At 74.2% G+C, this 56996-nt stretch carries 51 protein-coding genes (1 of these 51 running past the window's edge); 35 read left to right on the top strand and 16 right to left on the bottom strand.

Features of this window, described 5'->3' with window-relative positions:
- Window positions 1-93: 93 nt before the first annotated feature.
- The 5 genes from ACIPW5_RS21785 to ACIPW5_RS21805 form a co-directional block, all read right to left on the bottom strand.
- Entirely contained in the window at window positions 94-453 is a 360-nt protein-coding gene (locus ACIPW5_RS21785) for an NTP pyrophosphohydrolase (RefSeq protein WP_401247232.1), read from the bottom strand.
- 6 nt (window positions 454-459) lie between these two features.
- The gene (locus ACIPW5_RS21790; protein ID WP_401247235.1) at window positions 460-1887 is read right to left on the bottom strand and encodes a hypothetical protein; all 1428 of its coding nucleotides are present in this window, start codon (window positions 1885-1887) and stop codon (window positions 460-462) included.
- A gap of 9 nt (window positions 1888-1896) precedes the next feature.
- Window positions 1897-3999 (bottom strand): CHAT domain-containing protein, encoded by a 2103-nt coding sequence (locus ACIPW5_RS21795; protein WP_401247238.1) that lies wholly within the window; start codon window positions 3997-3999, stop codon window positions 1897-1899.
- A gap of 146 nt (window positions 4000-4145) precedes the next feature.
- On the bottom strand, window positions 4146-4775 hold the full coding sequence (locus ACIPW5_RS21800; RefSeq protein WP_401247241.1) for a hypothetical protein: 630 nt from the start codon (window positions 4773-4775) through the stop codon (window positions 4146-4148).
- A gap of 101 nt (window positions 4776-4876) precedes the next feature.
- Window positions 4877-5419, bottom strand: coding sequence for a nucleotidyltransferase domain-containing protein (locus ACIPW5_RS21805; RefSeq protein ID WP_401247244.1), 543 nt, complete (start codon window positions 5417-5419; stop codon window positions 4877-4879).
- Between the two features lie 217 nt (window positions 5420-5636).
- Here ACIPW5_RS21805 and katG point away from each other — a divergent pair, with 217 nt between their 5' ends.
- Together katG and ACIPW5_RS21815 are read left to right on the top strand one after the other, a co-directional pair.
- Entirely contained in the window at window positions 5637-7826 is a 2190-nt protein-coding gene (katG, locus tag ACIPW5_RS21810) for a catalase/peroxidase HPI (protein ID WP_401247246.1), read from the top strand.
- A gap of 160 nt (window positions 7827-7986) precedes the next feature.
- Window positions 7987-9135 (top strand): hypothetical protein, encoded by a 1149-nt coding sequence (locus ACIPW5_RS21815; RefSeq protein ID WP_401247249.1) that lies wholly within the window; start codon window positions 7987-7989, stop codon window positions 9133-9135.
- Between the two features lie 55 nt (window positions 9136-9190).
- Here the strand turns inward: ACIPW5_RS21815 and ACIPW5_RS21820 are convergent, their stop codons facing one another.
- The 3 genes from ACIPW5_RS21820 to ACIPW5_RS21830 all read right to left on the bottom strand — a co-directional run bounded on the left by ACIPW5_RS21820 (window position 9191) and on the right by ACIPW5_RS21830 (window position 12018).
- Entirely contained in the window at window positions 9191-10909 is a 1719-nt protein-coding gene (locus ACIPW5_RS21820) for an acyl-CoA dehydrogenase family protein (protein WP_401247252.1), read from the bottom strand.
- Between the two features lie 69 nt (window positions 10910-10978).
- Window positions 10979-11542: a PadR family transcriptional regulator gene (locus tag ACIPW5_RS21825; RefSeq protein ID WP_401247254.1), complete on the bottom strand. Its 564-nt coding sequence runs from the start codon at window positions 11540-11542 to the stop codon at window positions 10979-10981.
- 113 nt (window positions 11543-11655) lie between these two features.
- A complete protein-coding gene (locus ACIPW5_RS21830; RefSeq protein WP_401247257.1) occupies window positions 11656-12018 on the bottom strand; it encodes a hypothetical protein in 363 nt (120 codons plus the stop codon).
- A 216-nt stretch (window positions 12019-12234) separates the two neighbouring features.
- Here ACIPW5_RS21830 and ACIPW5_RS21835 point away from each other — a divergent pair, with 216 nt between their 5' ends.
- The 13 genes from ACIPW5_RS21835 (at window position 12235) to ACIPW5_RS21895 (ending at window position 24056) form a co-directional block, all read left to right on the top strand.
- Complete coding sequence (locus tag ACIPW5_RS21835; protein WP_401247260.1) at window positions 12235-12807, top strand: DinB family protein; 573 nt, start codon at window positions 12235-12237, stop codon at window positions 12805-12807.
- A 72-nt stretch (window positions 12808-12879) separates the two neighbouring features.
- A complete protein-coding gene (locus ACIPW5_RS21840) occupies window positions 12880-13677 on the top strand; it encodes a crotonase/enoyl-CoA hydratase family protein (RefSeq protein WP_401247263.1) in 798 nt (265 codons plus the stop codon).
- Between the two features lie 148 nt (window positions 13678-13825).
- Window positions 13826-14773: an NmrA/HSCARG family protein gene (locus ACIPW5_RS21845; RefSeq protein ID WP_401247266.1), complete on the top strand. Its 948-nt coding sequence runs from the start codon at window positions 13826-13828 to the stop codon at window positions 14771-14773.
- 152 nt (window positions 14774-14925) lie between these two features.
- A complete protein-coding gene (locus ACIPW5_RS21850; RefSeq protein WP_401247268.1) occupies window positions 14926-15336 on the top strand; it encodes an STAS domain-containing protein in 411 nt (136 codons plus the stop codon).
- A 212-nt stretch (window positions 15337-15548) separates the two neighbouring features.
- Complete coding sequence (locus ACIPW5_RS21855) at window positions 15549-16316, top strand: GntR family transcriptional regulator (RefSeq protein ID WP_401247271.1); 768 nt, start codon at window positions 15549-15551, stop codon at window positions 16314-16316.
- Between the two features lie 62 nt (window positions 16317-16378).
- A complete protein-coding gene (locus ACIPW5_RS21860; RefSeq protein ID WP_069925450.1) occupies window positions 16379-16606 on the top strand; it encodes a ferredoxin family protein in 228 nt (75 codons plus the stop codon).
- Window positions 16603-17967 (top strand): ABC transporter substrate-binding protein, encoded by a 1365-nt coding sequence (locus ACIPW5_RS21865; protein ID WP_401247275.1) that lies wholly within the window; start codon window positions 16603-16605, stop codon window positions 17965-17967. The genes ACIPW5_RS21860 and ACIPW5_RS21865 overlap by 4 nt, the downstream gene beginning before the upstream one ends.
- A complete protein-coding gene (locus ACIPW5_RS21870; protein WP_401247277.1) occupies window positions 17964-18839 on the top strand; it encodes an ABC transporter permease in 876 nt (291 codons plus the stop codon). The genes ACIPW5_RS21865 and ACIPW5_RS21870 overlap by 4 nt, the downstream gene beginning before the upstream one ends.
- Window positions 18836-19582 carry an ABC transporter ATP-binding protein gene (locus ACIPW5_RS21875; RefSeq protein WP_401247279.1) on the top strand — a complete coding sequence of 249 codons (747 nt, stop codon included), beginning with the start codon at window positions 18836-18838 and terminating at the stop codon, window positions 19580-19582. The genes ACIPW5_RS21870 and ACIPW5_RS21875 overlap by 4 nt, the downstream gene beginning before the upstream one ends.
- A gap of 65 nt (window positions 19583-19647) precedes the next feature.
- Entirely contained in the window at window positions 19648-22392 is a 2745-nt protein-coding gene (locus ACIPW5_RS21880; protein ID WP_401247749.1) for a fumarate reductase/succinate dehydrogenase flavoprotein subunit, read from the top strand.
- 69 nt (window positions 22393-22461) lie between these two features.
- The gene (locus tag ACIPW5_RS21885) at window positions 22462-23256 is read left to right on the top strand and encodes a VOC family protein (protein ID WP_401247282.1); all 795 of its coding nucleotides are present in this window, start codon (window positions 22462-22464) and stop codon (window positions 23254-23256) included.
- A 155-nt stretch (window positions 23257-23411) separates the two neighbouring features.
- Window positions 23412-23651, top strand: coding sequence for a hypothetical protein (locus ACIPW5_RS21890; protein ID WP_401247285.1), 240 nt, complete (start codon window positions 23412-23414; stop codon window positions 23649-23651).
- Window positions 23652-23753: 102 nt separating this feature from the next.
- Complete coding sequence (locus ACIPW5_RS21895) at window positions 23754-24056, top strand: hypothetical protein (protein WP_401247288.1); 303 nt, start codon at window positions 23754-23756, stop codon at window positions 24054-24056.
- Window positions 24057-24078: 22 nt separating this feature from the next.
- On the opposite strand, the gene ACIPW5_RS21900 is transcribed toward ACIPW5_RS21895, so the two are convergent.
- A complete protein-coding gene (locus ACIPW5_RS21900; protein WP_401247291.1) occupies window positions 24079-24381 on the bottom strand; it encodes a hypothetical protein in 303 nt (100 codons plus the stop codon).
- Between the two features lie 262 nt (window positions 24382-24643).
- Here ACIPW5_RS21900 and ACIPW5_RS21905 point away from each other — a divergent pair, with 262 nt between their 5' ends.
- The 9 genes from ACIPW5_RS21905 (at window position 24644) to ACIPW5_RS21945 (ending at window position 33996) form a co-directional block, all read left to right on the top strand.
- Window positions 24644-25879: a cytochrome P450 gene (locus ACIPW5_RS21905; protein WP_401247292.1), complete on the top strand. Its 1236-nt coding sequence runs from the start codon at window positions 24644-24646 to the stop codon at window positions 25877-25879.
- A 31-nt stretch (window positions 25880-25910) separates the two neighbouring features.
- On the top strand, window positions 25911-26303 hold the full coding sequence (locus ACIPW5_RS21910; RefSeq protein WP_401247295.1) for a nuclear transport factor 2 family protein: 393 nt from the start codon (window positions 25911-25913) through the stop codon (window positions 26301-26303).
- A gap of 65 nt (window positions 26304-26368) precedes the next feature.
- Window positions 26369-28378, top strand: a complete 2010-nt coding sequence (locus ACIPW5_RS21915) for an ATP-binding protein (protein WP_401247298.1) — start codon at window positions 26369-26371, stop codon at window positions 28376-28378.
- Window positions 28379-28477: 99 nt separating this feature from the next.
- Window positions 28478-29983, top strand: a complete 1506-nt coding sequence (locus ACIPW5_RS21920) for an MFS transporter (RefSeq protein WP_401247300.1) — start codon at window positions 28478-28480, stop codon at window positions 29981-29983.
- Window positions 29941-30381, top strand: a complete 441-nt coding sequence (locus tag ACIPW5_RS21925; protein WP_401247303.1) for an SRPBCC family protein — start codon at window positions 29941-29943, stop codon at window positions 30379-30381. The genes ACIPW5_RS21920 and ACIPW5_RS21925 overlap by 43 nt, the downstream gene beginning before the upstream one ends.
- Window positions 30382-30431: 50 nt before the next feature.
- A complete protein-coding gene (locus ACIPW5_RS21930; protein WP_401247306.1) occupies window positions 30432-31787 on the top strand; it encodes a carotenoid oxygenase family protein in 1356 nt (451 codons plus the stop codon).
- Window positions 31788-31902: 115 nt separating this feature from the next.
- Window positions 31903-32256 carry a VOC family protein gene (locus ACIPW5_RS21935; RefSeq protein ID WP_401247309.1) on the top strand — a complete coding sequence of 118 codons (354 nt, stop codon included), beginning with the start codon at window positions 31903-31905 and terminating at the stop codon, window positions 32254-32256.
- A gap of 214 nt (window positions 32257-32470) precedes the next feature.
- The gene (locus ACIPW5_RS21940) at window positions 32471-33691 is read left to right on the top strand and encodes a M4 family metallopeptidase (protein WP_401247312.1); all 1221 of its coding nucleotides are present in this window, start codon (window positions 32471-32473) and stop codon (window positions 33689-33691) included.
- Window positions 33692-33693: 2 nt separating this feature from the next.
- Window positions 33694-33996, top strand: a complete 303-nt coding sequence (locus ACIPW5_RS21945) for a protealysin inhibitor emfourin (protein WP_401247751.1) — start codon at window positions 33694-33696, stop codon at window positions 33994-33996.
- 1 nt (window position 33997) lies between these two features.
- Here ACIPW5_RS21945 and xdhC read toward each other — a convergent pair whose 3' ends face one another.
- The 4 genes from xdhC to ACIPW5_RS21965 all read right to left on the bottom strand — a co-directional run bounded on the left by xdhC (window position 33998) and on the right by ACIPW5_RS21965 (window position 39303).
- Window positions 33998-34807 (bottom strand): xanthine dehydrogenase accessory protein XdhC, encoded by an 810-nt coding sequence (gene xdhC, locus ACIPW5_RS21950; protein ID WP_401247754.1) that lies wholly within the window; start codon window positions 34805-34807, stop codon window positions 33998-34000.
- 1 nt (window position 34808) lies between these two features.
- The gene (xdhB, locus tag ACIPW5_RS21955; RefSeq protein ID WP_401247315.1) at window positions 34809-37190 is read right to left on the bottom strand and encodes a xanthine dehydrogenase molybdopterin binding subunit; all 2382 of its coding nucleotides are present in this window, start codon (window positions 37188-37190) and stop codon (window positions 34809-34811) included.
- Window positions 37187-38644, bottom strand: a complete 1458-nt coding sequence (locus ACIPW5_RS21960; protein ID WP_401247318.1) for a xanthine dehydrogenase small subunit — start codon at window positions 38642-38644, stop codon at window positions 37187-37189. The genes xdhB and ACIPW5_RS21960 overlap by 4 nt, the downstream gene beginning before the upstream one ends.
- A gap of 392 nt (window positions 38645-39036) precedes the next feature.
- Window positions 39037-39303: a hypothetical protein gene (locus ACIPW5_RS21965; RefSeq protein ID WP_401247320.1), complete on the bottom strand. Its 267-nt coding sequence runs from the start codon at window positions 39301-39303 to the stop codon at window positions 39037-39039.
- A 223-nt stretch (window positions 39304-39526) separates the two neighbouring features.
- Between ACIPW5_RS21965 and ACIPW5_RS21970 the strand changes: the two genes are divergently transcribed.
- On the top strand, window positions 39527-40954 hold the full coding sequence (locus ACIPW5_RS21970; protein WP_401247323.1) for an amidohydrolase family protein: 1428 nt from the start codon (window positions 39527-39529) through the stop codon (window positions 40952-40954).
- Between the two features lie 27 nt (window positions 40955-40981).
- Here ACIPW5_RS21970 and ACIPW5_RS21975 read toward each other — a convergent pair whose 3' ends face one another.
- A complete protein-coding gene (locus ACIPW5_RS21975) occupies window positions 40982-42214 on the bottom strand; it encodes an FAD-dependent oxidoreductase (protein WP_401247326.1) in 1233 nt (410 codons plus the stop codon).
- A 387-nt stretch (window positions 42215-42601) separates the two neighbouring features.
- Between ACIPW5_RS21975 and ACIPW5_RS21980 the strand changes: the two genes are divergently transcribed.
- Window positions 42602-42826 carry a hypothetical protein gene (locus ACIPW5_RS21980; RefSeq protein ID WP_401247329.1) on the top strand — a complete coding sequence of 75 codons (225 nt, stop codon included), beginning with the start codon at window positions 42602-42604 and terminating at the stop codon, window positions 42824-42826.
- A 79-nt stretch (window positions 42827-42905) separates the two neighbouring features.
- On the opposite strand, the gene ACIPW5_RS21985 is transcribed toward ACIPW5_RS21980, so the two are convergent.
- Together ACIPW5_RS21985 and tsaD are read right to left on the bottom strand one after the other, a co-directional pair.
- Complete coding sequence (locus ACIPW5_RS21985) at window positions 42906-43649, bottom strand: DJ-1/PfpI family protein (RefSeq protein WP_401247332.1); 744 nt, start codon at window positions 43647-43649, stop codon at window positions 42906-42908.
- 114 nt (window positions 43650-43763) lie between these two features.
- Window positions 43764-44822, bottom strand: coding sequence for a tRNA (adenosine(37)-N6)-threonylcarbamoyltransferase complex transferase subunit TsaD (gene tsaD, locus ACIPW5_RS21990; protein ID WP_401247757.1), 1059 nt, complete (start codon window positions 44820-44822; stop codon window positions 43764-43766).
- Window positions 44823-45191: 369 nt separating this feature from the next.
- Between tsaD and ACIPW5_RS21995 the strand changes: the two genes are divergently transcribed.
- The 9 genes from ACIPW5_RS21995 to ACIPW5_RS22035 all read left to right on the top strand — a co-directional run.
- Window positions 45192-45419, top strand: coding sequence for a CbtB-domain containing protein (locus ACIPW5_RS21995; RefSeq protein ID WP_401247334.1), 228 nt, complete (start codon window positions 45192-45194; stop codon window positions 45417-45419).
- Window positions 45420-45433: 14 nt separating this feature from the next.
- Window positions 45434-46261, top strand: a complete 828-nt coding sequence (locus ACIPW5_RS22000) for a CbtA family protein (RefSeq protein WP_401247336.1) — start codon at window positions 45434-45436, stop codon at window positions 46259-46261.
- 628 nt (window positions 46262-46889) lie between these two features.
- The gene (locus ACIPW5_RS22005) at window positions 46890-48374 is read left to right on the top strand and encodes a sugar transferase (protein WP_401247339.1); all 1485 of its coding nucleotides are present in this window, start codon (window positions 46890-46892) and stop codon (window positions 48372-48374) included.
- A 73-nt stretch (window positions 48375-48447) separates the two neighbouring features.
- Entirely contained in the window at window positions 48448-49764 is a 1317-nt protein-coding gene (locus ACIPW5_RS22010; RefSeq protein WP_401247342.1) for a nucleotide sugar dehydrogenase, read from the top strand.
- Window positions 49754-51034 (top strand): glycosyltransferase family 4 protein, encoded by a 1281-nt coding sequence (locus ACIPW5_RS22015; RefSeq protein ID WP_401247345.1) that lies wholly within the window; start codon window positions 49754-49756, stop codon window positions 51032-51034. Before ACIPW5_RS22010 ends, ACIPW5_RS22015 begins: the two co-directional genes overlap by 11 nt.
- Window positions 51031-52407 (top strand): Wzz/FepE/Etk N-terminal domain-containing protein, encoded by a 1377-nt coding sequence (locus tag ACIPW5_RS22020; protein WP_401247347.1) that lies wholly within the window; start codon window positions 51031-51033, stop codon window positions 52405-52407. Before ACIPW5_RS22015 ends, ACIPW5_RS22020 begins: the two co-directional genes overlap by 4 nt.
- Window positions 52404-53921, top strand: coding sequence for a Wzz/FepE/Etk N-terminal domain-containing protein (locus ACIPW5_RS22025; RefSeq protein WP_401247350.1), 1518 nt, complete (start codon window positions 52404-52406; stop codon window positions 53919-53921). Before ACIPW5_RS22020 ends, ACIPW5_RS22025 begins: the two co-directional genes overlap by 4 nt.
- Before the next feature lie 3 nt (window positions 53922-53924).
- A complete protein-coding gene (gene asnB, locus ACIPW5_RS22030) occupies window positions 53925-55859 on the top strand; it encodes an asparagine synthase (glutamine-hydrolyzing) (protein WP_401247353.1) in 1935 nt (644 codons plus the stop codon).
- 19 nt (window positions 55860-55878) lie between these two features.
- A protein-coding gene (locus ACIPW5_RS22035) for a bi-domain-containing oxidoreductase (RefSeq protein ID WP_401247356.1) crosses the window boundary here: on the top strand, window positions 55879-56996 show its 5' portion. It continues 1066 nt past the right edge of the window; only the first 1118 of its 2184 coding nucleotides appear in the window; its start codon is at window positions 55879-55881; its stop codon lies off the right edge, out of view.

The following is a 56996-nucleotide window of genomic DNA, read 5'->3' on the forward strand; positions in this document are numbered from 1 at the left end:
CTCCGCCAACGCGGCGAGGTGCGGTGCCGGGCGGCGCGGGTCTGGGGGCACCTCCCAGCGGTAGCTGGGGGAGCGAGATCCGGAAGAGACGGCCTAGGCCGGCCGGACCGTGCGCGGTCCGGCGCAGTGGGCTCCGTGGGCCCGCACCCGGTCGCGCAGCGCGCGGTCGGCGGTGACCACCAGGCAGGGGCGGCCGGTGTGGGCGGCGGCGAGTTCCACGATGCGGTCGTCGCCGCTGCCGGGTGCGGAGTCGACCCGGACGCCGGGGACGGAGGCGATGCCGCGGGCGGCTCCCTCGACGACGAGGATGACCTCCTCGCCGGCGTCCCGTTCCGCGAGCCGGTCGCGCAGCCGCTCGGCGGCGCCCTTGCGGTCGCGCCACCATCCGTCGGGCACGGAGCCCACGACGTTCGCCGCGTCGACGATGAGGACGGGGATGAGGGGCTCGGTCACGTTCCGTCATTCTGCCACGGGCGCCTCGGGGGCCGCGACGACGAAGACGTCGGACAGCGGGGAGGTGTCGGGGCTGGCGCTGATCAGCAGGTCGTAGGTGTCGGGGGGCAGTGTGCCGAGGTCGAACCGCTGCCGCTCGCGCGGGACGGTGACGGCGCGCTCGACGACCGGACGGCCGGTGGTGCGGCTGGTCACCGTGAGCCGGGCCGCGACCTCGGGCAGTTCGCTGCCGCTCTGGGCGCTCTCGGCCCCGATCTCGCAGACCACCGGCTCCCCGTCGAGGTAGAGGTCGTCGCCGAGGTAGCTGAACCAGGAGGTGACGGCGGCGCGCAGGTCGTCCACGCGGATGTCGTGCAGGGACTGGAGGACGCCCTTCAGGTGGTCGAGCATCGCGTCGTGGTTCTGCAGGCTGCCGTGCTTCTGCGGGACGAAGGTGCGCGCCTCCTCGGTGCCGGAGAGGGCGGCGGAGAGCTTGGGGACGGTTCCGTCGCCGCTCTCGTCGTGGTCCCCGCGGACCATCAGGGTCTCGACCTTGTCGCCGACGATCCGGGCCGACTGCCGGGTGGGCTGGTCCATGCCGACGACGGGGTGGTAGACGACCTGGTGGGTCTCCCAGGCGGGGTCCTCGCGGTTGTCGGCGGTCGCCCGCTCCATCTCCTCGTGGAACTCGGTGAGGCGGCTGCTCCACTGCGGCTGCCAGCCGGGCAGCCCGGCCTTGGCGGGAGTGACGGCCGTGCCGTCCGGCCCGTACACGCAGCGGTACACGGGCACGAGCTGGTGCAGGCCGGTGAAGGAGCGCAGGAGCCGGGTGAGGTCGTACTCGAAGGGGCCGATCCGCTTCTGGAAGCCGTTGCACAGGAACTCGACGGCGTTGAGGGAGCCGTAGTAGGGGGTGCCGAAGGTCACGACGGCCCGGGTGTCGCGCCAGCCTCCGAGCACCTCGACGTAGTAGCGGGCGACGAGGCCGCCCATCGAGTGCGCGACCAGGACCAGCTGGGCGGCGGAGTTGCCGCTCTTGCGGCGCCAGTCCGCCAGCCAGGTTCCGCTGCGTTCGGCGAGGCGGCGGGCGGCGGCCCGGTTGTCGCGGCGCCAGTCGTAGGGGAACGGGAAGTAGTTCTGGCCCGGTGCCAGCTCGAAGCGGTCCAGCAGGAACCTCTCGGTCGCCGTGTAGCCGTCGATCTTCCACAGGCCGGGCAGGGTGTGCAGGTCGGGCACCAGCCGGGAGGCGACGACCCCGTCCCCGATGTCGTCCAGCCGCCAGTCGTCCCGGCCGTCGCGCAGTTCCAGCTCGCCCAGGTTGCGGCCCAGGCTCGCCAGGGCGCCCAGTACCGCCGTGGCCGAGGGGGCCCACACGTCCTTCCCGTTCCGCGTCAGCACGCTGCCGGTGATGCCGGGGAGCAGTACGACGACGTCGGGCATCGGGATCCTGCCCATGGGGGCCTCCTAGCCCTCGCGCGCTCCGGACGGGGCCTCGGGCGGGACGAACGGTTCGGAGGCGTCGCCGTAGTGCTGGTAGGCGGCCCAGGAGCTCCACCGCTGCCGGTCCTGTCCGCCGTCCGCCCAGTCGTTCTCGGCGCGCTGGTCGTAGAGCGCCTTGCGCGCGGAGCGGACGGCGGCCCCCACGGTCGGGGGGTCCTCGGCGGGCCCGATCGTGAACAGGTGCCGGTAGAACTGTTCGGCGAAGGCGATGCCCTGGTCGTCGGGGATCCGCCAGGCCGCCCCGATGTAGTGGCCGACGCCGATGCGCAGGAACTCGTCGGCGAGGCTGGGGACGAGCGCGGCCTGCGGGTTCCCCCAGGGCGTCGGGGCCGCCCCGCCCGGGGCCGCGGCGGTGCCGAGCCGGGCCGTGTAGCAGGCGTTGGCGACGACGATCAGCGGGGGCCGCGCCAGCAGGGACAGTTCCTGCGCGGTCAGCAGGCCGTCGGAGAAGACCCAGCCGGAGCGCCGGCCCGTGCCGGAGGGGTCGAAGTCGCTGTGGCCGCAGTAGTGGACGATGTCGTTGCGCCCGCACAGCAGGGCCCGCAGGACGTCGAGCCGCCTGGCGGGCTCCACGCCCGGCTGGCGGGTGGAGTTCGGCGCCCCGACGAACAGGGTCACGTCGACGCCCAGGGCCTTGAGCCGGGCGGCGACCGCGAGGGCCTCGCTGCGGGCGCCCGGCAGCTGGAGGCCCTTCTCCGGGTCTCCGGGGTCGCCGATCACCAGGGCGCGCAGCGGTCCGTCGGCCGGCCCCTCGGTCATCACGCGCGCGTAGGGGGTGCGCAGTTGCCGGGACAGCTGGGTGCGGATCGCCAGGGGGGCGTGGCGCTCCTCGCCGGTCGGCTGGACGTCCGTGAGGAACTCCCAGGGCACGGAGGCCGTGTCCCGGTCCAGTTCCAGCAGCACCGTGGCGTCGTCGGAGATCAGCCGCTGGAAGTCCTCCGGCACGAAGCGGGAGAGCAGGACGGGCAGTCCGCGCGCGTCGTCGACGGTGGGTTCCGTGAGCCGTCCGACGAGCTCGCGCAGCAGGTCCCGGTCGATGGCGACGACCCGTTCCGGCACGGTGGCGCGCCCGGTCAGCGCCGCCCAGCTCAGACCGCCGTCCGCGCCCGACTGCACGGACATCCGTACGGGCAGGGCGCCGTCCTGGGTCTGCGTCGGGCCGCGGACCGTCAGGGACAGGTCGGTGCGGGCCACTTCGGCGAGGTGGGCCAGCTGCTCGCGGACCTGGTCGCGGATGCCGGGGTCGAAGTCCGCCAGCACGGTGCGCAGGGCCTCTTCCGCGGCGGCCGGTGCCGGGCCCGCCGCGCGGGCGAGTCCGGACAGTGCGTTCAGCGCGTAGACGGCGGCCGAGGGCGCGAACAGCCGGCCGCCGCTGTCCTCCCGCAGCTCCGGGCCGATCCGCAGCCCCGGCTGGTCCGCGGCGGCGTGGGCGAGCGCGAGCAGGAGCTGTTCGGCGCGGAGCCGGTCGACCTCCACGACGAGCACCTCGGTGAGCCGGGGCGCGGGCGCCGACGGGCCCTGCGCCGCGAGGGCGGCGGCGAAGCCCCGGACGAGGGACCGGACCGCTCCGCCGACGGACAGGTTCCCCACGCCGGCGCCGACGAGTACGGTCGCCATGGTCTCGACGTGGCCGATGGCGATGGCCTCGCCCAGCAGGGAGGCGTACATCTGGGCGGCGCGGCGTTCGGTGAGGGTGCCCATCGGGCCCATGCCCACGACGGCGGCCGTCCGGATCGGGCCCGCCCTGCACGGGAAGTAGGTGACCTCGCCGAGCTGGGCGTCGATCCAGCCGAGCCGGGTGTGCTCCGTGATCAGGGGGCGGGGGCCGTCGGATATGGCGCGGTCCAGTGAGAGCTCCGCCGCGGAGGGCACGACCGACTGGTAGTGCCCGGTGACGTGCAGATCGGCGGCGATCTCCACGAGGTCGCCCCAGACCACGGTGATGTTGACGGTTGGACCACCGGTGCGCGGCGGCGGGGCGGGAGCCGGACGGCTGACGGGCGTCGTGTGGGAGGGCGTCGTGACGACGTCCAGCAGGTCGGCTATGCGAGCGGCGGGGGTGCCCATCACGACGCTCCTCCTTCGAGTCGCCCGAGCCCCGAGTGCCGGGTGCGCCGCACCTGCCCCCCACAGGATTATCCCACCGTTCGCCCGGACGGCCCCGCGCGGGCGGGGGCCGTTCCGGACGGCCCCGGGCCGGACGCCCCGCCGGTTCAGCGGTAGCGTGCGGAGGCGGCGGCGAACGGCGTGGCGTGGGACGGCGCGGTGGCGAGGAGGGCGACCCAGGAGCCGTCGGTGAACTCGATGTCCATCCGGCCCTTCTGCAGGACGCCCGTCGGGTTGGCGCGCACCGCGGCCACCACCGGGCGGGGCACCTCCCAGTAGTGCTTCATCAGCGGCGTCGACTGCCACAGCGGCGAGACGTCGCTGATCGCGAACCAGCGGCGGTCGGTGAGGACCAGTACGCAGGCGTTGGAACGGCGCACGTTCGCCCGGCCGATGACGAAGTGTCCGGCCGCGCTCTCCCAGCCGCCCTCCATGTTCTTGCCGTGCATCAGGCGCGTGCCGAGCTGGTCCAGCGCGTCGGGCATGCGGTCGATCGCGTCCGCCGCGGCGGCCGGGCGCGACCGCCGCGGGTCGAGCACCCGGGACCTGGCGATCTGCCGCAGCTGGCGGGGCAGCCGGGCCTCGATCCTGCGCTGCAGGTCGGAGGGGTCCGGGGGCGCGAGCATCGACTCGGGAGGGGTGGGCACACCAGGCCCGAGTTCATGGGCGCAGGCGGCTATGAGGTGCTCTCCCGGCTGGAGGAACTGCCGGGCCTGCTGGCGCCTCTCCTCGTTCAACGGGCGTGCTCCTGTCGTTCTTCGGTGGTCATGTGCGGTGGAGTGAATTCTCCCCCACCGCCCGACTTCCATGATCACCGGGGGTCGCCGCGGGCGGCGGTTCAGGCAGGCCGGGAGCCCCGGCTGCGCAGGGCCTCCTCCAGCCGGCCGATGTCCTCGGCGTCCTTCGCCCGCCGCGGCCTGCCCGGGACCCAGACGGGCATCATGCGCTTGATCTCGATCTGCGCCCCGGGGCTGACGACCGGGCACCTCAGCTCCCCGATCCGGCCCTCGGAACCCTCCACCACACCCCGCGGCCACCGCTCCCCGGCCCACGGGCCGCCGGCGACGACGGGGAGGCCGTCGGAGTCCCGGGCCAGCAGGGCGAAGCTGATCTCCTCCCCCTCCTTCGCGAAGTCGAGCTGTTGGCCGGCGGGCGGGCCGGGCAGCGGCTCGTACCCGGAGGCGAGCAGTGCGCCGGTGAGGGCGGGGGCGTCCTCGCTCCAGGCGAACCAGTCGACGTCCTCGTGGTCCCGCGTGGGCCCGCCGAGGAAGAAGTCCATCGCCCAGCCCCCGCGGAGCCGGACCTCCACCCCCAGGACCTCGGCGATCTCCCTGGTCTCGGCGATCAGCCGGAGCTGGCGGCGGGTGCGTTCCATGTCCATGATCACGCAGGCTACGGCCCGCGGGGCGGCCCCGCGCCCCCATTTCCGGACCGCGGCCCGTGTCCTCCCGGGCGGGCCCGCGGCGGGGGCGGTTCGCCCGTTCGGCCCCCATGGGAGCGTGTTCTGTCCACCGCACGGGTCACGGTGCGCGACCATACGGACGCCGAGAGCAAGCAGCCCGCCAGGTGGAAACACCGAGACAGGAAGAAGGACGGACGTGTCCGGCAGCGAAAGCGAGAACCCCGCCATCCCCTCCCCGGCCGCCGCGCCGACCCGCCCGATGACGAACCGGGACTGGTGGCCGGAGCAGCTGGACCTCCAGGTGCTCCACCAGGGCTCGCCCGGGGCCAGTCCGCTGGGCGAGGACTTCGACTACGCGAAGGAGTTCGCGGGCCTGGACGTCGAGGCGCTGAAGCGGGACGTCTTCGAGGTGATGACGGCCTCGCAGGACTGGTGGCCCGCCGACTACGGCCACTACGGGCCGCTCTTCATCCGGATGAGCTGGCACGCCGCGGGGACGTACCGGATCGCCGACGGCCGCGGCGGCGGCGGTTCCGGCGCGCAGCGCTTCGCCCCGCTCAACAGCTGGCCCGACAACGCGAGCCTCGACAAGGCGCGCCGCCTGCTGTGGCCGGTCAAGCAGAAGTACGGCCGGAAGGTCTCCTGGGCCGACCTCCTCGTGTTCGCCGGGAACTGCGCGATGGAGTCGATGGGGTTCAAGACGTTCGGGTTCGGCTTCGGGCGGGAGGACATCTGGGAACCGGAGGAGATCTTCTGGGGTCCCGAGGACACCTGGCTCGGGGACGAGCGCTACCGCGGCGACCGGGAGCTCACCGGCCCGTTCGGCGCCGTGCAGATGGGGCTCATCTACGTCAATCCGGAGGGCCCGAACGGGAATCCGGATCCCGTCGCCGCCGCCAGGGACATCCGCGAGACGTTCGGGCGCATGGCGATGAACGACGAGGAGACGGTCGCCCTGATCGTGGGCGGGCACACCTTCGGCAAGTGCCACGGCGCGGTCGATCCCGAGTACGTCGGTCCGGAGCCGGAGGCCGCGCCGATCGAGCAGCAGGGCCTCGGCTGGACGAACTCCTCCGGCACCGGCGTGGGCGGCGACGCGATCACCAGCGGTCTGGAGGGCGCCTGGACGACCGAGCCGACCCGGTGGGACAACGGCTACCTCGACAACCTGTTCCGGTACGACTGGGAGCTGACCCGGAGCCCGGCCGGCGCGCAGCAGTGGACGCCGACGGATCCCGCGGCCCGGGACACGGTGCCCGACGCCCACGACCCGGCGAAGCGGCACGCCCCGATGATGCTGACGACGGACCTCTCGCTGAAGGTGGACCCCGTCTACGGGCCCATCGCGAAGGGCTTCCACGAGAACCCGGACCGGCTCGCGGACGCCTTCGCCCGCGCCTGGTACAAGCTGCTGCACCGCGACATGGGGCCCGTCTCGCGCTACCTCGGCCCGTGGATCCCCGAGCCGCAGCTGTGGCAGGACCCGGTGCCCGCCGTGGACCACGGGCTGGTCGGGGACGCGGAGATCGCCGACCTCAAGGCCCGGGTCCTCGGCTCGGGGCTGTCCGTGTCCCAGCTGGTGGCCACCGCCTGGGCCGCGGCCGCGTCCTTCCGCGGCACCGACATGCGCGGCGGCGCGAACGGCGGCCGGCTCCGGCTCGCGCCGCAGAAGGACTGGGAGGCGAACTCCGGGTCCGAGGTGGCCGGGACGGTGGCGGCCCTCGACCGGATCCGGCAGGACTTCAACGCCGCGCAGACCGGCGGGAAGAAGGTGTCCCTGGCCGACCTGATCGTCCTGGGCGGCTGCGCGGCCGTGGAGAAGGCCGCCGAGGACGCCGGGCACCGGGTCGCGGTGCCGTTCGCGCCGGGGCGTACGGACGCCTCCCAGGAGCAGACCGACGTGGAGTCGTTCTCCGTGCTCGAACCGCGGGCGGACGGGTTCCGCAACTACCTCCGGGCGGGCGAGAAGCTGTCGCCGGAGACCCTCCTGCTGGACCGGGCCTCCATGCTGACGCTGACCGCGCCGGAGATGACGGTGCTGACGGGCGGCATGCGCGCCCTGAACGCCGGCCACCGGGGGTCCCCGCACGGGGTCCTCACCGCCCGGCCGCAGACGCTGACCACCGACTTCTTCGTGAACCTGCTGGACATGGGCACGGAGTGGTCGGCCTCGGCGGCCGACGAGAACGTCTACGAGGGCCGGGACCGCGCCACGGGCAAGGTCCGGTGGACGGCGACCGCGGTGGACCTCGTCTTCGGTTCGCACTCCCAGCTGCGGGCGCTGTGCGAGGTGTACGCCTCGCAGGACGCGGGCGAGAAGTTCGTACGCGACTTCGTGGCGGCGTGGGACAAGGTGATGACCCTCGACCGGTTCGACCTCGCGTGAGCGGTCGCCCGGCCGGGGTCCCGGCCGTCTGACCGGCGCCCGGCCCCGCCGTCCCGGCCGGCCCCCGCGGGCCGGCCGGGGTCACGGGCGGGCGGGCACGGGCCCGGCGGGCGGGGCATCCTGGAGGAGGACCCCCTTCCCGCACCCCTTGGGGGACGTCATGGAACTCGGCTTCCTCACACCCCTCTTCTCCCGCCCCGGCCCCTGGGCCTCCGTGTACGTCGAGGGCACCCGCGCGACCGAGGACGCGCGGCGGATCCGGGCCCTGCGCGAGCGGGCCGTCGCCGCCCTGCTGATCGACGCGGGCGCCGACGCCTACACCGTCCGGGCCGTCGTGGACCGGCTCCTCGGGGAGCAGGTCGGCGGGGCTCCGCCCGGCCGGGCCCTGTTCGCCTCGGGCGCCGAGGTCCTGCTGGACGTCCCGCTCGCCAGGGCCCCCGCGGCCCCCGAGGTGACCTGGTCGGTGCTGCCGCACATCGCCCCGCTGGCCGGGCTGCGCGGCGAGGGGCCGGCCTGCCTGGTGGCGCACCTCGACGGCGCCGGCGCCGAGCTGGAGCTGCGCGACGGCCCCCGCCGCCGTGCCCTGGGCCGGGCGGCGGGCGGCCGGGAGCGGGACCACGGGCACCGCGGCGTGCCGGCGGACCGGCAGGAGTGGCACTACCGGCACCGGGTCGAGAACGCCTGGAACGGGACGGCCGGCGCGATCGCCGCCGAGCTGTCCCGGCAATGGCCCGGGAGCGGCGCCGGGCTCCTGGTGCTGGCCGGAGACGCCCGGGAGCGCCGGGCCGTGCACGCCCGGCTGCCCGAGCGGCTGCGGGCGGTGGCCGTGGACGCCGACGGCGGCGGGCGCTCGCCCGGGGCCTCCCCGGACGCCCTCGACCGCGAGATCGCCCGGGCGCGCGAGGGCTTCGCCCGGGAACGGCTGGAGGCGGCCCTGGAGCGGTTCCGGGCCGGCCGGGGCCGCCCCGGTGAGCACCGGGAGTCCACCGTGGACACCGGTCCGGGGCAGGCCGCCGAGGGCATGCCGGCCGTGGTGGACGCCGTGCGCAGCCACCAGGTGGCGACCCTGCTGCTCGGGCCGGAGGGCTCCGACGCGGGGCGCGAGGTGTGGATCGGCCCCGGGGTGGACGAGGTCGCGGTGCAGCGGGGCCAGGCGCAGGCGATGGGCGTGGGCAAGCCCGTACGGGCGCGCGCGGACGACGCGCTGCTGCGCTCCGCGGCGGCGGCCGGCTGCGAGGTCCTCGCCGTCCCGGCGGGCGTGCCGGGCCCGGCCGGCGGGCTGGGCGCCGTGCTGCGCTGGACGGTGTGAGGAACCGTCGGCCCGTGGCCGGCCGGTCCGGCCGGCCACGGGCCGGAGCGGGTGGTTACGGCGCCATCTCGTAGGCCCCGGACAGCGCCTCGACGCGCTGCCAGATCCTGGCTGCCCGGCCCTCGTCGACGACGGGACGGCGTACGGCACCCAGGGCCCAGGCCTGCTGCGCCTCCGTGGCGGAGTCCTTGCCGTGCAGTTCGACGGCGTGGCCGGAGTAGTCGCGGACGAGGACGGAGAACAGCTCGTCGAGGACGTCCGGGTCCAGGTCCGTCAGGCGGGCCTGCTCCAGGATCAGCTGGGCGTGCACCACGAGGGCGAAGAGCTGGCCGACGGAGAGCAGGAAGTCCAGGTCGCGGCTCTGGGTCTCGTCGGGGGCGAGGGTGGCGGCGAACTCACAGAGGGCATCGGCCTGTTCGCGGAAGCGGGCCACGTTCGGCACGTCGGCGTACGCGTCGAACGCGGGCCGCCAGTCGTGGAAGCGGACGGCGCCCAGGCCCCGGGCCGGGCCCTGGCGGAAGAGGAAGTCGTCGTCGGCCGCGTCGAGGCGGGTGGGCACGGCCGGGTAGTCGACCGGCTCCAGCAGGTGGTTGCGCATGAACTTGAGGATCAGCGCGAGGTTGACGTGGACGGTGCCTTCGAGCTTGGGCAGGCTGCGGATCTCGACGGCGGCCTCGGCGAAGTAGGTGTCCTTCTCGAAGCCCTTGGCGGCGATGACGTCCCACATGAGGTCGACGACCTTCTCGCCCTCGGTGGTCACCTTCATCTTCGTCATCGGGTTGAAGAGGAGGTAGCGGCGGTCTTCGGGGCCGGCGGAGCGGAAGTAGTCGACGGCGCGGTCGCTGAAGAGCTTCATCCCGACGAGCCGGACGTAGGCGTCGGCCAGTTCGCGGCGCACGTGCGGGAAGGCGGTGACGGGGCGGCCGTAGAGGATGCGGTTCTGCGCGTGGGTGACGGCCTCGTACATCGCGTGCTCGCAGATGCCGATCGAGGCGGTGCAGAGGTTGAACTTGCCGACGTTGACGGTGTTCAGGGCGGCGTCGAAGGCGGCGCGTCCGGTGTGCAGGACGTCGGCGGCGGCCACCGGGTAGTCCTCCAGGCGGAACTCGCTGACGTACTTGGAGGAGTCGACGACGTTCTGCACCAGGTGGTACGCCGGGTGGCGGCTGTCGGCGGCGAAGAAGACGTACCCGTCCGGGCCCTCGACGTCGGTGCGGCGGCCGAAGACGGAGACGAGGCCGGCGGCGTTCCCGTTGCCGATGTAGTACTTGGAGCCGCTCGCGCGGAAGCCGCCGTCGCCGTCCGGTGCGAGGAGCATGTCGGTGGAGTAGATGTCGGCGCCGTGGGTCCGCTCGGAGAGCCCGAACGCGAACACCTCGCCCTGGGCGAGCAGTTCGGCGGCGCGGGCGCGGGCGTCGGCGTTCTCGCTCTGCCAGACCGGGCCGAGGCCGAGGATGGTGACCTGCCAGGCGTACCAGTAGTCGAGGCCGTAGAAGCCGAGGATCTCGTTGAGGGCGGCGATCCGGGCGGTGTCCCAGCGCTGGTCCTCCCGTCCGGCGGCGGAGGCCGGGGTCAGGAAGGTGGCGAACAGGCCCTCCTTGGCGGCGAACGCGAGGAACTCCCCGAGCCAGGCCCGGGAGCGGTAGTCCTCGATCAGCTTGCGCTTGCCGCGCTCCTCGAACCAGTCGACGGTGGCGCGCAGCAGCCTGCGGGTCTCGGGGTCGAAGTGCGCGGGGTCGTAGGTGCGCGGGTTGAAGAGGAGGGAGTCGGCCATGAGGGGTCGCCTTCCGTGGAGTGGGTGGTGGGTGGTGCGCGTGGCGCGTGTGGTGCGCGTGGTGCGTGTTCAGGCGGTCGGGGCCGCGCCGATCCGGTGGAGGGTGGCGAGGACGTCGTCCAGCCAGGCGATCGTCATCCGCTCGTACGCGATGCCGCCGCGCAGCACGGCGTGCTGGAGCTCCTGTCCGGCGTCGAGCGGGGCGGGGGCGTCGGGGCCGGTGAAGTCGCGCCGTTCCCCGGCGAGGTAGTGCGCGAGCCGCTCGCCGTGCACCCGGTGGTGCCGCTCCACCTCGTGGATCAGTGCGGCCGGGTCGTCGAAGGCGGCGCCGCGGATCTTGACGGCGAGGTCGTGGCGCATGCTCTCGGGCTCGATGGGCTCGTGGAGCCACCGGGAGAGGGCCTCGCGGCCGGGGCCTGCGACGGAGTACTCCTTCTTGTCCGGCCGGCCCTGCTGCGCCACCGTGCGGGCGGTGAGCAGGCCCTCGCGCTCCATGCGTCCCAGTACGCGGTAGATCTGCTGGTGGGTGGCGGTCCAGAAGTAGCCGATGGACCGGTCGAACCGCCGGGCCAGTTCGTATCCGGAGCCGGGGATCTCCAGCAGGGAGACGAGGATCGCGTGGTCGAGCGCCATGCCCCGATCCTCTTATGCAACTCGTTGCATAGACAAGTGGCGGGGGCCGGGTGAGACGCGGCTCACCCGGCCCCCGGGGCGGCGGGCGCCCGGGGACGCCCGCCGCGCGCACGTCAGCAGCTCACCCAGGACACCCCGGCCGTGTAGAAGAAGTCGCCGCCGGGAGCGTAGATGGTGACGCTCCGAGAAGCGCCCTTGGGCCCGATGGACGCGGAGTGGACGTAGTACTGGTTGTGGTACAGGTAGCCGGAGACCCGCGGGCAGCGGCCGTCCGCCTTGTCGTCCGTGACGGTCGCGACGATGATGTTCTTGTCCCCGCAGTACTGGATCCAGGCGTGGCCCTCCGCACGACTGGACAACCAGGGCTCCCCGCACGCCAGGGCGGCGCCCGACGGAGCCGCCGAAGCGGTTCCGGTGAGCAGCGTGGTGGCGAGCAGTGCGGCGCTGCCCAATGCGGCCGCGGTCTTCTTGCGCATGCCGAGCTCCTTCACGATGACGATGACGGTGGGCGAGCGGGGCGACCTACCTGCGTCACCCCCGGGACCGTGATATGACGGAGCATCAGCTTCCAGGGTGCGGGGTCGGGCGGAATGGCCGGGTCGGAGCGGGGATCCGTCCGGGCGGGCGGTCTTGACGGACGGGCCGGGGCGTCCCGGCAACTCGCTGGCGCCGCCGGGGCGCCCCGTACGATCATGGTCCGCATGAGTGATCAACCCGCACGATGGACCCAGGCGACCGTGTACCCCGACATGTGGGCGGACCCGGACGACGACCCCCGCAACAAGCACGGCGGCAGCAGTCCGGAAGGCGAACTGGCGACGCTGCTGGACTTCCTGACGGGCTACCGCCTGACCCTGCGGATGAAGTGCGAGGGCCTGGACCCCGAGCAGCTGGCCCGCCGGTCGGTGCCGCCGTCGACGATGTCGCTGCTGGGCCTGGTCCGCCACCTCGCCGAGGTGGAGCGGGACTGGCGCAACTGGATCACCGACGCCGAACCGCTGCCGAAGCTCTACGGCGCCCGCGACGCGGACTTCCACGGGGCGGTCGCCGACCAGGCCGTGGTGGACGCCGCCTACGCCGACCTGGAACGGGAGCAGGCCGCGATGGACGCCGCCCTGGCCGCGTTCCCGGACCTGGGCGCCCGCGTGGGCCGGGACGGCATCGCGGTCCGGGAGCTGATGGTGCACCGGATCGACGAGTACGCCCGCCACTGCGGCCATGCCGACCTGCTGCGCGAGTGCGTGGACGGACGCGTCGGCCAGTGACCGGGCCCCGTCGGCGGCGGGTGTGCGGCCGGATCCGGCCCCAGCGGCTCCCGGCCGCGTGAGAATGCCGTCATGACGATGTCTCCTGCCGCTGCCGCCTCCCCCGCCGTCCGGGTGGAGCGCGACGGACCCGTGACCACCGTGGTGCTGTCGCGGCCCGCCGCCCGCAATGCCGTGGACGGGCCGACCGCCACGCAGCTGGCGGATGCCTTCCGGGCGTTCGAGGCCGATGACGGGGCTTCGGTGGCAGTGCTGTGGGGCGAGGGCGGGACCTTCTGCGCGGGCGCCGACCTCAAGGCGATCGGCACCCCGCACGGCAACCGGGTGGCAGCCGAGGGGGACGGCCCGATGGGGCCGACCCGGCTGCGGCTGACCAAGCCGGTGATCGCGGCCGTCGCCGGGCACGCCGTGGCCGGAGGGCTGGAGCTCGCCCTGTGGTGCGATCTGCGCGTGGCCGAGGAGGACGCGGTCTTCGGGGTGTTCTGCCGCCGGTGGGGGGTGCCGCTGATCGACGGCGGCACGGTGCGGCTGCCGCGGCTGATCGGCGAGAGCCGCGCGATGGACCTGATCCTCACGGGCCGGCCGGTGCCCGCCGCCGAGGCCCACGCGATGGGGCTCGCCAACCGTCTCGTACCCCCGGGGCAGGCCCGGCGGGCGGCGGAGGAACTGGCCCGGGAGATCGCCGCGTTCCCCCAGCTGTGCCTGCGCCACGACCGGCTGTCCGTGCGCGAGCAGCACGGGCTGCCCGAGCCCGAGGCGCTGGCCGCCGAGCTGCGGCACGGGATGGTGCCGCTGTCGGCCGGCGAGACCGGTGCCGGTGCCGCGCGGTTCGCCTCCGGGGCGGGACGGCACGGCTCCTTCACCGGCTGAGCGGGCCCGGCGGCCTGCGCCCGGGTGCTTCCGCCATACGGGCGGGCCCGGCGTGTGGCGCCGTGGTGTCCGGTCCGTCACCCGTAGGTTTCGCACGGAATCGCCCCCGCGAGGGGCGCGGAACGCGTACGGGAGTGGGTGGCCGGCGATGACCGGGAAGCGGACGATCACGGTGTTCGGCGCGACCGGACAGCAGGGGGGCGCCCTGGCCAGGTCGGTCCTGGCGGACCGGGGCGGCGAGTTCGCCGTACGCGCCGTGACGCGCGACCCCGGATCGGACCGGGCCCGGGAGCTGGAGCGGCTCGGGGCGGAGGTGGTGCGGGCCGACCTGGACGACGAGGCGAGCCTCGGCCCCGTACTGGAAGGGGCCTACGGGGCGTTCCTCGTGACGAACTTCTGGGAGGACATGGACGCCGCGCACGAGAAGCGGCAGGCCGCGGCGCTCGCCCGGGCGGCCGGGCACGCCGGCGTGCAGCACGCGATCTGGTCCACCCTGGAGGACACCCGCCACTGCATCCCGGTGGACGACCCCCGGATGCCCACGCTCCAGGGCGTTTACAAGGTCCCGCACTTCGACGGCAAGGCGGAGGCGGACCAGTACTTCCTCGACGCGGGCGTGCCGGTCACCTTCCTGCGGTCCACCTTCTACTGGGAGAACCTGCTCGGCGCCTTCGCACCCCGGCAGGCACCGGACGGGGCCCTGGAGCTGGTCCTCCCGATGGGCGACAAGCGGCTCGCCGGCATCGCCGTCGACGACATCGGCAGGACCGCGCACGCCATCTTCAAGGGCGGGGCGGATTACGTCGCGGCCACCATCAGCATCGCCGGGGAGCACCTGGGGCTCGCCGAGATGGCCGCCGCCCTCACCCGGTCGCTGGGCCGGCCGGTCCGCTACCGGCCCCTGACGCCGGACGCGTTCCGCGCCCTCGGCTTCCCCGGCGCCGAGGAGGCGGGGAACATGTTCCAGTACTACGCCGACTGCGAGGCCTCCTTCACCGGCGCCCGGGACCTGGACGCCGTCCGCCGCATCAACCCGGCACTCCAGAACTTCGCCACCTGGCTGGCCGCCCACCGCGACCGGTTCCCGGCCGGCTGACGGCGGCGGGCCGCGCCCCGGGACGTCCTGAGCGAAACCTGACAAAACACGGCCGTGACATCAGCGAGCCTCTTACCCCCGCCGCCCGGCGCCGCGCCAGGATGGGGCCCCGCGGGCCCGCCGCCCGCGGGGGTGATGGAAAGGGGAACGTATTGATCACCACGGACGTCCAGTACCGCGGCACCACCGTCCTGGTCAGCGCCAGCGGAGAGCTCGGCGAGGAGTCGGGCGGGGCCCTGCGGCAGGCGCTGGAGCACGTCACCGCCGGCGAGCGGGTCCTCATGGTCGATCTGCACGGAGTCCCGCTCATGACCGAGCCCGGTCTGCTGCACCTCCTGGACCTGCACCGGCGCGCGGAGGACCGGGGCCTGCGGGTCCTGGTCGTCGGCTGGCAGCCGCAGCCGCGGGAGCTGATGGCACGGACCGCGGGCCTGCCCGGCCCGGCGTCGGCCACCGCCGACCGGTACGCGACACCCGGCTTCCGCCGGCTGCTCGCGGAACGCGCGCAGGGCACGCGCGCGTTCACGGAGTCCGGTTCGGGCCGGGTGCCGTCCGGCGGGTGAGCCGTCTCCCGCCGTCTCCCGCACCCGCGGGGAGGGGCGGCGGGCCGCCGTTCGCATCGTGGCCGGGGTCCGGTCCACATGGTGGGCGCCGTGGTGGCGGATCTTGCCACCCTTGGAGAGAAAGACCAGGTCAGAGCCGTACGCACAGGGCGTCAGGTGGCGCAATGCTGCGGCAACACCATCCGGAGGGCCCTCCCGGTACGTTCCTTGCCATGCCAGCCGAACCCGCCCCCGCCGCCCGCCCGGTCGCCGCCGCGCGCCGCCGCCGGCTGCGTGCGGACCGGGCCCGGCAGCTCGCCGACCTGCTGCGCCACCAGATCCTGGCGGGCGGCTTCCCGGCCGGGGTGCTGCCCCTGGAGGACGTCATCGCCGCCGACTACCGGGCCAGCCGCAACACCGTCCGGCAGGCGCTGGACCTGCTGCGCGGGGAGCGGCTCGTCGAGCGGCAGCCCGGCGTCGGCACGGTGGTGGTGTGCGAGAAGTACCCGCACGGGCTGGACCGCCTCCAGGGCCTGGCCGAGACCCTGCACGAACACGGCCGGGTCACCAACGAGGTCCGCACCGTCGGCCCCGTGACCGCCCCCGGCCCGGTGGCCCACCGGCTGGGCCTGCCCGAGCACGCCGACGTGCTCTGTATCGAGCGGCTGCGCCGGCTCAACGGACTGCCGCTGTCCCTGGACCTCTCCTACCTGCCGATGGACATCGGCGGTGAACTGCTCGGCTGCGACCTGGAGAACACGGACGTGTTCCGGCTCCTGGAGGCGCTGACCGGCGGCCCGCTCGGCCATGCCGAGATCACCCTGGAGGCCGTCAACGCCGACGCGCACTCCGCCGCCGTGCTCCAGGCTCCGCGCGGGGCCGCCGTGCTGATGCTGGAGCGGCTCACCCGCCTGCCCGACGGCCGGCCGGTGGACCTGGAGTTCATCCGCTTCCGCGGCGACCGCATCACCATGAGCGGCGTGCTGCGCCGCTCCCTCTGAGCCCCTCCCCGGCTCTCCTCCCCTCCCCCTTTCCCCGCCTCCGCGGGCCCTTGGAGAAACCCATGCCCCTCGTCCCCCAGCGCGCCGACGTGCCCGTGACCATCGACGAGTCCCAGTGCATCGACGGCTGCACGCTCTGCGTCGACATGTGTCCGCTCGACTCGCTCGCGATCCGCGAGGACAACGGCAAGGCGTACATGCACGTGGACGAGTGCTGGTACTGCGGCCCGTGCGCCGCCCGCTGTCCCACCGGTGCGGTGACCGTCAACATGCCCTACCTGCTCCGATGAAAGGCCCCGCCCCGATGAGCCGCAGACTCCTCGCCCCCGCCCTCCCCCTCGCCCTGCTCCTCCCGCTGGCCACCGCCTGCGGCGACGGCGGCGGCGCGGCGGGCGGCAGCCCGTCGAAGACGGTCACCGTGACCGTCGGCTACCAGTCCAAGACCATCAACACGGTCACCGCGGGCACCCTGCTGCGCTCCCTCGGCTACTTCGAGGAGGAGCTCGCGGCGCGTGGCAAGAAGGAAGGGGTGACGTACGAGGTCGACTGGCAGGACTACGCGACGGGCGCCCCCATCACCGCGCAGATGACGGCCGGCAAGATCGACATCGGTTCGATGGGCGACTTCCCGCTGCTGCTCAACGCCGCCCGGGGCAAGGAACTGAAGCAGCCGACCTCGCTGGTCTCCGTCACCGGCTACAACCTGCGCGGCGGCCTCAGCACCGTGGTGACCGCCCCCGACTCGAAGCTGGAGTCGCTGGCCGACCTGCGCGGCAAGAAGGTGTCCACGAGCGTGGGATCGGCCGCCGACGGGACCCTCATCCGGGCCCTCCAGCGGGCCGGGATCGATCCCGACAAGGGCGTCCAGAAGCTCAACCAGCAGCCCAGCGTGGGTGCTTCCGCCCTCCAGGCCGGCAGCGCGGACGCGCTCTCGCAGTTCGTGGCCTGGCCCGGCCAGCTGGCCTTCGAGGGCCGGGCGAAGGCCCTGTACGACGGGGCCGAGCTGAACCTGCCGACCTTCCACGGGGTGACCGTCCGGCAGAAGTTCGCCGGCGAACGGCCGGGCGTGGTCGACGACTTCCTCCGGGCCCAGCGCCGCGCCACCGACTACCTGCGGGCGCAGCCGGTGGCGGCCGCCGAGTCGGTGGGCAAGGAGACCGGGCTGCCGCCCGAGGTGGTCTACCTCTACAACGGCGCCAACGGCATCGCCACCTTCGACCCGGAGCTGCGCCCCGAGCTGATCGCCGCGCTGAAGGAGGACGTGCCGGTGCTGAAGGGCGCCGGGCTGGTGGGCGACGTCGACGTGGACGCCTTCGTCGACCCGGCGCCGCTGAAGCGGGCCGTGCAGGAGCCGGGCTACCCGAAGGCGGGCGCCGTGAAGTCCGAGCTGTGGCTCAGGGGGCGGACCGCCACCGCCTCCTTCGACAGCCCCAAGGAGCTGCTGAAGGCCGCCAGGGGCGCGGAGGTGCGCGCCGCCTACGTACCGGACGCGGTGACCGGCACCCTGTGGTTCGCGGACAAGGCGGTGTGGGTCGCGGACGGCACCGAGCTGCGCGCCTTCGTCACCCCGGCCGGCGCGAAGGGCTGGGTCGGGCAGCACCCCGGCGCCCGCGTCGTCGGCTACGAGGACGCCGTGGGCCTGGCCTCATGAGCGCGGGACGCCGGCTGCTGCGGGCCGCCTCGCTGGCCGCGGCCCTCGGGCTGTGGCAGCTGCTGACCTCGCTGGACGTGAACCTGTGGCTGCGGTTCGAGCAGTTCCCGACGGTCGGCGAGGTGGCCTCCGCCTTCGCCGGCCGGGTCGGGACCGGCCCGTACTGGCAGGACCTGGGCCACAGCCTCCGCCGGATCGGGGCGGGCTTCGCCCTGGCCGCCGTGCTCGGGGTGGCGGTCGGCACGGCCGTCGCGCGGTCCCGGTGGGCGGCCGACCTGCTGGGCCCGCTGGTGGAGGTGGTGCGCCCGGTGCCGGCCATCGCCCTGGTGCCGGTCGCCATCCTGCTGCTGCCGACCAACGAGCAGGGCATCGTGTTCATCACCTTCGCCGCCGCCTTCTTCCCCGTGGCCGTCTCGACCCGGCACGCGGTCCGGGCCCTCACCCCCGTCTGGGAGGAGGCCGTGCTGACCATGGGCGGCGGCCGGGCGCGGGTGCTGTTCTCGGTGGTGCTGCCCGGCGCCCTGCCGGGCATCTTCGGCGGGCTGTCGGTGGGCATCGGCGTCTCGTGGATCTGCGTGATCTCCGCGGAGATGATCTCCGGGGAGTACGGGGTGGGGTACCGCACCTGGCAGGACTACACGGTGGTCGACTACCCCGGCGTGTTCGTCGGCATGGCCACCATCGGGGCGCTCGGCTGGCTCACCTCCACCGCCGTGGAACTGCTCGGCCGCCGCGCCACCGCGTGGCTGCCCCGCCCGGCCGGGGGTGCACCGGCAGGACCGCGCCGCCCGGCGCCCGCCCCGGCGGTCCCCGCCCCCGACCCGGCGCCCGCGCCCCGTACCGCCGTTCCCCGGAAGGAGCCCGTCACATGAGCACCACCGCCCCGCCCGCCCCGGCCGGCACCGCACTCGCCCTGGAGGACGTACGGCTCGGGCACCCGGGCGGCGCGGTCCTGCCGGGCACCGTCACCCTGCGGATCCCGGCCGGTGAGCTGCTGACCGTCGTCGGGCCCTCCGGGTGCGGGAAGTCCACGCTGCTGCGCACCCTGGCCGGGCTGCTGCCCCCGCTCGGCGGGCGGGTCACCCAGGGCGGCGAGCCCGTGACCCGGCCCGCCCCGGACCGGGCACTGGTGTTCCAGCACGATGCGCTGCTGCCCTGGCGCAGCGTGCGCGCCAACGTGGAACTGCCCCTGGCCATCCGGCGGGTCCCCCGCGCCGAGCGGCGCCGGTCGGCCGCCGGCTGGCTGGAGCGGGTCGGGCTGGCGGAGCACGCCCACAAGCTGCCGCACCAGCTGTCCGGCGGGCAGCGGCAGCGCGTCCAGCTGGCCCGCGCGCTGGCCGGGCGGCCGCGGGCGGTGCTGATGGACGAGCCCTTCGGCGCGCTCGACGCCCGCACCCGCGCCGGGATGCAGGACCTGCTGGTGGAGGTCCTCGCGGGGACCGGCGCGACCGTCGTCTTCGTCACCCACGACGTGGACGAGGCGCTGCACCTCGGCGACCGGGTCGCCCTGCTCGGCTCCGGCCTGGTGCTGGACGTGCCGCACCCGCGCCGGCGCGACGCGCAGCAGGCACCCGGCACGGCGGAACTGCGCCGCCGCATCCTCGACTTCCTCTGAAAGGCACCCCCGTGGACACCCTGCTGGACGCTTCCCCGGCCACCCCCGCCCTCGCCGTCCCCTCCCTGGCCGTCCCCGCCCTCGCCGACGCGACCGAGCTGTCCTGCGACGTCCTCGTGATCGGCGGCGGTACCGCCGGCACGATGGCCGCCCTGACCGCGGCCGGCCGCGGAGCGGACGTACTGCTGCTGGAGAAGGCGCACGTACGGCACTCCGGCGCCCTCGCCATGGGCATGGACGGGGTCAACAACGCGGTCGTCCCGGGCCGCGCCGAACCCGACGACTACGTCGCCGAGATCACCCGCGCCAACGACGGGATCGTCGACCAGTCCACCGTCCGGCAGACCGCGACCCGCGGCTTCGACATGGTCCGGCGCCTGGAGTCGTACGGGGTGAAGTTCGAGAAGGACGAGCACGGCGAGTACGCGGTCCGCCAGGTCCACCGGTCCGGGTCCTACGTGCTGCCGATGCCGGAGGGCAAGGACGTCAAGAAGGTCCTCTACCGGCAGCTGCGCAGGCGCGAGATGCGGGAGCGGATCCGCATCGAGAACCGGGTGATGCCGGTCCGGGTGCTCACCCACCCGGAGGACGGCCGGGCCGTCGGCGCGGCCGGGTTCGACACCCGCACCGGTGCCTTCGTCACCGTGCGGGCGGGCGCGGTGATCCTGGCCACCGGCGCCTGCGGCCGGCTCGGACTGCCCGCCTCCGGCTACCTGTACGGGACGTACGAGAACCCCACGAACGCGGGCGACGGCTACTCCATGGCCTACCACGCGGGGGCCGCCCTGACCGGGATCGAGTGCTTCCAGATCAACCCGCTGATCAAGGACTACAACGGGCCCGCCTGCGCGTACGTGGCGAACCCCTTCGGCGGCTACCAGGTCAACCGGCACGGCGAGCGGTTCGTGGAGTCGGACTACTGGTCGGGGCGGATGATGGCCGAGTTCGCGGCCGAACTCGCCTCCGACCGGGGGCCGGTGTACCTCAAGCTGAGCCATCTGCCGGAGGAGACCGTCTCCGCCGTCGAGTCGATCCTGCACAGCACGGAGCGGCCCACCCGCGGCACCTTCCACGAGGGCCGCGGGCACGACTACCGCACCCACGACATCGAGATGCACATCTCGGAGATCGGGCTGTGCGGCGGGCACTCCGCCTCGGGCGTACGGGTCGACGCGCACGCCCGCACCACCGTGCCCCGGCTGTACGCGGCCGGGGACCTGGCCTGCGTACCGCACAACTACATGATCGGCGCGTTCGTCTACGGGGACCTGGCCGGCGAGGACGCCTCCCGGTACCGGGCGTACGAGGGGGAGCTGCCGCGGGACCAGGTCGCCGCCGCCCACGAGCTGGTCTACCGGCCGCTGCGCCATCCGGACGGGCCCCCGCAGCCGCAGGTGGAGTACAAGCTGCGGCGGTTCGTCAACGACTACGTGGCACCGCCGAAGTCGGGGGCGAAGCTGTCCCTCGCCGTGGAGGCCTTCACCCGGATGTCCGGGGAGATCGCCGGGATGGGGGCGCGTACCGCGCACGAGCTGATGCGGTGCGCGGAGGTGGGCTTCATCCGGGACTGCGCGGAGATGGCCGCGCGCGCCTCGCTCGCCCGGACGGAGTCCCGGTGGGGCCTCTACCACGAGCGGCTGGACCATCCCGGGCAGGACGACGCGGGCTGGCTGCACCACCTCGACCTGCGCAAGTCGGCCTCCGGGGCGATGGAGTTCACCGCGCGGCCGGTGGAGCCGTACTCGGTGCCGGTCCCGGAGTTCACGCCGGTGGCGGGGCCGGAGCGGTGGCTCGGCGAGGTCGAGCTGGTGCCGGTGGCCACGGCCGGGCCGAGGGACGCCGCTCCGGCGGCACGGCCGGGGGCCGCGCCGGAGCCGCCTCCGGAGCCCGTGGCGGCCGTGGCGCCGGCCGCCGGTGGCGGGGACGCCCCCGCGCCCGGCTCCGGGCTGCTGCGCCTGCTCGCCCTGGCCGAGGAGTCGCCCGGGCTGGAGGCCCTGCGCCCCTTCCTGGCGGATCCCGATCCCGGGGTGCGGGCGGCCGCCGTGGCGGTCCTCGGGGAGACCGTCCCGGACGGGGCCGGGCCGGCGCTGGCCGGCTGCCTGCGGGACCCGGAGCCGGGGGTGCGCGGGGCCGCCGCGGCCGCGCTGCGCGAGCTCGTCGAGGTGCTGCCGGCCGGGCCGGAGCTGGGTGCGGGGCTGCGGGCGGCGCTGGGGGTCGCCGACCCGGCCGTCCGGGCCGCCGCGCTGGAGGTGCTGCGGACGCTGCGGCTGGGCGACGCCGGGGTGTACGGCGCGGCGCTCGCGGACGCCGGGACCGAGGTCCGCGTCACCGCCGTCCGGGCCCTGGTCTCGGTGGACGCCGCGGCGGAACTGGCGGCGGCGGCCGCCGACCCCGCCCGCGAGGTCCGGGTCGCGGTGGCGCGGGGCCTGGCCGCCGTCCGCGATCCGGCCCCGGAGCCGCTCGGCCCGCTGCTCGACGACGCCGACCCGCTGGTCCGGGGCGCGGCCCTGGCGGCGCTGGCCGCCACCGGCTGCCCGCCCGGGTACGCCGCCCGGGCCGCGGCGGCGCTCGGGGACCCCGCGTGGCAGGTGCGGGCCGGGGCCGCGACGGCCCTGCGGGCGGCCGCGCCGGTGCGGGCCGTCCCCGCGCTGGCGGAGGCCCTGGCCGACGGCAACGCGGACGTCCGCAAGGCGGCCGTGCTGTCCCTGCTCCGGCACGGGGCGGCGCCGGGCGCCCGGGCGGCGCTGGCCTCCGCCGCCTCCGACCCCGACGCGGACGTCCGGGCGTACGCCGCCCGCGCGGGGTCCTGAGGGCCGACGGGCGGGGGGCGGGGTCGGGTGCCAGGCTGGGTCCCATCCGACCCGTGAAAGGCCGGCACCATGATCACCACCGACTACGTCCCCGGCTCCCCCTGCTGGCTCGACCTGGGCACGCCCGACGTCCCGTCCGCGGCGGCCTTCTACGGCGCCGTGTTCGGCTGGTCGTACGAGCCGATGGGCGGCATGGAGGGCGGCATGTTCCGCAAGGACGGGAAGATCGTCGCCGGGCTGGGGAAGCTCACGGAGCAGGGCGCCCGCCCGGCGTGGATGATCTACTACGACGTCGCCGACGCGGACGCCGCCACCCGGACCGTGGAGGGTGCGGGCGGCACGGTCAGGGTGGCTCCGATGTCCCTGGACGACGCGGGCCGGATGGCACAGTACAGCGATCCCCAGGGCGGCCAGTTCGCCGTCTGGGAGCCGGGGGCGGACCGGGGCGCCGAGCTGGTGGACGGGCCGGGCTCGCTGTGCTGGACGGAGCTGTACACGAGCGACGCGGCGGCCGCGAAGGCGTTCTACGGCACGGTCCTGGGCTGGCGGTTCGACGAGATGGACCTGCCGGGCGGCGGGGGCGGCTACTCCCTGATCACCCCGGCGGGCCTTCCGGACGAGCGCATGCACGGCGGCCTCATGGAGCTGCCGGCGGAGCACCTCGCCCTCGCGAACGGGCGCGCGTACTGGCACCCGGTGTTCGCGGTCGCCGACTGCGACGCGGCGGTGGCGGCGGTCACCGCGAAGGGCGGCAACGTCCAGATGGGCCCGGAGGACGCGGAGGGCATCGGCCGCCTCGCGATCTGCCTCGACCCGTGGAACGCCGACTTCGTGGTCCTGACCCCGTCCCCCGCGGAGGCCTGAGCGCCCGGGGCCGGGCCAGCCCCGGGCCGGACCGGCGTGGCGCCATTCGGGGCAGTGGCGGGTCGTGCCTGTGCGGGGCGGCGGGTGGGGGTGCGCATGCTGGGACCGGGGCGGCGCGTGGCCGCCGTCCGTTCACCGGCGACAAGGAGTACGGGATGTCCTCGGACGTGGTGGAACGCTTCCTGGCCGCGCTCGACCCGGCCCACCGGGAGGCCCTGGGCGGGCTGCCGCGCGCGGAGCAGGAGCGGCTCGCCGCGGAGTGGGAGCTGGAGCTGGAACGGGACACCGACCTCGACACCCTGGACGAGCTGTCGCCGCCGGCCGCCGAGCACGAGGCGGCGCACCGGGTGGTGGAGCGGCTCGGCGAGGAGCGGCCCCCGCGGCCGCTGGGGTAAAAAATGCCGGTTTCCGGCATATGTTCCACCATGGGCGGGTATCACGGCAGCCCGCACCCACCCGCGCTCCCGTACCGGTACGGGACGGCTCCTGGAGGCCGGATGACCTGGGCATCATGGACCACCCGCGGCGTCTTCGCAGGACGCGGCGGGGTGAGCACCGCAGAGGCGGTCCTCCTGACCGGCGAGCTCGACGTCCACACGACCTGGACCGAGGCCGACGGACTGGCGCACGTCGCCGTCCAGCACAGCGGCGCGACGGAGTGGCTCACCCTGGCGGGGAGCCCCGCCCCCTGCGCGAGCGAGGAGGCCAGCCGCACCCTGCACGACGCCGTGCTGCTGGCCGTCCGCGCCGGCAACGCGGCCACGCTCCCGCATCCCGACGTCACGACCCCGGCGGGCTGAGCCGGGACGGGCTCAGGGGCCCTCAGAGCCGGACGCCGTCTCCCTGGACGCCGTCCGGGAAGTCCTGGCCCCAGCCGTTCGGGGCGGGCACGACCGCGCCGTCCAGGTAGTCCGCTCCCCAGCCCGCCAGGACGGCGGAGCTGCCGCCCGGCCAGTCGGGGAGCCGGGTCGCGAAGCCGCTGGGCCAGTCCACGGCGGGAGCGTCGCTGCCGATGCAGGTGGGGCAGTTGGCCGCCGACGCCGACGGGGCGGTGACGGCCGCGAGGGCGGCCACCAGGGCGGCGGCGGTGGCCGCGCGGGCGAGGAGGGGCTTCGTGGGCTGCATGCGCGCCATGCTCGCAGCGGGGCCGGGTGGAGGACAGGGTTCAGCCCTGTGAGACCCTGCGGATTCCAACGGGCGGTCGCAGGCAACCTGTTGGGGTGTTCGGGCGTCATGCAGCCGGGGTGGGCCGACCGCCACGGCGGGAGAACGCGAGGAATGTCGGCTCCGCCCCGGCTTGCCGGACCGGTGGTGCCCACGTGCGAGGGCCCGGCCCGCCCGGCAGGGCCCGTCCCCCGCACCGCGCACGTCGAGAGGCCTCCCCCACATGCCCCTGGTCAGACCGGACTTCAGCATCCTGTCCGAGGAGTACGCCGCCGCCCCCCACCGCTGGTTCGCCCACCTCAGGGAGCGTGCTCCCGTGCACCACGAGCCCGCGCTCGGCAGCTTCTTCCTCTCCCGCCACGAGGACGTGCGGCGGGTGCTGACCGACCACGAGGCGTTCACCACCGACATCCTGGAGGTCCGCGCCGAGCCGGTGATGCGGGGCCGGGTCCTCGCCCAGATGACCGGGGCCGAGCACACCGCCAAGCGCAGGATCGTGGTGCGGAGCTTCACCGGTGACGCCCTGCGGGAGCAGGCGCGCACGGTCCGGGCCCACGCCGCCGAGCTCCTGGCGCCCCTCCTCCCCCGGGGCCGATTCGACCTCGTGGGCGACTTCGGCAGGCCGCTGGCCGTCCGGGTGACGCTCGACGTCCTCGGTCTGGACGTGCGGGACGCGCCGCCCCGGATCGCCTCCTGGATCGCCGGGGTGACCGAGTTCGTCACCGGCCTGGTCCTCGGCCCCGGACGCCGCCGCCACTGCCTGGACTGCGCCGAGCGGCTGGAGGCGTACCTGGCCCCCGTGATCGCGGAGCGCCGCCGCCGCCCCGGCGAGGACCTGGTCTCCCGGCTGTGCACCGCCGAGTCCGGCGGCATCGCCATGAGCGACCGCGACGTCACCGCACTGGTCCTCAACGTACTGGTCGCCGCGACCGAGCCCGCCGACAAGACCCTGGCGCTGCTCTTCAAGCACCTGATCGACCATCCCGCACAGCTGGCCCGGGTCCGCCGGGACCCGGACCGGCTGCTGCCCGCCGCGATCGCGGAGACCCTGCGGTACACCCCGCCGGTCCAGCTGATCCCCCGCCAGGCGGTGCGGGAGGCCGTGTTCGCCGGCACCGTCCTCCCGGCGGGCAGCACCGTCTACTGCGTGGTCGGCGCCGCCAACCGCGACCCCGAGGTCTTCGCCGACCCGGACTCCTTCGACATCGACCGCGCGGACCTGGGCACCGCCCGGTCCTTCACCGCGGCCGCCCAGCACCTGGCGTTCGGTGCCGGGCTCCACCAGTGCGTGGGCGCGGCCTTCGCGCGCGCCGAGACCGAGACGGTCGCCGCGATGCTGCTGCCCCTGCTGGACGGGGTCCGGTTCAGCCCCGGCTCCCGCTACCGGGAGGCCGGCCTGTACACCCGCGGCCCGGTCGCCCTTCCGCTGGACTTCACGCCGCTCCGCGCGGCCTCCTGACCTCCCGACCCACCGACCCACGAAGGCAGCGATGACACCCACCGACATCACCCGAGCCATCAACGACCTGCTGTTCACCCCCGGCCTGGACCTCGACGAGGCCCTCGACCGGCACTTCGCCCCCGGCTACCGCCAGCGCACGAACGGCGAGTGGAGCGACCGGGAGTCCTTCGCCCGGCACATGACCCGGCTGCGCTCGCTGGTCAGCGGCGGGCACATAGAGGTCCACGAGGAACTCCGCGACGGGCTGCGCTACGCCGACCGGCACACCGTGACGGTCACCCAGCGCGACGGCCACACCTCCCGCATCGAGGTCTACCTCTTCGCCGAACTGGCCCCCGACGGCCGGTTCCTGCGCGTCGAGGAGACCACCCTCCTCGTCGACGGCCGCCCCGACGACGGGAGGCTCGCGAGCATCAAGTGACGGGGCGGGGCCGGGGGCGTGCGCCCTCGGCCGGGTACGGTGGAACAAGGGGCTGGGAGCTGTCGATGGTGTCCGTCGGGGAAAGACTGAGCAGGGCGAGGGTCCGTGCCTTCATAGGCCGGGACGAGGAGATCGAGCGCTTCCGGGAGGCACTGGCCGGCGATCCGGCGGCGCCCTTCGCGTTCTACGCGTACGGGCCCGGCGGCATCGGGAAGTCGACGCTGCTGCGGCGCCTGGCGGACCACGCCCGTGCGGCGGGCCGGCTGCTCGTCGAGCTCGACGGCCGGTTCGTCGAGCGCGACCCGGCCGCGTTCGAGCGGGCCGCCGGGCCCTTCCTCGACGTCCCCGGCACGGTGCTGTTCGTCGACTCCTTCGAACACTGCCAGTGGCTGGAGAGCTGGCTGTGGCACCACTTCCTGCCCCGCGCCGCCGACGACGCCCTCGTGGTACTGGCCGGGCGGCGCGCCCCGCAGCCGCAGTGGACCGCCGACCCGGCCTGGGCCCGGCTGCTGCACGTGAGCGAGCTGGAACCGTTCACCGCCGAACAGGCCCGCGGGCTGCTGGTCGCGTCGGACATCCGGCCCGAACTGCGCGACCGGGTGCTGCGCTTCGCCGGCGGCAACCCGCTGGCCCTGTCCCTCGCGGCCGCCGCGGGATCGGCGGGCTGCGGCCGGGAGGAGATCTGGGCACCCTCGGCGGACGTCCTGCGCACCCTGCTGGCGGGGCTGATCGGCGAGGTGCCCACGGCGTCGCACCGCCGTGCGCTGGAGGTGGCGGCGCAGGCGCACTCGACCTCCGAGGAGCTGCTGGCCGCCGTACTGCCCGACGAGGACGCCCATCCGCTCTTCGCCTGGCTGCGGGACCTCCCGTTCATGGAGTCCACCCGGCGCGGCCTGCACCCGCACGACGCGGCGCGCGAGACCCTGGCCGCCGACCTGCGCTGGCGGGCGCCGAACGCCTTCGAGACGATGCGCCGGCGCCTGGCGGACGAATACCTGCGGCTGCTGCGCGAGGCGCCCGAGGAGCGGGTGTGGACCGTCACCGACGAGCTCTTCTACCTCTTCCGCGAGGGCGAGACCCTGGCGCGGCTGCGCACCTGGTCCCGCGAGGACGAGGTGCACGACCGCCCCCTGCACCCGGAGGACCTCGACGTCGTGCTGCGCATGGCCGAGGAGGCCGAGGGGCCCGACTCGGCGGCCGTCGTGCGCTACTGGGCGCGCCGCCAGCCGGAGGCGTTCAGCGTCTACCGCCTGGTGAGCACCGGGCGGGTCGTCGCGTTCACAGCCCGGCTCGTGCTGGCGGCCCCGCCCGGTCCCGAGGACCTGGCCGCCGACCCGGTCGTCGCCGCCGCCTGGCGGTACACCGACGCGACCGCGCCGGTGCGGCCCGGCGAGCACATCGGCGTCAGCCGGTTCACCGTCTACCCCGAGCGGTACCAGGTCCCCTCGCGGGTCATCGACCTGAGCAGTTCCCGGGCCCAGGCGGAGGCCGCGCGGGCGCGCGGGCGCGCCTACGGCTTCGCCGTCTTCCGGGACGCCGAGACCTGGGCGGCGCGGGTGCGGGGGACGCTCGTCGACACGGGCGCGCGGCCCGCCGTGGGCGGGCACACCTACGGGGTGTTCGGCGTCGACTGGCGCCAGGAGCCGGTGGAGGCCTGGCTCCAGCGGTTCATATCGGCCACCCAGGTACCGCCGCCCGTCGCGTCCGGGCCGTCGCCGATCTCCCGCACCGACTTCGACCGGGCCGTGCGCGAGGCGCTGGCGCACTGGCGCGACGCGGACGGCGCCTTCGCCGCCTGCGCCCTGCTGCGCACGCGCCTCGCGGCCGACTGCACCGAACCGGTGGGCGAGGTGCGTGCACTGCTGAGGCGGGCGGTGGACGAACTCGCCGCCGATCCGCGCGGGGTGCGCGCCCGCGAGGCCCTGACGGCCGGCTACTTCTCCGGCGCGCCCACCCAGGAGGCCGCCGCCCGGCGTCTCGGGCTGCCGTACGGAACCTACCGCCGCCATCTGCGCCAGGGTCTCGACCTGCTCTGCGAAGTGCTGTGGGAGCGGGAGCTGCACGGCTCCCCCTGAGGCGGGCCGGGCCGGGTGGACAGCCGCGGACAGGAGTGGACAGTGCCCGCCCCGGCCGGGCCTGGAGAGTGGACGGCGCCCGGCCCGAGTCTGTGCCCCATGAACGCAGCACGCAGACAGCCGGACCGGCCGGGAGCGGTGCTCGCGGTGCTCGCCGCGGCCCAGTTCACCGTCATGCTCGCCACCTCGATCGTCAACGTGGCGCTCCCGCAGATCCGGGCCGGGGCCGGGCTCTCCGACGGCGGCACCACCTGGGTGGTCAACGCCTACGGCCTGGCGTTCGGGGCGCTGCTCCTGGCGGGCGGACGGGCCGGCGACCTGCTCGGCCGCCGCCGGGTGCTGATCGCCGGGCTGGCCCTGTTCGCCCCGGCCTCGCTGGCGGCGGGGCTGGCCGGCTCCCCCGGCCCGCTGATCGCGGCCCGCGCCTGCCAGGGCCTCGGCGCGGCCGCCATCGCCCCCGCCGCGCTCGCCCTGGCGCTGGAGCGCTTCCCGTCCGGCGCCGGGCGCGGCAGGGCGCTGGGGGTGTGGGGAGCGGTCTCCGGGGCGGGCGGGGCGGGCGGCGTGCTGCTGGGCGGTGTGCTCACCCAGGCGTGGGGCTGGCCGTGGATCTTCCACTCGGTCGCGCTGGGCGCGGCGGCGGTGCTCGTCGCCGTGGTGGCGTACGTCCCCGGTGCCGCGGCGGAGCGGACGGGCGGCCGGTTCGACCTGCCGGGCACCGTCACCGTGACGCTCGCCCTGACCTGCCTGGTGTGGGGCCTGACCACGGCGCGCGGCGGCGGCTGGACCGGGCCCCCGGTCGTGGGGGCGCTCACGGCGGCCGGTGTGCTGCTCGCGGCCTTCGTCGTGATCGAGCGCCGCCGGCCGGACGCCCTGGTGCCGCCGCGGCTGTTCCGGGCCGGCCGGGTGGGTGCGGGCAACGTGCTCATGGCGCTGCTGGGTTCGGTGTGGATCGCCCTGTTCTTCTTCCTGCCGCTCTACCAGCAACAGGTCCTGGGTGCGGGCCCGCTGGCCACCGGCGCGGGGCAACTCCCCTTCGCCGCGGCCAACATGCTCGGCTCGGCGCTCGCCCCGCGCCTCGCCCGGCGCACCGGGGCCGCCGCGGCGGTCACCGGGGCCCTGCTGACCGAGGCCGCGGGACTGCTGTGGCTGTCCCGGCTCCGCGCGGACGGCAGCTACCTCGCCGACGTGCTCGGCCCCAGCGTCCTGGTCGCGGCCGGTCTCGGCGCGGCGTTCGTCCTGCTCACCGGGCTGGCCGTGGACGGCGTACCGCCGCGGGACGCGGGCCTGGCCGGCGGGCTGGTGAACACCACCCGGCAGGTCGGCGGCGCGATCGGCCTCGCCGTCCTGACCACCCTGGCCGGCTCGGTCACCGCGGGCGCGTCCCGCGGCCTGCCCGGCCCCGAGGCACTGGCCGCCGGCTTCCGCACGGCCTTCGCGGTGTCGGCGGCGGTGATCGCCGTGACGGCGGCGCTGGCGCTGTTCCTCACCCGCCGCCCGGGCCCGCGCACCCCCTCGTCCGACCCGCTCGTCCGCACGTCCCCTCCAGAGAAGGAAGCACCTCCATGGTCACCATCGACGAAACCGCTCCCGCCGTCGTCCGCCTGAGCATCGTGATCGACGCCCCGCTCGCCACGGTGTGGGACGTCCACACCGACATCGCCGCCTGGCCCTCCTGGAACGCCGACATCGACGCGGCCCGGCCGGACGGCCCGCCGGCCGTCGGCAGTTCCTTCCGCTGGGAGACCCACGGGATGGACATCACCTCGACCGTGTACGAGCTGGTGCCCGGGGAGCGGATCGTCTGGGGCGGCCCCTCCGCCGGCATCACCGGCATCCACGTGTGGACGTTCGAGCAGACGGGCGGCCAGGTCACCGTCCGCACCGAGGAGTCCTGGAGCGGCGCCCCGGTCGAGGCCGCGGCCGACGAGCTCCGCACGGCCCTGCACCAGTCGCTGGTGAGCTGGCTCGCCCACCTCAAGGCACGAGCCGAACGCGCTGTCTGAGCATCCGCCACTTCCGCCACTTCCGCCGAGAAACGAAACGAGGCACCGCCATGACCGGCACCACCGCCAGGCCCCCGTACCTGACCGGCCACTACGCCCCCGTCGTCGACGAGGTCACCGCCACCGGGCTCACCGTCGAGGGCACCCTGCCCCCCGAGCTGACCGGCCGGCTGGTCCGCAACGGCCACAACCCCAAGCCCGGCGTCACCCCCGCCCACTGGTTCAAGGGCAGCGGCATGGTCCACGGCATCCGGCTGCGCGACGGCCGCGCCGAGTGGTACCGCAACCGGTGGGTGCACACGCCCGCCCTGGACGGCGCCCCCTACATGACCGAGCACGGGCCCGACCTGGCCGCCAGCACCGCCGGCACGCACGTCATCGAGCACGGCGGCCGCCTCCTGGCCCTGTGCGAGGCGAACCTCCCCTTCGAGCTGACGCCGGAGCTGGAGACGGTCGGCGCCTACGACTTCGGGGGCAAGCTGCGCGGTGTGATGACCGCGCACCCCAAGGAGGACCCGCGGACCGGGGAGCTCCACTTCTTCGGCTCCTCGCCCTTCCCGCCGTTCCTGACGTACTACGTCGCCGACGCCAAGGGCGCGATCACCCACAGCGCCGAGGTCCCCGGGGCCACGGCCGCGCTCAAGCACGACTTCGCCGTCACCCGCAACCACGTGGTCTTCGCCGAGGGCAACGTCACCTTCGACCCCGCCGAGCACTCCGGGATCCCGTACGGCTGGAGCGACGAGCAGCCCGCCCGCATCGGCGTCATGCCGCGCGGGGCCGACGGCGCCCGGCACGTGCGGTGGTTCTCCATCGAGCCGGGCAGCATGCTGCACGTCTCCAACGCCTACGAGGACGGCCGGGGCCGCATCGTCCTGGAGGGCCCCACCGTGGACCGGGAGGGCTTCCGGCTCTCCTGGAACTGGTGGGTCGGCGCACCGGGGCGCGGCAGCGAGCCGACCGTCCGCTCCTACAGCCGCCGCTGGGTCGTGGACCTGGCCGACGGCACCGTGGGCGAGGAGATCGTCGACGACCTCCCGGTGGAGTTCCCCACGCTCAACGAGGAGTACCTGGGCGCCGAGAACCGCTACCAGTACGCGATCTCCTTCCCCGACGAGAAGGGCTTCGGCGGCTACGGCGTCGTCAAGTACGACCGCACCACCGGTGCGCGCCGGATCCGCCAGATCGGGGACGCCCGGCTGCCGGGCGAGGCGGTCTTCGTCCCCGCCGCGCACGGCACGGGCGAGGACGACGGCTACCTCCTGACGGTCGTCTCCGACCTCAAGCAGGACTCCTCGCAGCTCCTGGTCCTCGACGCGTCCGGCCTCGACCAGGTCGCCGCCGTCCACCTGCCGCGCCGGGTCCCGGCCGGGATCCACGGCTCCTGGATCCCCGACGCCGCCTGATCCCCCGGGACGCCCCCGACCCCCGCCCCTGCGGCCCGCCCCTTCCGGGTCCGCGGGGGCGGGCCCGCGTGCGTGGTGGCGGCCCGTCAGGCGGCCGTGCTGGCAGGATGGCCGCATGGAACGCGTACGCGGCATCGGCGGATACTTCCTGCGCTCCGGCGACCCGGCCGCCCTCGGCGCCTGGTACCGCGACTGCCTGGGGCTGGACGCCGACGAGCACGGGCTGTGGCGCCAGGAAGCGGGTCCGACGGTGTTCGCGCCCTTCGAATCCGGGACCGAGTACTTCGGCTCGCCCGCCCAGCAGACCATGCTGAACTTCCGGGTCCGCGACCTGGACGCGATGCTCGCGCAGCTGCGCGCCAAGGGGGCGGCGGTGGCGGAGGAGACCCAGGACGCGGACGGCGTCGGCCGGTTCGGCTGGGTCACCGATCCCGAGGGCAACCGGATCGAGCTGTGGGAGCCCGCGTAAGGGCCGTGGCAGCGTTTGCCGGCCGCTGAGGACGGCAGGAGACTGGTGGTATCAGCGTGGCTCCGCCGCGGGCGCATGCCCGGCCGGCGCCGGCTCTCACCGGGGTGCGCCGACGGCGCCCGGTACGGTCCTCCGGCCACCCGCCGGTACCTCACATCCTGCGACGGAGACGGTGAACCGTCAACCGTTGGTCCTCTCCACCAGGAGGTGCCCCATGAGCAGGACCCGCCCGATCAACTGCATCATCCCCCCGTACATCCTCGACAGGCTCATGGAGAGCGAAGACGCCGAGGTGCGGCAGGCCGCGTTGGACACCCTGCTGACCACGGCCCGGCTGCGGGGCGAGCGCTCCCTGCGCGCGGGCCTCGCCGGCCTGTCGGCGGTCCCCGGCAACGGCCGGCGCACCGTGTTCGACTGCGAGCAGAGCGAGGAGCTCTCCGACGCGGTCATGGCCAGGTCGGAGAACGGTCCGGAGTCCGCGGACGGGGCCGTGAACCAGGCGTTCGACGCGCTCGGCCTGACCCGGGACTTCTACCAGGAGGTGTTCCAGCGCGATTCGATCGACGACCGGGGCATGCGCCTGAACGCGTTCGTCCACTTCGGCCGCAAGGTCAACAACGCGTTCTGGGACGGCAGTGAGATGCTCTTCGGCGACGGGGACGGGGTGGAGCTCGGCAACCTCACCGGATCCCTGACCGTGGCCGGCCACGAGCTGACGCACGGGGTCGTCGACCACACCTCGGGTTTCGAGTACCACAACCAGTCCGGGGCGCTGAACGAGTCCATGGCGGACGTCTTCGGGTCCCTGGTCAAGCAGTGGTCGATGAAGCAGACGGTCGAGGAGGCCGACTGGCTCATCGGGGCCGAGGTGTGGACCCCGGGGATCGAGGGCGACGCCCTGCGGTCCATGAAGGCGCCCGGGACGGCGTACGACAACCCGTTGGTCGGGAAGGACCCGCAGCCGGACCGGATGAGCAGGTTCGTCCACCTGCCGGACACCCCGCGGGGCGACAACGGCGGGGTGCACTTCAACTCCGGCATTCCGAACAAGGCGTTCTTCGCGACGGCCGCCGGCATCGGCGGGTTCGCCTGGGAGTTCACCGGCCGGATCTGGTACGAGGCGCTGCGGGCCTCCCGCCCCCGGGACACGTTCCAGGAGTTCGCGGACATGACCTTCCAGCAGGCCGGCCGGCTGTTCACCGCCGGCAGCCCCGAGCAGGCGGCCGTGGTGGCGGGCTGGCAGGAGGTGGAGATCCAGATCACCGGGGTCCCGCCGGGGCTCGCCCGGCCGCGGTCCTTCGCGGTCAACGGGCACGGCGGCGCGGGCAGGGAGACCGACCTGGCGGCCCTGACCCGGCAGATCGCCGCGCTCGGCGACAAGGTGACGGGGCTGGCCAGGGAACTGGCCGCCCTGAAGGCGAAGGGCTCCAGGTGACGATGAAGGTGACCCTGGAGTCGTACGGCGGGCTGGCGGCGGCGGCCAACCTCCGCCGCCCGCCCGGCGTACTGGACTCCGCCGACCTGCCCGCGAGCGCCGCGGCCGAGCTGGAGCGGCTGGTGGCCGCGGCCGTGGCGGCGCCCCCGCCGCGGGACACGGGCCGGGCCAGGGACGCGATGGGGTACGCGGTCACGGTGGAGGACGGCGGCCGCCGGACGGTGCTCGAACAGTCGGACGGCGCCATGTCCCCGGCCTTCGCGGCCCTGGTCGCACGGCTCCGCGACCACTTCGCGCGGGGGTGACTCAGCCCGCGTCCCCCGCGAAGGTCCGCAGCAGGTCCGCCGCGACGCCGACGGCGATGACGGCGGGTTCCTTCCCGGTGATCCCGGCCATGCCGATCGGGGTCTTGATCCGGTCGATGGCGTCGTCGTCGTGGCCGCCCTCGGTGGCCAGACGGCGGCGGAACCGCGCCCATTTGGCGGCCGAGCCGATCAGCCCGATCGAGCCCAGCCCGGGGGTGCGCAGGGCCGCGTCGCACAGGGCGGCGTCCTCCGCGTGGTCGTGGGTCATGATCAGGACGTGCGTGCCGGGCGCCAGTTCCCCGAGCACCTCCTCCGGCAGCAGCGGGACGTGGTGCACGTGCACCTGCGCCACCGCGTCGGAGAGCACCGCGAGGCGCTCTTCGGTGAGCTGGCCGGGGCGGGTGTCGACCAGGTGGAGGTCCAGGTCGTGGCGGGCCAGGATGCGGGCCAGCTCCATGCCGACGTGCCCGACGCCGAAGACCGCCACCGACGGGACCACCGGCAGCGGTTCGAGCAGGACGCTGACCGCCCCGCCGCAGCACTGGACGCCGTGCGGGCCGGTGACCTTGTCGTTCAGGGCGAAGTCCATCAGCTCGGGCTCCTGGTCCGGCAGGCCTATCACCTCGCGGGCCCGGTCGATCGCCACGGCCTCGATGTTGCCGCCGCCGATCGAGCCCCAGGTCGCGGTCCGGCCGACGACGAGTTTGGCGCCGGCCCGGCGGGGCGCGTGGCCGCGCACGGCCGCGACGGTCACGAGCGCGCCGGGTTCCCGGCGGGCCCGCAACCGCGCGACCGCGGCCACCCAGGTCATGTCAGACATTGCTCAAGACGCTCGTGTCGGCGGGGACCCCGCTGTCGCCGCGCGCGCCGCCGCGGCGGGCGGACTCGACCGCCCAGTACACGGCCTCCGGGGTCGCGGGCGAGGCGAGCTCCACGCCGGTGCCGTCGGGACCGAACGCCGCGGCGGCCTGGCGCAGCGCCTCCCGTACCGAGAAGGCCAGCATCAGCGGGGGCTCGCCGACCGCCTTCGAGCCGTAGACCGCGCCCTCCTCGGTGGCGTTCTTCAGCAGGGTGACGTGGAACTCCTCGGGCATCTCCGAGAAGCTCGGCAGCTTGTAGGTGCTCGCGGCCTGGGTCAGCAGCCGGCCGCGGTGCGGCCCGTCGCCGGTGTCCCAGCGCATGTCCTCCAGGGTCAGCCAGCCCGCGCCCTGCACGAAGCCGCCCTCGACCTGGCCGATGTCGATCATCGGGGACAGGCTGTCGCCGACGTCGTGCACGATGTCCACCCGCCGGATGCGGTACGCGCCGGTGAAGCCGTCCACCTCCACCTCGGCCGCGGCGGCACCGTAGGAGAAGTACTTGAACGGGGATCCCCGGAAGGACTTCGCGTCCCAGTGCAGGCCCTCGGTGCGGTAGAAGCCGGCGGCGGACAGCTGGACCCGCTGGAAGTACGCCGTGCGCACCAGCTCGTCCCAGGCCAGTTCCCCGTCGCCGCCGACGACGCGTGCGACGCCCTCGACGATGCGCACGTCCGAGGCGCTCGCCCCCAGCCGGGTGGCGGCGACCTGGAGCAGCCGTCCGCGCAGCTGCTCGCAGGCGTTCTTCACGGCGGCGCCGTTGAGGTCGGCGCCGGCGCTGGCGGCGGTGGCGGAGGTGTTGGGCACCTTGTCGGTCCGGGTCGGCGCGAGGCGCACCTTGTGCAGCGGGATGCCGAGGGAGGTGGCCGCCACCTGGAGCATCTTGGTGTGCAGGCCCTGGCCCATCTCGGTGCCGCCGTGGTTGACGAGGACCGAGCCGTCCTTGTAGATCAGCACCAGTGCGCCGCCCTGGTTGAAGGCGGTGAGGTTGAACGAGATGCCGAACTTGACGCCGGTCAGGGCGAGGGCCCGCTTGGTGTGCGGGTGCGCGGCGTTGAAGGCCGCGATCTCGCGTTCGCGGTCGGCGAGGCGGCCGTTCTCCTTGACCTGCTCCCAGACGGCGGAGATCCGTTCGGGGTGGAGGACCTGCTGCCCGTACGGGGTGGACTGGCCCTGCCGGTAGAAGTTCCGCTCGCGCAGTTCCCTCGGGTCGAGGCCGAGCAGCGGGGCGCAGCGGCCCATGATGTCCTCGATCACGAGCATGCCCTGCGGTCCGCCGAAGCCGCGGAAGGCGGTGTTGGAGACCTTGTTGGTCTTCGCGATGCGGCCGCGGACGTGTGCGTTGGGAATCCAGTAGGTGTTGTCGATGTGGCAGAGCGCGCGGGCCACGACCGGCTCGGAGAGGTCGAGGCTCCAGCCGCCGTCCGCGGTGAGGGTGGCGTCCAGGGCCTGGATGCGGCCCTCGGTGTCGAAGCCGATCTTCCACTCGGCGTGGAAGCCGTGCCGCTTGCCCGACATGGTCAGGTCCTGGGTCCGGTTGAGGCGCAGCCGCACCGGGCGGCCGGTCAGCTTGGCGCCGAGCGCGGCGACGGCCGCGAAGCCGTGGGGCTGCATCTCCTTGCCGCCGAAGCCGCCGCCCATCCGCAGGCACTGCACGGTCACTTCGTTGCTGTGCAGGCCGAGGACGTGGGCGACGATCTCCTGCGTCTCCGAGGGGTGCTGGGTGCTGCTCTGGACGAACACCTGCTCGGCCTCGTCGACGTGGGCGAGGGCGGCGTGGGTCTCCAGGTAGAAGTGCTCCTGGTCGGAGAAGCGGAACTCGCCGGTGAAGACGTGCGCGGAGTCGGCGAAGCCCGCTTCGACGTCGCCGGTCAGCATCTCGGGCCGGGCGCCGTGGAAGCTGCCGGCCGCGATCGCCTCCTCCAGGGTGACCACGGAGGGCTGTTCGTCGAGTTCCACCTCGACGGCGGCGGCGCCGAGCCGGGCCGCTTCCAGGGTCTCGCCGAGCACCCAGGCCACGGCGTGGCCGTGGAACTGGACCTCGTCGGGGAAGAGCGGTTCGTCGTGCTTCATGCCGGCGTCGTTGACGCCCGGCACGTCGGCCCCGGTCAGTACGCGGACCACGCCGGGGACGGCGAGCGCGGGCCCGGTGCGCAGGGCGGTGATCCTGCCGCGGGCCTTCATCACCTGGACCGGGTGGGCGTGCAGCACGTCCTTGGTGCGGTGGACGAGGTCGTCGGTGTAGAGGGCGGCGCCGGTGACGTGCAGGCCGGCGCTCTCGTGGGGCAGCGGGAGGCCGACGGCGGGCTTCTCGGGACGTTCGGACAGTTGGCTCATGACGACACCGCCTCGGTGGTCTGTGCGTACAGCTTCAGCAGGCTCTGGCCGAGCATCGCGGAGCGGTACCCGGCGCTGGCGCGGTGGTCGTCCATCGGGGTGCCCTGGGCGCGCAGGACCGCGGCGGCGGCCTCGGCGGTCTCCGCCGTCCAGGGCCGGCCCTCCAGGGCCGCCTCGGTGGCGAGGGCGCGGATCGGGGTGGCGGCCACGCCGCCGAGGCCGATGCGGGCCTTGCGGACGACGCCGTCCTCGATGTCGAGGGCGAAGGCGACGGCCACGCTGGAGATGTCGTCGAAGCGCCGCTTGGCGATCTTGTGGAAGGCGGTGACGGGTGACAGCGGCAGCGGGACGCGTACCGCGCGGATCAGCTCGCCGGGCCGCCGGACGCTCTGCCGGTAGCCGGTGAAGTAGTCGGCGAGGGGGACCTCCCGCTCCCCGTCGGCGTCGGCGAGCAGCACCGAAGCCTCCAGTGCGAGCAGCACCGGCGGGCTGTCGCCGATGGGCGAGCCGGTGCCCAGGTTGCCGCCGAGGGTGGCGCTGTTGCGGATGAGCCGGGACGCGAACTGCGGGAAGAGTTCCGCGAGCAGCGGGACGGTGCCGTCGAGGCCGCGTTCGATCTCGGTGAGCGTGCGGGCCGCGCCGATCACGACGGAGTCGGATGCGACGCGCAGTTCGCGCAGTTCGGGGAGCCGGTCGACGGCGACGACGCAATCGGCTCGGCGCGCGCGGATGTTGACCTCCACGCCCCAGTCGGTGCTGCCGGCGACGACGACGGCGTCGGGCCGGTCGCGCAGCAGCCGCAGCGTCTCGGCGAGGGTGCCCGGACGCAGGAACTCGGCGTCGCCGCCGGTGTACGCGGTGGCGGCCGGAGCGGGCGGCTCCTGGTCGCGGCGCAGGGCGAGCGGGTCGTCCTCGGCCGGGGCGCCGACGGCGTACGCGGCGTCGCGGATGGGCCGGTAGCCCGTGCACCGGCACAGGTTGCCGCTGAGCGCGTGCAGGTCGAAGCCGTTCGGGCCGTGCTCGGCGCCGGGGGCCCCCTCCGGGTGGGCGCAGCGGCCGGGCCGGTAGTACTCGGCGGCCATGCTGCAGACGAACCCCGGTGTGCAGTAGCCGCATTGGGAGCCGCCTCGGACCGCCATCTCCTCCTGGACGGGGTGCAGCACGGGCGGGGTGCCCGGGGCGCCGGGGGTCGCGAGGCCCTCGGAGGTGACGACCTCCTGGCCGTCGAGCGCCGCGACCGGGACCAGGCAGGCGTTGACCGCCACCCAGTCGGTGGGCCGGTCCGTGCCGGGCCGGGCCACGAGGACGGAGCAGGCGCCGCATTCGCCTTCGGCGCAGCCCTCCTTGGTGCCGGTGAGGCCGCGTTCGCGCAGGAAGTCGAGCACCGTGGTGTGGGGGGTCGCGGGCGCGATGGGGGTTTCCCTCCCGTTGACGGTGATCCGTGCCGCTACCACGGCCGGTCCCCGCTTCGGTGCGCGGTGGTGCTGGTGGTCCTAGTCGCCATTTCATGAGCCTTCTGTTTCGATGGCGCGGCCGGAGAACCCGGAGAGCGCACAGGGGGCGCGCGACGGCGCGCCTCAGGCGGTGAAAGAGGATCGGAAGGGGAGCCGGGGCCGCGATCGGGCACACCGGAAGGGGGGCTGTTCAGCAGCCGTGTGCGACGCGGCCCGGGGCCCAGGCGACCTGGTGAGCGAGGCGGAGCAGTGCGGAGAGGGTGGACATCCGACGTCGCCTCCTTCCGTCAACTCACGAGCCGGTCCGGCCGAAGCTACGTTGCCGCAGGTCCATCGGTCAAGCGACCGGTTCCGGACCGCGCGCCGGCCCTCCTCCGCCCTCGCCGCCGGATCTAGTCGGCCAGTTGGGCGATCCAGCCGTACGGGAGTTCCTCGCCGTCCACGGTGACGGCCTCGACGGCCCGGCTCTCGGGGTCGATCTCGGCCTGGATCCCTTCGCCCTCGTAGCGGGGGTAGCCGGAGACGCCGATGGAGCCGGTGGCCTCGACCCGGGCGGTGCGCAGGACCGGGTCGTGGCCCTTGGCGTCCCGGGCGCCGGGCGGGCCGGGGCGCAGGACGACGGTGTACCGGTCGGGGGCGGGGCGGGCGGCGGGATTCATGGGGTCAGGCTAGTGACCGGGTCCGCCGCAGGCGCTCAGGCGCGGCCGGGGCCCCCGGGGTCCCCGCCCGGTGCGCCACCGGTGGAAAAAGTTTTCCACCGACACCTATCGAATGGCCGTTCGCCGGGAATGCTGCGGGTAATCTCCCGCCCCGGCCCGGCGTCCCGTCCCGGCGTCCCGCCCGTGCGGGCCTTCCGTACTGAGCCCCGGGAGGCACCACGCCATGCAGTCAGCCCCCACGAACCCCTCGGCCCCCGGCCGCCGCGACCTCCTCCGCGGCCTCGGCCTGGCCGCCGCCGCCCCGCTCCTCCTCGGCGCCGCACCCCGCCGCGCCCACGCCGCCCCGTCCGCCCCGACGGCCGTCCCCGGCGGCCGGACGGTCCTGCTCCGCGGAGCCTCCCTGGTGCTCACCATGGATCCCGCGCTCGGCGCCGGCCCCCTCGGCGCCGTCGGGGACGCCGACGTGCTGATGCGGGACGGCGCCGTCGCCGCCGTCGGCCCGGCCCTGCGGACACCGCCCGGCACCCGGGTGGTGGACGTCCCGGGCAAGCTGGTGATGCCCGGGTTCGTCGACACCCACAACCACCTCTGGCAGGCGGCGATCCGGGGCGGGTGCAGCGACCGGGACCTGTTCGGCTGGTTCCGGGAGTGTACGGACCCCCAGCGCGGCCGCCTGACTCCGGCGGCCCTCCACAGCATCGTGCGGCTCGCCGCCCTGGACGCCGTCCAGTCGGGGGTGACGACGGTGGTGGACTGGGTGGACATCTTCTCGTACGACCTGATCGAGAGCTACGTACGGGCCCTGGCCGGCACCGGGCTGCGGTTCACGTACGCGATGTACCCGCCGGCGCCCGACGGGGCCCTGCTCACGAAGGTGAAGCGGGAGCTCGTCGACCCGGTGCCGCTCGGCTCCTTCCAGGTGGCCACGCACGCGGCACGGTCCGCCGAGTCCCACAACCGGGCCCACTGGGAGGCCGCCCAGGAGCTGGGGGTCATGCTCAACTCCCATGTGCTGGAACGGCCCGAGCAGCGCGCCGACGACCCCCTCGGGGTCCTCGCCGACATCGGTGCGCTGGGTCCGCGGCTGCTGGTCAACCACGCGGTCCACCTGACGGACGCGGAGATCGCCGCCCTCGCCGAGCACGACGTGCGCGCGGCCCACTGCCCGCTCAGCAACATGCGGCTGGGCTCCGGCATCATGCGGCTGTCCGACCTGGCGGGCAGGGGCGTCAAGGTCGGGCTCGGCCTGGACGGCGGGACCAACGACAGCTCCGACTTCCACGCGCTGATGAAGGCGGCCGTCGGCCTGCAACGCGTCCGCGCGACCCGGGCCGAGGTCTTCCCGCAGGTGCCCGACGTCCTGCGGATGGCCACCCTGGGCGGAGCCGAGGCCCTCGGCATCGCGGACGTGGTGGGCTCCCTGACCCCCGGCAAGCGGGCCGACGTCGTGGTCGTCGACCCGGCCGCCCTGAACTTCGCCCCGCGCTTCGACCCGGTCGGCCAGATCGTCTTCAACGGGCGGCCCGAGAACGTGGACGCCGTGTTCGTGGACGGGCGCGCCCTGAAGCTCGGCGGCCGGCTGGTCGACGTCGACACCCGGCGCGTCGTGCGCGAGGCCGAGGCGGCCGCCACCCGGCTGCGCACCGCCTGACCGGCGGGCGGCACCCCCGCCGGGAGGTCAGCGCAGGGACTCCCGCGGGGGCCGCTCGCGCAGGGCGCCGTAGCCGATGAAGTACGCCGGGACGCGGTTGAGCCAGCGGGACTCCGTGATCAGCTCCGTCATGCGCTTCGCACGGCGGGGGTCCCCGAAGGCGGTGCGGCCCGCCAGCAGGGGTTCGATCACCTGCTCGTGGGCCAGGCGTTGCAAGCCCTGGGTCAGCACCGTGGTGGGCCAGCGGCGCAGTTGGACGCGGCGGACGTCGTGCAGCCCCACGGTGCCCGCGCGCAGCGGCCGCACCAGGTGGCGGGCCGCGGCCACCGCGTCCTGGACGGCCAGGTTGATGCCGATGCCGAAGACGGGCGACATGGCGTGCGCGGCGTCGCCGATGCACAGCAGTCCCGGGCGGTGCCAGCGGCGCAGCCGGTCCAGCCGTACGTCGAGGAGCTTGACCTCGTCCCAGGAGGTGACGGCGCCGGCCCGGTCGGCGAGCCACGGCACGGCCTCCGTGAAGCGGGTCATGAAGCGCTCCAGGCCCTCGGCGCGGCGTTCGGCGTCGGTGCCCTTGGGGATGAGGCCCGCGCACTGCCAGTAGTCGCCGCGGTCGATGAGCGCGGCGAAGAACCGGTCGCCCAGGCCGCCGAGGAGCCCGCTGGGGTCGTCCTCGGTGCGCGGCAGCCGGAACCACCAGGCGTCCATGGGGCAGGGGAAGCCCTCCAGGCCGAGTTCCGGCAGGTCCCGGGCGAGCGAGCCGCGGCCGTCGCAGGCCACGGTCAGGGTGGCCCGCAGTTCGCCGGTGCGGCCGTCCGCGGTGCGGTAGCGGACGCCCGCGACGCGGCCGCGCTCCATGAGGAAGGAGGTCGCCCCGGTGTCCATGCGCAGCCGGAAGGAGGGTTCCTTGCGGGCCTCGTCGGCGAGCAGGTCGAGCAGGTCCCACTGGGGCACCATGGCGATGTAGTTGTACTTCCCGGGGAGTGCCGCGATGTTCCCGACGGTGACCAGGGAGCGGTCCGTCCCCAGGGGCAACTGGACGGAGGAGACCCGGCGCTGCGGCAGCCGGGCGAAGCGTTCGGCGAGGCCGATGTCGTCCAGGAGCGACAGGGTCGAGGGGTGCACGGTGTCGCCGCGGAAGTCGCGCAGGAAGTCCCCGTGCTTCTCCAGCACCGTCACCTCGACCCCGGCCCGGGCGAGCAGCAGCCCCAGCACCATGCCGGCCGGACCGCCCCCCACCACACAGCACGTCGTGTGTTCCACACCAGCCACAGCAGCACACCCCTTCGCGGGAAATCCGGCGGGCCCCAGGAGACGTATACCGCAGGGGGCGGGCGGAAAACGGCAGCGGCGCGGCCGGTACCGCGCGCCGCTCCGCCTGCTCCCCGGATGCGGCCCGCACGCAGGTGACTAGCATGGACAGGAGACGGCCGCCATCGCGGGAACGGGCACCCCGCCCGCGCTGATTCATCCGGCCGTGCGGAACGCGCGATCGGCGCCCTGGTCCGCGGCTCGAACAGCCGCGTAGACGGCGGACGCGCACCCCCTTGCTTCATCGGGTCATGGCAGAACTCCGTGTGGTGGAAGGAAGGAGGACGAGGAGATTTCGCGCCGTTGTGAGCGGCGCAGTGACGAGAAGGGTTTTGAACCATGCGAGCACTGAGAGTGAAGCGGCTCTTCGCGGCGTCCGCGATCGGAGTCCTGATGGCCGGCGGCGCCGCCATCGGAGCAGCGGGTACGGCCTCCGCGGCGGTGCCCACCCACTCGGTCGCCTCCGTGAGCCACGGTGGCGGTGGCTGGGACGACGACGACCACGGTCACGGCTGGTACGACGACGATGACGACTGGGGCGGAGGGTACGGAGACGACTGCTGACGGGTGACCGCCCGAGGGGCTGTGCGGACCGCCGAGCCGACGGTCCGCACCGTCCCGTGTCCGCGGGCCGCAGGAGGGGCTACCGGGACCAGACCGTGCCGCGGGCCTCGTACTCGAGCATGGCCTCGACGGCGGTCGCCGTGTCCGGGCCCAGTTCGCGGCGTACGAGCCACAGGGCGAGTTCCAGGCCCGAGGTGATGCCGCCGGCGGTGACGAGGTCCCCGTCGTCGACGACGCGGGCGTTCTTCAGTACGCCGCCCTGCCGTTCGAGGTCGGGCCGGGCCTTGTGGTGGGTGGTGCAGGGCCGTCCGCGGGTCAGTCCGGCGGCGGAGAGCAGCATGACTCCGGTGCACAGGGCGCTGACGGTCAGTCCGGCGCGGGGCGCCGCCCCGAGCGCGCGCGGGAGGGTGCCGCGGCGTATCTCGGCCCAGACGCCGGGGTCCTCGCGGCGGGCGTAGCCGCCGCCCGGCACGACGATCACGTCGGCCTCGTCCGGGGCCCAGCCGTGGTCGACCTGGACCCGGGTGCCGTAGGAGGCCCGGACGTGTCCGGGGCGGGAGGCGGTGACGTAGCGGACCTCGACGGCCCGGTCGGTGAAGAAGCGCGCCGCGGAGAAGACCTCGTAGGGGGCGGCGAAGTCGAGTTCCTCGACCCCGTCGAACATGACGACGTGCACGCGCAGGGGTCCGCTCCCCCTCCCTGCGGACGGCCCTGCCGGAGCGGTTGCGGCCGCAGCGGCGCCCGCGCCGGCTCCGGTGAGTCCCGTGACGACGCCGGTGGCGCCGAGCGCGGTCGATGCCCTGAGGAGGTTCCTTCGGTTCATGCGGTGCTCCAGCTCGTGGGTGCCGTGCGGGTCACGCCGTCCGGCCGGGTCCCGGCCGTGGCGTCCGGGAAGGCAGTCGGGCGCCGCGGCCCCCCGGTTCCCGCACCGGAGCGATCAGCCCACGAGGCGCCGTCCGGCGGCCGCGGGGTGCAGGGCGGCGTATTCCAGGGGGGCCGACGGGTCGATGGACACGTCCAGTTGTGCCGGGCCGGCGCCCGCCCGTACGAGGAGGTCGCCGACGGCCGCGATCATCGCCCCGTTGTCGGTGCACAGGGTCAGCGGCGGCACCCGCAGTTCCACCCCGGCGGCGGCGCAGCGCTCCTCGGCCAGGGCCCGGACCCGGGAGTTGGCCGCGACCCCGCCCACCACGACCAGGGTCCGCACGTCGTACTCCGTGCAGGCGGCCAGCGCCTTGCGGGTGAGCACGTCGGCGACGGCCTCCTGGAGGGAGGCGGCCCCGTCGGCCAGGGGGATCTCCTCGCCGCTCTGCCGGTGCCGCTCGGCCCAGCGCGCGGCGGCGGTCTTCAGGCCGGAGAAGGAGAAGGCGTACGGGTCGTCGCGCGGCCCGGTCAGCGGGCGCGGGAAGGCCACCGCGCACGGGTTGCCCGTGCGGGCGGCGCGGTCGATCGCGGGCCCGCCGGGGTAGGGCAGTCCGAACACCCGGGCCACCTTGTCGAAGCACTCCCCGGCCGCGTCGTCGACGGTGTCGCCGAGGTGCAGGATCGGATCGCGCACGAGGTCCCGTACGAGCAGCAGCGAGGTGTGGCCGCCCGACACGATCAGCACCATGCAGGGGTTCGGGAGCGGCCCGTGCTCCAGGGTGTCGGCGGCGACGTGCCCGGCCAGGTGGTGCACCCCGTACAGCGGCACCCCCGCCGCGTACGCGAGCGTCTTCGCCCCGGCGAGCCCGACCTGGAGGGCGCCCGACAGGCCGGGCCCGGTCGTGACGGCGACGGCGTCGAGGTCGCGCAGCCGCAACCCCGCCCGGTCCAGGGCCTCCTGGACGACCGGGGTGAACGCCTGGAGGTGGGCGCGGGCGGCGATCTCCGGCACCACCCCGCCGAAACGGGCGTGCTCGTCCATGCTCGACGCCACGACGTGGGCGAGGAGCCGCCCGCCGGACACGATCCCGGCTCCTGTCTCGTCACAGGAGGACTCGATGCCCAGCACCACCGGAGCGCCCACGCCGGCCCCTTTCACACATGATTCGTTCTTGCAAAGAATGTGCAACAAGGTACCCGTGCGGGCGGGCCCTGCGCGAACCCGCGCGGCCGCCGGGAAACGGGGCCGTCCCACGGCCCGGACGGGTCGTGTGATCAGTGACTCATCCGCTGGTCAGACGGCCTTCGGGGTTGTAGCGTCGCGGCGACATCTGCACATAGCGACGACGGCGAGACGGAAGCCCGGTGTGAATCCGGCATGGTCGCGCCACTGTGTGCTGCGTCGGCTCCCCTCCCGGGGGTGGCGGCGCGGCGAGTCAGACCCGAGGACCGTCGTACCGCACCACCACATGGGACGCGTTGTTCCCCAAGGAGGTTCCCCATGGCCGAGGCTCTCGCTTCCGCTGCCGTACCCGCCCCCGCCCTCTCGCCCTCGGCCCCGCTGCCCGTGCGCGCGGTCCTTCCCTGGGCCGCCTTCGTCGGCCTGCTGATGCTCGTGGCCCTGTACTTCGTCGGCGCGGAGCAGGGCGCGACCGCCGTGTTCTCCGGCGAGGCCGTCCACGAGTGGGTGCACGACGGCCGTCACCTGCTCGGCTTCCCCTGCCACTGAGAGGCGCACGCATCATGTACGCCTCCACTGTCAGAGGTCTGCTGGTCCGCGGCATGCTCGCGGGCCTGATCGCCGGTCTGTTCGCCTTCGCCGTCGCCTACGTGGTCGGTGAGCCCCCGGTACGCGGCTCCATCGCCGTCGAGGAGGCCGCGGCCGCCCAGGAGGCCGCCCCGGCGGCCGGCCACGCCGGTCACGGCGGCGACGCCCCCGCCGCGGCGGAGGAGGAGGAAGAACTCGTCAGCCGCCCCGTGCAGTCCACCGTCGGCCTCGCCACCGGTGTGCTGGTCTACGGGGTCGCGCTGGGCGGCATCGCCTCCCTCGCGTTCTCCTTCGCCCTCGGCCGGGTCGGCCGGTTCAGCCCCCGGGCGACGGCGGCGCTCACGGCGGCCGGTGCCTTCGCCACCGTCTACCTGGTGCCGTTCCTCAAGTACCCGGCCACCCCGCCGGCCGTCGGCAACCCGGACACCATCGGGCAGCGCACCACGCTGTTCTTCCTGATGATCCTGCTCAGCGTCCTGCTGGGCGTCGGCGCGATCGTCCTCGGGCGGCGCCTGGCTCCGCGCCTGGGCAACTGGAACGCGACGCTGGCGGCCGGGGCGGGCTTCGTCCTCGCCGCCGGGCTGGCCTTCCTGGTCCTCCCGGACAACACGGACGCCGTCAAGCCGGAGTTCCCCGCCGCCCTGCTGTGGGAGTTCCGGGTCGCCTCGATCGCCGTCCAGGTCGTCCTGTGGACCGTGTTCGCCGTGGTGTTCGGCGTACTCGCCCAGCGGCTGCTGGCCCAGCGCACCGACGCCGCCGGCGCGCAGACCCCGGCCCCGCAGCCGGCGTCCGCCCTCGGCTGACCCGCGCACCGCGCACACCCCAGGCGCCCTGTCGCCCCGGACCCCCGGGGCGGCAGGGCGCCTGCCGTTGCGCCGGCAGAACCGGAAGCACGGGGGCGCACGCTCCGCGGCGGGCGCCGGATGGCCGGTTCGGCGGCCTTGACCTGGGACGGAACGAGGTGCTGCACGGCGGGCGGGCCCCGGGTGCCCACCGATCCGTGGAACCCGTCTGAAGGCTTGAACACGAATTTCACACATCTGCTCTTCATACCGGCTCGCCATGGTCTAGATTGACCGTGCTTCAGCTGTTCGTACACGAGCAACCAGTAAACGATCTACCGGCCAGGCGCTACGAAAAGCCAGCAATCACGTCCCCCCGGCACGAGGCGTGGGGGATGATCAATTCTCGGGGCCCGCACCAGGGCCTTGGGTGCGGGGGAGCATCCAAGGTTTCGGCGGGATCTCGCGCACGTCCAAATACCGGCGCGGCATGCGGTCCGCTGCCGCCGGGGTGGGGTTTGTCCGAGCAGTTCCGACACGGCCGGGTGGGGATCCCGGGTAGGAACAGCGCGGTTCGGGAGGCGGGGGCCTCCCGGCGGAGCAATGCGATCAGCGATCACGTCGTACCTTTGGGGACCTGGGGGGTTCTGTGCGGCAAGGGGGATTAGTCAGCCCGTTCCCGTCGGCGCGCGGGCGTCTGGCGAACGGGACGATCAGTCGGCCCACAAGTGACTGGGAGCATCGGTACCGGCGTACCGTGATCACCAGCGACACGGTGGCAACCGCCCTGGTGGTGGCGTCCATCGGCAACTTCTTCGGAGCTCGGGACGCGGCCAACTGGCACGAGAAATGGGGAATCCTCGCATTCGGCACCGAACTGCTGGTATTGGCAGCACTGGCCGTCAACCGGTCATGGGCTCCGGCAGTTCTCGGCCAGGGTGCGGAGGAATTCCGTCGGCTCGGCCGCTCACTGTTCACGGCGACCGTCTTACTGGCGCTCGGCGGGATCGCCCTCGCCTCGCGCAACATCAAATTATGGATCTTCGTCGCGATCCCCGCGATCGCGATCGTCACCATGACCACGCGGTATATTCTGCGCCTCTGGCTGCACAAACAGCGGAATGAGGGGCAGTGCCTGCGACCGGTGCTCGCCGCCGGGAGCCCGGACACGCTGCACGACCTGATCACCAGGACCCGCAAGTTCCCGCACCTCGGCTGGCGCGTGGACGCGGTGTGCACGACGGACGGCCTCGGACTCGACGGAGACGGTGACCAGCTGGACGGCGTACCCGTCGTCGGCAGGCTGGCGGACGTGGCCAACCACGTCCGCCGCGACGGCTACCGTGTCGTGGCGGTCACCCCGGACCCGCACTGGTCGCCGGACCGGCTCCAGCGGCTGGCGTGGAACCTGGAGGGCAGCGACGCCGAGATGGTCGTCGCCCCGGTGCTGATGGAGGTCGCCGGACCGCGGCTGCACGTGGACGCGGTGCTGGGGATCCCCCTGCTGCGGGTCAGCATGCCGATCTTCACCGGCGGCCGCCGGGCGGTCAAAGAAGTCGTCGACCGGGTGGGCGCGGCGGTCCTGCTGATGCTGTTCGCACCACTGATGGCGTTCGTCGCGCTGCTCGTGCTCGCGGACAGCCGGGGCGGGGCGGTGTACCGGCAGCGCCGGGTCGGCAAGGACGGACGCGAGTTCACCATTCTCAAGTTCCGCACCATGATCGCCGATGCCGACCGGGTACGGGCCGAGCTGGCCGACCGCAACGAGGGTGCGGGCCTGCTCTTCAAGCTCCGCCGGGACCCCCGGGTCACCCGGGTGGGAGCGGTGCTGCGCCGGTACTCCATCGACGAACTCCCGCAGCTCTTCAACGTGTTGACGGGGTCGATGTCGCTCGTCGGACCGCGGCCCCCGCTGCCGGAGGAGTCCGCCGCGTACGGTCCGGACATCCGGCGGAGGCTGCTGGTCAAGCCCGGACTCACCGGTCTGTGGCAGATCAGCGGACGCAGTGACCTGTCGTGGGAGGAGGCGGTCCGGCTGGACCTGCGGTACGTGGAGGACTGGTCGCTGGCCCTGGACACAGTGATCTTGTGGAAGACGCTGCGTGCGGTGGTCTACGGGCAGGGGGCGTATTGATGCGCGTGAGTCGCCGTCGGGCAGACGCGCGGAACGCAGGCCGAGGGGGCCTGCCTGGGGGGAGGAACGAGTCATGAAGGTCAGTGTTTTCGGCCTCGGCTACGTGGGCTGCGTCTCGGCCGCGTGCCTGGCCAGCATGGGCCACGAGGTCGTCGGGGTGGACGTCAGCCAGGTGAAGGTGGACCTGGTCAACGACGGCAAGGCCCCGGTGGTCGAGGAACGCATCGGCGAGCTCATCGCCGAGGTCGTGCGGACGGGGGCCTTACGCGCCACCGGTGACGTCCGCGAGGCGATCATGGAGAGCGAGGTGTCGCTGGTCTGCGTGGGCACGCCCTCGGAGCCCAACGGCAGCCTCTGCACGACGTACTTGGAGCGGGTGACCGAGCAGATCGGCGCGGCGCTCGCGGAGCGGGGCGGACGGCACACCGTGGTGTTCCGCAGCACCATGCTCCCGGGCACCTGCCTGGACCTGCTCGTGCCGATCCTGGAGAAGTCCGTCGGCGGCACCGCCGGAGTGGACGTCGGGGTCGCGGTCAACCCGGAGTTCCTGCGCGAGGGCACGAGCGTGCGGGACTTCTTCGACCCGCCCAAGACCGTCATCGGCCAGCTGGACGCGGCGAGCGGCGACGTGGTGGCCGCGCTGTACGACGGACTGCCCGGCGAGGTGTTCCGGGTCCCCGTCCCGGTGGCCGAGGCCATCAAGTACGCGGACAACGCGTTCCACGGCCTGAAGATCGGGTTCGCGAACGAGCTGGGCGCGGTGTGCCGGGCCCTCGGGGTGGACTCGCACCAGGTGATCGACGTCTTCCTGGCCGACCGCAAGCTCAACATCAGCCCCGCCTACCTGCGGCCCGGCTTCGCCTTCGGCGGTTCCTGCCTGCCCAAGGACCTGCGCAGCCTGGTCCACGCAGCACAGCGGGCCGACGTGTCGGTGCCCATCCTCTCCCACGTCCTGCCCTCCAACGCCGACCACCTGCAACGCGCGGTGGAGCTGGTGGAGCGCACCGGCAAGCGCCGGGCGGGCCTGTTCGGGCTGTCCTTCAAGCCCGGCACGGACGACCTGCGCGAGAGCCCCCTCGTCGAGCTGGCGGAGCGGCTCTTCGGCAAGGGGTACGACCTGAAGATCTACGACGCCAACGTGAGCCTGTCCCGGCTGCTCGGCGCGAACCGGGAGTACATCGAGAACCGGCTCCCGCACCTCGCGCACCTGCTCGCGGACTCCGTCGACGAGGTCCTCGACCACGCCGAGGTGTGCCTGGTGGGGACCAGGGACCCGGACGTGCTCGCGGCGCTGCCGCACGGCGACGGCCCGGTGATCATCGACCTCATCCACCTTCCCGACGCCGACGAGCGCCGGACCGAACCGGGGTACGTGGGCCTTGCCTGGTGAAACGACGCGTGGTGCGGCCGCCGGCGGCCGCACCACCGGCCGGCGTGCGCTGGTCCTGGTGGAGAACCTGTCGGTGCCCTTCGACCGGCGGGTGTGGCAGGAGTGCACGACGCTGCGCGACGCCGGCTGGACGGTGGACGTCATCTGCCCCCAGGGGACCAAGCGGGACACCGAGCCGGAGGCCGTGATCGACGGGGTGCGGATCCACCGCTACCCGCTGCGCGCGGCCACCGGCGGGCCGGCCGGCTACCTCAAGGAGTACGGATCGGCGCTGTGGCACACCATGCGGCTGGCCCGCAAGGTCGGCCCGGTCCACGTGGTCCACGCCTGCAACCCGCCCGACCTGCTGTTCCTGCCGGCCCTGTGGCTCAAGCGGCACGGGGCACGGTTCGTCTTCGACCAGCACGACCTGGTCCCCGAGCTGTACCTCTCCCGGTTCGACCGCGGCGAGGACCTGCTCTACCGGGCCGTGTGCGCGCTGGAACGGCTCACCTACCGGGCCGCCGACGTCGTGCTCGCCACGAACGAGAGCTACCGGGACGTCGCGGTGCGCCGCGGCGGCCGGCGCCCGGAGGACGTCTTCGTGGTCCGCAGCGCGCCCGACACCGACCGCTTCCACCCCGTGCCGCCCGAGCCCGAGCTCAAGCGCGGCAAGCCCCATCTGCTGTGCTACCTCGGGGTCATGGGCCCGCAGGACGGCGTGGACTACGCGTTGCGCGCCCTGGCGAAGCTCCGCGACGAGGTCGGGCGCAGCGACTGGCACGCGGTGTTCGTCGGCGGCGGCGACACCTTCGACGCGATGGTGGAGCTGTCCCGGCAGCTCGGGCTCTCCGAGCAGGTGCAGTTCACCGGGCGCGTCTCGGACGCCGACCTGGCGCGGTACCTGTCCACCGCGGACGTGTGCCTCTCCCCCGACCCGCGCAATCCGCTCAACGACGTGTCGACCATGAACAAGGTCCTGGAGTACATGGTGATGGGCCGGCCGATCGTCTCGTTCGACCTCAAGGAGGCGCGGGTCTCCGCCGGTGACGCGGCCGTCTACGCCCCCGCCAACGACGAGGGCGAGTTCGCCCGGCTGATCGCGCTGCTGCTGGACGACCCGGAGAAGCGCGCCCTGATGGGCAAGATCGGCCAGGAGCGGATCGGCGGGCCGCTCGCCTGGCGCAACTCGCAGGCTTCGCTGCTCTCCGCGTACGCCGCCGCCTGCCGTGACCGCGGTGCGGTGCCGGCCGGCTCCTCCGACCGTTCGGGGAAGAGGCCGCTCCGTTGAGCGACGACACGATACGCCTGGTCACGATCGGGCGGATTTTCCGCCGTCGCTGGCGGCTGCTCACCGTCCTCGCGGTGGTGGGCGCGCTCCTCGGCTACGGCGTCTCGCTGCTGGTCCCGGCGCGGTACACGGCATCGGCGTCGGTGCTGCTGCCGGGGGCGTGGGAGGAGCGCGAGCTGCTGACCCAGGCGGAGATCGCGGCCAGCTCGGTCGTGGTCGACCGGGCGGCCTCGGCCCTCGGCTGGACCAAGGTCAGCCGCACCGAGCTGCGGGAGCAGGTGACCGCGAAGGCCACGGACGGCAACATCATCAGGATCTCGGGCACGGCCGACACCCCGGAGCGCGCGCAGCGGCTCTCCGACCAGGTGGCGCAGCAGTTCGTGGCGTTCGCCGCGCGGATCTCGGGCGACAGCTCCGACCCCGAGGCGGCGGCGCGGCCCGAGGCCCTGCGGCAGCTGGTCACCCAGACCAGCCGCCGGATCACCGAGCTGGCCGACGCGGCCGGGCGGGGGCAGAGCGTGGAGAGCGTGCAGACCCGTACCGAACTCTCGAAGCTGCGCACCACGCTCCAGGAGGCCGTGGACAAGCTGGTCCAGGCCGACCCGGCCGCGAACAAGTCCCTGAAGGCCAACATGGTCGTCATGGGGCCGGCGCCGCGGCCGACCGGCGAGGCGCCGCCGACCAGGACGCAGCTCGTCGTCACCGGGGCGGTGCTGTTCCTCCTGCTCGGGGTCGTCGGCCATCTGACGGCCCTGCGGATGAGCCGTCGCGCGCGTACCGGGGCGGAGATCGCCGCGGCGCTGGGCGCGGTGGTGCTGGGCACGGTCGACGTGCCCGCCGAACGGCCGGCGGACCGGCCGGGGGGACGTGGTCCGAAGGCCGGGATCGGGCGGCTGCTGGCCCTCGACGTCCGGTGGGACGTGCCGGCCCCGAGCGCGTCCGGCGACGAGGCCGGCCGGCAGCTCCGCTACCGGCGGGTGCACGCCCGCCTGCGCGACGGGCTGAGGGACCCCCGGCGGGTGCTGCTGCTCGTCCCGGAGGGCGACCGCAACGCCCTCCGGGCCGCCGAGCAGTTCACCGCCGGGGCCGAGGGCGATCCGCAGCTGCGGGTGGCCGGGGTCCCGGTGGCCGGGCCGGTGATTGCGGACCGCGACGACGAGTCCGGTGCCGTGGTCCTGCTCAGCCCCGGCAGCTGGACCACCGGGGAGCTCGCGGGGATCGCCGGGGCGTGCGCGGACGCGGGACACGAGATCGTCGGCATCGTCCTCGTCGGCACGGTCCAGGCCGGTCCGGCGAAGTCCGCCGGCCGCTCCCGCAAGGCCGCCGCACCGGCGGTCGCGGTCGGCGCCGACGCGACGGGAAGTTCAGGGTGACCATGAGTACGACTACGGAGCCGTCGCACGGCGCTCCGCTGCTGGACCTGCAGACGCTCGTGGTGTCGGTGCGCAGGCGCCGCCGCCTGTGGAGCTCCCTGGCCCTGCTGGGGCTGCTCATCGGGGCGGCCGTGGCGGTGCTGCTCCCGCCGCCGCCGACCGCGGTGACGAAGGTGCTGGTCGCGCACCAGCAGGACCAGCCGAACGACCCCGGGACGCTGATCCGCACCGACGTCGCGCTGCTGCAGACCACACGGATCGCCGAACGGGCCCTCAAGACCCTGAAGTCGCGGGAGAAGCCCGAGGACTTCATGAAGGAGTACGCGGGTGTCGGGCTGACCAACAACCTGCTCCAGATCGACGTGACGGGTGACAGCGACGCGCAGGCCGTAGCCCGGGCCAAGGCGCTGGCCGACGCGTTCGTCGCGGACCACGTGCGGCGGATCCAGGAAGCCGCGGAGGCCGAGTCCAAGACCCTCCTCGACCAGCGGGACCGGTTGCGGGAGGAACTCGACCAGGTCAACAAGGCGATCGGGACCGGAACCCCGGAGACCGGGCCGAAGGCGTCGGCGAACACCGAGTCGCTCTTCGCCCGCCGGGCCGAACTGACCGCCCGGATCACCGACTTCGGCCAGCGGGCCGCGGAGGCGCGGGTCGGCACGCCCCAGCTGGTGGCCGGCACGCAGGTCGTGGACGCGCCGCGGGCGGTGCGGCACTCCCTGCCCAAGGCCGCCGTCACCGACGCGGGGATCGGGCTGGTCCTCGGACTGGTCGTCGGGCTCGCGGTGGCCGCGGTCGGCGCGGTGGTGGCGGACCGCCCCGTGCTGCGCCGGGAGATCGCGGCGAACCTGGGGGCCTCCGTCATCGCGGAGCTCCCCCGCCGGTCGGCCGGGCGCTTCCAGCGGCGCGCGACGCGGGGGGCGCGGGAGCGGCTCACCACCTCCCTGGCCCGGACGGTGCGCGGCTCGGCGGAACCGGTGTCCCTGCTGGAACTGGGCTGCGCCCAGGCCGCCGCCCTGATCGCCCTGGACCTCGCGGCGGCACTGGCGGCGGAGGGACCGGTGTCGGTCGTCGACGGCCTGCCGGGCCTGCGGATCACCCGGCACCGCGGCAGGCCCGCGGAGCTGACCGTGGTCGGGGAGGACGCCGCGGAGGCGGCCCCGGGAGAGCGCCGGTTCGGCGTGGGCTCGGTCGCCCCCGGCACGGCGTGGAGCGGGCTGCCGCACCTCGGCACCCGGACCGTGCTCGTCGTGCGTGCCGGGCACGGCAGCGCCGCGTGGCTGCACACGGTGGCGCGGCAGCTCGCGGAACAGGGCGTCACGGTGACCGGGGTGGTGCTGATCGACCCCGATCCGCGGGACCGCACCGACGGCACTTTGTGGGAAGGGCCGCACAGCGCGCTGCGCGGCCCCAACGAGCGGCCCGCCCGGCAGAACGGCACGGGCGGGCGGCAGACGGAACGGCTGCCCGTGTGGGCGGCGCGGGTTCCGGACAGCGACCAGGAGGCACGGTAGGACATGTGTGGCATCGCAGGCACGTACCGGTGGCCGGACGGGAAGGCCGTGACCGACCGGCTCACGGAGACCCTCGCCCACCGCGGTCCGGACGGGGCGGGCCGGTACGGCCACCCCGTCGGCGACGGCGAGGTGCAGCTCGGACACCGCCGGCTGGCCATCATCGACCTCTCGGAGACCGGCGCCCAGCCGATGGTCTCCGACGGGCTCGTCCTCACGTACAACGGGGAGCTGTACAACGCGCCGGAGCTGCGCGCCGAACTGGCCGCGGGCGGGGTGCGCTTCCGGGGCACCTCCGACACCGAGGTGCTGCTGGAGGCCTGGCGGCGCTGGGGCACGGACTGCCTGCCCCGGCTGCGCGGGATGTTCGCGTTCGGGATCTTCGACGAGCGGACCGGGGAGCTGGTGCTCGCCCGCGACCAGCTGGGCGTCAAGCCGCTGTTCCTGCTGCGGCGGGGCGGCGGCCTGGTGTTCGCCTCCGAGCTGAAGGCGCTCGCCGCCGCGACCGGCGGTGCGCTGGAGGTGGACCACGCCGCGCTGGTGGCCTCGCTGCTGTACTACTGGGTGCCGGACTCGCGGTGCGCGTACCGCGAGGCGGAGAAGCTGCCGCCGGGGAGCTGGCTGCGGTGCCGGCCGGACGGCAGTGTGGAGCGCGGCCGGTACTGGAACCTGAGGGACGTCGCGGCCGAGGGCCGGGAGCGGGCCCGCGCCGGTGAGCTGCCCGACCTGGCCGCCATCGTCGAGGAGTCGACCCGGCGGCACCTGCTCTCCGACGTGCCCGTGGCGACCTTCCTCTCCGGCGGCCTCGACTCCAGCTACCTGACCGCCCTGGCGGCCCGCCACCGGCCCGGGATGTCGGCCTACACGATCGGGTTCCGCGCCGAGGACGCCAAGTTCGAGGCGATGCCGGACGACCTGCGCTACGCCCGGACGGTGGCCGAGCGGTACGGCGTCGAGCTGCACGAGATCGAGATCGCCCCGGACGTGCTCGACCTGCTGCCGCGGATGACGTACCACCTGGACGAGCCGATCGGCGACCCCGCCGCGATCAACACCTTCCTGATCTGTTCGGCCGCCCGGGAGGCCGGGGTGAAGGTGATGCTCTCGGGGATGGGTGCCGACGAGCTGTTCGCCGGCTACCGCAAGCACCTGGCCAACGTGCTCGCGCTGCGCTACCAGCGCGTCCCGCGGCCCCTGCGGCACGGTGTGTCCGCCGCCGTGGACCGGCTGCCGGTCGCCACCTCCCGCCGGGGGCTGCGTTCGGTGCGCTTCGCGAAGCGTTTCCTGTCCTTCGCGGATCTTCCGGAGGAGACCGCCTTCCGGCGCAGCTACACCATGTACGATCGCGGCGAGCTGCTCGGCCTGATCGATCCGGACCTGGCCGGGACGGTCGACGACGTGCTGACCGAGCACGCGGACGTGTACGAGGACAACGACCTCGACGACTTCGTCAACCGCATGTGCCTGGGCGACTCGCGGATGTTCCTGCCGGGCCTGAACCTCGCCTACACGGACCGCTCCAGCATGGCCGCGTCGACCGAGGTGCGCGTCCCGTACGTGGACGTCGAGGTGGTCAAGGCCGCGTTCACCTTCCCCGGGGACCGCAAGATCGTCGGGCGGCAGGGCAAGGCCGTCCTCAAGGAAGCGGCGACGTCGATCCTGCCCCGGGAGATCGTCTACCGGCCCAAGGGCCTGTTCAGCGCCCCGCTGCGCGCCTGGATGAGCCGGGACCTGGCGCCGCTGGTGCGCGAGGTCATCAACGACGGCGAACTCGTCCGCTCCGGGTTCCTGCGCCGTGACGCCCTGGCGCGGCTCGCCGCCGAGGACGCCGCCGGGCAGCGGGATTTCTCCAAGCATCTATGGCACGTGCTGACCCTCGAGTACTGGTACCGCGGCGCGATCGCCGGGTCCGGTCAGAGCACGCGGTTCACGGCTTAGCAATTTCAGAGGAGTTCGGGTGAAGCAGGTCGTACAGAACTACAAGAGCGGCGAGCTGGCGGTGCTGGACGTGCCGGTGCCGGGGTGCAAGCCGGGGGGTGTGCTGGTCCGCACCTCCTACTCGCTGATCTCCACCGGGACCGAGCTGATGAAGGTGTCCGAGGCCGGCATGTCGATGCTGGGCAAGGCCCGTTCCCGGCCGGACCAGGTCGCCAAGGTCATGCAGAGCGTGGCCGTCAACGGGGTGCCCGCCACCTACCGCAAGGTGATGGGCAAGCTGGACTCCTACACGCCGCTGGGCTATTCGCTGTGCGGGGTGGTCGAGCAGGTCGGCGCCGGGATCGACGACGTGGCGGTCGGCGACGTGGTGGCCTGTGCCGGCAACGAGCACGCGCTGCACGCCGAGTTGAACTGGGTGCCGAAGAACCTGTACGCGCGGGTTCCGGACGGTCTCGAACCCCGGCACGCGGCCTTCGGCACGGTCGGTTCGATCGCGATGCAGGGCGTGCGCCAGGGCGAGCCGCAGCTAGGCGAGGTGGCGCTGGTCATCGGCCTCGGGCTGATCGGGCAGCTGGTGGTGCAGCTCCTCACCGCCGCGGGGGTCCGCGTCGTGGGCGCCGACCCCGACCCGGTGCGCTGCGAGCTCGCCGAGCGGCTGGGCGCCGCGGCCTGCGGCGACCCCGGGTCCCCGGCCGTGGAGGCGGCGGTCGCCGAGCTGACGGACGGGCACGGCGTGGACCAGGTGTACCTGGCCGCCGGCGGCGGCAGCAACCAGCCCGTCGAGCTGGCCGCGAAGCTCTGCCGGGACCGCGGGCGGGTCGTCGACATCGGCAAGTGCCGTCTGGACCTGCCGTGGAACGCGTACTACGAGAAGGAGCTCGACGTCCGGTTCTCCCGCAGCTACGGCCCCGGGCGCTACGACCCGGAGTACGAGCTCGACGGGCGGGACTACCCGATCGGCTACGTGCGCTGGACCGAGCGCCGCAACCTGGCGTGCTTCCTCGACCTCGTCGCCCGCGGCCGGGTGGACGTGGAGCCGCTGGTCTCCCACATCGCCGACTTCGACGACGCCGTCGAGACGTACCAGCGGCTGAAGGACGGCGAACTGAAGGCCGTGGCCGTGCTGTTCCGCTACCC

The organism is Streptomyces sp. NPDC090077, from assembly GCF_044747545.1.
Classification (GTDB): domain Bacteria; phylum Actinomycetota; class Actinomycetes; order Streptomycetales; family Streptomycetaceae; genus Streptomyces.

Coding starts and splice junctions, on each gene's coding strand:
- xdhB (WP_401247315.1), bottom strand. CDS start 37,190: ATGAGCCAACTGTCCGAACGTCCCGAGAAGCCCGCCGTCGGCCTCCCG.
- ACIPW5_RS21835 (WP_401247260.1), top strand. CDS start 12,235: ATGGTCCGCATGAGTGATCAACCCGCACGATGGACCCAGGCGACCGTG.
- ACIPW5_RS21855 (WP_401247271.1), top strand. CDS start 15,549: ATGCCAGCCGAACCCGCCCCCGCCGCCCGCCCGGTCGCCGCCGCGCGC.
- ACIPW5_RS21900 (WP_401247291.1), bottom strand. CDS start 24,381: ATGCAGCCCACGAAGCCCCTCCTCGCCCGCGCGGCCACCGCCGCCGCC.
- ACIPW5_RS22000 (WP_401247336.1), top strand. CDS start 45,434: ATGTACGCCTCCACTGTCAGAGGTCTGCTGGTCCGCGGCATGCTCGCG.
- ACIPW5_RS21980 (WP_401247329.1), top strand. CDS start 42,602: ATGCGAGCACTGAGAGTGAAGCGGCTCTTCGCGGCGTCCGCGATCGGA.
- ACIPW5_RS21965 (WP_401247320.1), bottom strand. CDS start 39,303: ATGAATCCCGCCGCCCGCCCCGCCCCCGACCGGTACACCGTCGTCCTG.
- ACIPW5_RS21930 (WP_401247306.1), top strand. CDS start 30,432: ATGACCGGCACCACCGCCAGGCCCCCGTACCTGACCGGCCACTACGCC.
- ACIPW5_RS21895 (WP_401247288.1), top strand. CDS start 23,754: ATGACCTGGGCATCATGGACCACCCGCGGCGTCTTCGCAGGACGCGGC.
- ACIPW5_RS21890 (WP_401247285.1), top strand. CDS start 23,412: ATGTCCTCGGACGTGGTGGAACGCTTCCTGGCCGCGCTCGACCCGGCC.
- ACIPW5_RS21885 (WP_401247282.1), top strand. CDS start 22,462: ATGATCACCACCGACTACGTCCCCGGCTCCCCCTGCTGGCTCGACCTG.
- ACIPW5_RS21820 (WP_401247252.1), bottom strand. CDS start 10,909: ATGGCCGACTCCCTCCTCTTCAACCCGCGCACCTACGACCCCGCGCAC.
- ACIPW5_RS21970 (WP_401247323.1), top strand. CDS start 39,527: ATGCAGTCAGCCCCCACGAACCCCTCGGCCCCCGGCCGCCGCGACCTC.
- ACIPW5_RS21945 (WP_401247751.1), top strand. CDS start 33,694: ATGAAGGTGACCCTGGAGTCGTACGGCGGGCTGGCGGCGGCGGCCAAC.
- ACIPW5_RS21870 (WP_401247277.1), top strand. CDS start 17,964: ATGAGCGCGGGACGCCGGCTGCTGCGGGCCGCCTCGCTGGCCGCGGCC.
- ACIPW5_RS21925 (WP_401247303.1), top strand. CDS start 29,941: ATGGTCACCATCGACGAAACCGCTCCCGCCGTCGTCCGCCTGAGCATC.
- ACIPW5_RS21910 (WP_401247295.1), top strand. CDS start 25,911: ATGACACCCACCGACATCACCCGAGCCATCAACGACCTGCTGTTCACC.
- ACIPW5_RS21920 (WP_401247300.1), top strand. CDS start 28,478: ATGAACGCAGCACGCAGACAGCCGGACCGGCCGGGAGCGGTGCTCGCG.
- ACIPW5_RS21865 (WP_401247275.1), top strand. CDS start 16,603: ATGAAAGGCCCCGCCCCGATGAGCCGCAGACTCCTCGCCCCCGCCCTC.
- ACIPW5_RS21815 (WP_401247249.1), top strand. CDS start 7,987: ATGGAACTCGGCTTCCTCACACCCCTCTTCTCCCGCCCCGGCCCCTGG.
- ACIPW5_RS21825 (WP_401247254.1), bottom strand. CDS start 11,542: ATGGCGCTCGACCACGCGATCCTCGTCTCCCTGCTGGAGATCCCCGGC.
- ACIPW5_RS21840 (WP_401247263.1), top strand. CDS start 12,880: ATGACGATGTCTCCTGCCGCTGCCGCCTCCCCCGCCGTCCGGGTGGAG.
- ACIPW5_RS21905 (WP_401247292.1), top strand. CDS start 24,644: ATGCCCCTGGTCAGACCGGACTTCAGCATCCTGTCCGAGGAGTACGCC.
- ACIPW5_RS21995 (WP_401247334.1), top strand. CDS start 45,192: ATGGCCGAGGCTCTCGCTTCCGCTGCCGTACCCGCCCCCGCCCTCTCG.
- ACIPW5_RS21875 (WP_401247279.1), top strand. CDS start 18,836: ATGAGCACCACCGCCCCGCCCGCCCCGGCCGGCACCGCACTCGCCCTG.
- ACIPW5_RS21985 (WP_401247332.1), bottom strand. CDS start 43,649: ATGAACCGAAGGAACCTCCTCAGGGCATCGACCGCGCTCGGCGCCACC.
- ACIPW5_RS21845 (WP_401247266.1), top strand. CDS start 13,826: ATGACCGGGAAGCGGACGATCACGGTGTTCGGCGCGACCGGACAGCAG.
- ACIPW5_RS21830 (WP_401247257.1), bottom strand. CDS start 12,018: ATGCGCAAGAAGACCGCGGCCGCATTGGGCAGCGCCGCACTGCTCGCC.
- ACIPW5_RS21940 (WP_401247312.1), top strand. CDS start 32,471: ATGAGCAGGACCCGCCCGATCAACTGCATCATCCCCCCGTACATCCTC.
- xdhC (WP_401247754.1), bottom strand. CDS start 34,807: ATGACCTGGGTGGCCGCGGTCGCGCGGTTGCGGGCCCGCCGGGAACCC.
- asnB (WP_401247353.1), top strand. CDS start 53,925: ATGTGTGGCATCGCAGGCACGTACCGGTGGCCGGACGGGAAGGCCGTG.
- ACIPW5_RS22010 (WP_401247342.1), top strand. CDS start 48,448: ATGAAGGTCAGTGTTTTCGGCCTCGGCTACGTGGGCTGCGTCTCGGCC.
- ACIPW5_RS21790 (WP_401247235.1), bottom strand. CDS start 1,887: ATGGGCAGGATCCCGATGCCCGACGTCGTCGTACTGCTCCCCGGCATC.
- ACIPW5_RS21860 (WP_069925450.1), top strand. CDS start 16,379: ATGCCCCTCGTCCCCCAGCGCGCCGACGTGCCCGTGACCATCGACGAG.
- ACIPW5_RS21915 (WP_401247298.1), top strand. CDS start 26,369: ATGGTGTCCGTCGGGGAAAGACTGAGCAGGGCGAGGGTCCGTGCCTTC.
- ACIPW5_RS21805 (WP_401247244.1), bottom strand. CDS start 5,419: ATGGACATGGAACGCACCCGCCGCCAGCTCCGGCTGATCGCCGAGACC.
- ACIPW5_RS21935 (WP_401247309.1), top strand. CDS start 31,903: ATGGAACGCGTACGCGGCATCGGCGGATACTTCCTGCGCTCCGGCGAC.
- ACIPW5_RS21795 (WP_401247238.1), bottom strand. CDS start 3,999: ATGGGCACCCCCGCCGCTCGCATAGCCGACCTGCTGGACGTCGTCACG.